General features: G+C 56.9%; 49 protein-coding genes (1 of these 49 only partly in view). 32 read left to right on the top strand and 17 right to left on the bottom strand.

What is annotated here, in order from left to right; genetic code table 11:
• The coding region (locus tag FDY93_RS09555; protein WP_181954057.1) for a transposase domain-containing protein at positions 1-148 on the top strand (148 nt) is incomplete at its 5' end.
• A gap of 15 nt (positions 149-163) precedes the next feature.
• On the opposite strand, the gene ltrA is transcribed toward FDY93_RS09555, so the two are convergent.
• Positions 164-1,018, bottom strand: coding sequence for a group II intron reverse transcriptase/maturase (gene ltrA / locus FDY93_RS09550; protein WP_220446149.1), 855 nt, complete (start codon positions 1,016-1,018; stop codon positions 164-166).
• A 459-nt stretch (positions 1,019-1,477) separates the two neighbouring features.
• On the opposite strand from ltrA, the gene FDY93_RS09545 reads away from it, so the two are divergent.
• The 5 genes from FDY93_RS09545 to FDY93_RS09530 all read left to right on the top strand — a co-directional run bounded on the left by FDY93_RS09545 (position 1,478) and on the right by FDY93_RS09530 (position 5,415).
• On the top strand, positions 1,478-1,717 hold the full coding sequence (locus tag FDY93_RS09545) for a helix-turn-helix domain-containing protein (RefSeq protein WP_138235493.1): 240 nt from the start codon (positions 1,478-1,480) through the stop codon (positions 1,715-1,717).
• Positions 1,718-2,386: 669 nt separating this feature from the next.
• Positions 2,387-2,737 (top strand): hypothetical protein, encoded by a 351-nt coding sequence (locus FDY93_RS09540; protein ID WP_138235492.1) that lies wholly within the window; start codon positions 2,387-2,389, stop codon positions 2,735-2,737.
• 549 nt (positions 2,738-3,286) lie between these two features.
• Positions 3,287-3,751 (top strand): hypothetical protein, encoded by a 465-nt coding sequence (locus FDY93_RS19460; RefSeq protein WP_171018947.1) that lies wholly within the window; start codon positions 3,287-3,289, stop codon positions 3,749-3,751.
• A gap of 273 nt (positions 3,752-4,024) precedes the next feature.
• Positions 4,025-4,654: a DUF1349 domain-containing protein gene (locus FDY93_RS09535; protein ID WP_138235491.1), complete on the top strand. Its 630-nt coding sequence runs from the start codon at positions 4,025-4,027 to the stop codon at positions 4,652-4,654.
• An 86-nt stretch (positions 4,655-4,740) separates the two neighbouring features.
• Entirely contained in the window at positions 4,741-5,415 is a 675-nt protein-coding gene (locus FDY93_RS09530; RefSeq protein WP_138235490.1) for a class I SAM-dependent methyltransferase, read from the top strand.
• Positions 5,416-5,572: 157 nt separating this feature from the next.
• On the opposite strand, the gene FDY93_RS09525 is transcribed toward FDY93_RS09530, so the two are convergent.
• A complete protein-coding gene (locus tag FDY93_RS09525) occupies positions 5,573-6,343 on the bottom strand; it encodes an NAD(P)H-dependent oxidoreductase (protein WP_138235489.1) in 771 nt (256 codons plus the stop codon).
• A gap of 85 nt (positions 6,344-6,428) precedes the next feature.
• On the opposite strand from FDY93_RS09525, the gene FDY93_RS09520 reads away from it, so the two are divergent.
• Together FDY93_RS09520 and FDY93_RS09515 are read left to right on the top strand one after the other, a co-directional pair.
• The gene (locus tag FDY93_RS09520; protein WP_220446148.1) at positions 6,429-7,361 is read left to right on the top strand and encodes a LysR family transcriptional regulator; all 933 of its coding nucleotides are present in this window, start codon (positions 6,429-6,431) and stop codon (positions 7,359-7,361) included.
• 232 nt (positions 7,362-7,593) lie between these two features.
• Positions 7,594-7,995, top strand: coding sequence for a PaaI family thioesterase (locus FDY93_RS09515; protein WP_138235525.1), 402 nt, complete (start codon positions 7,594-7,596; stop codon positions 7,993-7,995).
• Positions 7,996-8,185: 190 nt separating this feature from the next.
• Here FDY93_RS09515 and FDY93_RS09510 read toward each other — a convergent pair whose 3' ends face one another.
• Complete coding sequence (locus tag FDY93_RS09510; protein WP_138235488.1) at positions 8,186-8,644, bottom strand: ATPase; 459 nt, start codon at positions 8,642-8,644, stop codon at positions 8,186-8,188.
• A gap of 261 nt (positions 8,645-8,905) precedes the next feature.
• Between FDY93_RS09510 and FDY93_RS09505 the strand changes: the two genes are divergently transcribed.
• Positions 8,906-9,976 carry a sialidase family protein gene (locus FDY93_RS09505; protein ID WP_138235487.1) on the top strand — a complete coding sequence of 357 codons (1,071 nt, stop codon included), beginning with the start codon at positions 8,906-8,908 and terminating at the stop codon, positions 9,974-9,976.
• 20 nt (positions 9,977-9,996) lie between these two features.
• Here the strand turns inward: FDY93_RS09505 and FDY93_RS09500 are convergent, their stop codons facing one another.
• Positions 9,997-10,938 carry an alpha/beta hydrolase gene (locus FDY93_RS09500; RefSeq protein WP_138235486.1) on the bottom strand — a complete coding sequence of 314 codons (942 nt, stop codon included), beginning with the start codon at positions 10,936-10,938 and terminating at the stop codon, positions 9,997-9,999.
• A gap of 226 nt (positions 10,939-11,164) precedes the next feature.
• Between FDY93_RS09500 and FDY93_RS09495 the strand changes: the two genes are divergently transcribed.
• The 9 genes from FDY93_RS09495 to FDY93_RS09455 all read left to right on the top strand — a co-directional run bounded on the left by FDY93_RS09495 (position 11,165) and on the right by FDY93_RS09455 (position 18,272).
• A complete protein-coding gene (locus FDY93_RS09495) occupies positions 11,165-13,210 on the top strand; it encodes an extracellular catalytic domain type 1 short-chain-length polyhydroxyalkanoate depolymerase (protein ID WP_138235485.1) in 2,046 nt (681 codons plus the stop codon).
• A 163-nt stretch (positions 13,211-13,373) separates the two neighbouring features.
• Entirely contained in the window at positions 13,374-13,574 is a 201-nt protein-coding gene (locus tag FDY93_RS09490; protein WP_138235484.1) for a hypothetical protein, read from the top strand.
• A gap of 20 nt (positions 13,575-13,594) precedes the next feature.
• Complete coding sequence (locus FDY93_RS09485) at positions 13,595-14,737, top strand: saccharopine dehydrogenase family protein (RefSeq protein WP_138235483.1); 1,143 nt, start codon at positions 13,595-13,597, stop codon at positions 14,735-14,737.
• 2 nt (positions 14,738-14,739) lie between these two features.
• Complete coding sequence (locus FDY93_RS09480; RefSeq protein WP_138235482.1) at positions 14,740-15,213, top strand: DUF2269 family protein; 474 nt, start codon at positions 14,740-14,742, stop codon at positions 15,211-15,213.
• A gap of 8 nt (positions 15,214-15,221) precedes the next feature.
• Positions 15,222-15,614, top strand: coding sequence for a DoxX-like family protein (locus tag FDY93_RS09475; protein ID WP_138235481.1), 393 nt, complete (start codon positions 15,222-15,224; stop codon positions 15,612-15,614).
• Positions 15,611-15,958, top strand: a complete 348-nt coding sequence (locus tag FDY93_RS09470) for a GFA family protein (protein ID WP_138235480.1) — start codon at positions 15,611-15,613, stop codon at positions 15,956-15,958. The genes FDY93_RS09475 and FDY93_RS09470 overlap by 4 nt, the downstream gene beginning before the upstream one ends.
• A gap of 42 nt (positions 15,959-16,000) precedes the next feature.
• On the top strand, positions 16,001-16,444 hold the full coding sequence (gene trxC / locus FDY93_RS09465) for a thioredoxin TrxC (RefSeq protein ID WP_138235479.1): 444 nt from the start codon (positions 16,001-16,003) through the stop codon (positions 16,442-16,444).
• A 228-nt stretch (positions 16,445-16,672) separates the two neighbouring features.
• Entirely contained in the window at positions 16,673-17,158 is a 486-nt protein-coding gene (locus FDY93_RS09460; RefSeq protein ID WP_138235478.1) for a VOC family protein, read from the top strand.
• A gap of 64 nt (positions 17,159-17,222) precedes the next feature.
• Positions 17,223-18,272: an NAD(P)H-dependent flavin oxidoreductase gene (locus FDY93_RS09455; RefSeq protein ID WP_138235477.1), complete on the top strand. Its 1,050-nt coding sequence runs from the start codon at positions 17,223-17,225 to the stop codon at positions 18,270-18,272.
• A 38-nt stretch (positions 18,273-18,310) separates the two neighbouring features.
• Here the strand turns inward: FDY93_RS09455 and FDY93_RS09450 are convergent, their stop codons facing one another.
• On the bottom strand, positions 18,311-20,941 hold the full coding sequence (locus FDY93_RS09450) for a hypothetical protein (protein WP_138235476.1): 2,631 nt from the start codon (positions 20,939-20,941) through the stop codon (positions 18,311-18,313).
• On the opposite strand from FDY93_RS09450, the gene FDY93_RS09445 reads away from it, so the two are divergent.
• Complete coding sequence (locus tag FDY93_RS09445; RefSeq protein ID WP_138235475.1) at positions 20,888-22,114, top strand: MFS transporter; 1,227 nt, start codon at positions 20,888-20,890, stop codon at positions 22,112-22,114. The genes FDY93_RS09450 and FDY93_RS09445 overlap by 54 nt on opposite strands.
• A gap of 87 nt (positions 22,115-22,201) precedes the next feature.
• Here FDY93_RS09445 and pelA read toward each other — a convergent pair whose 3' ends face one another.
• Genes pelA through FDY93_RS09425 form a run of 4 tightly spaced genes read right to left on the bottom strand, consistent with a single transcriptional unit; the run spans position 22,202 to position 25,298 of the window.
• Positions 22,202-23,377, bottom strand: a complete 1,176-nt coding sequence (gene pelA / locus FDY93_RS09440; RefSeq protein ID WP_138235474.1) for a pectate lyase — start codon at positions 23,375-23,377, stop codon at positions 22,202-22,204.
• A 21-nt stretch (positions 23,378-23,398) separates the two neighbouring features.
• Positions 23,399-24,040, bottom strand: coding sequence for a thiopurine S-methyltransferase (gene tmpT / locus FDY93_RS09435; RefSeq protein WP_138235473.1), 642 nt, complete (start codon positions 24,038-24,040; stop codon positions 23,399-23,401).
• A gap of 29 nt (positions 24,041-24,069) precedes the next feature.
• Positions 24,070-24,819 carry a siderophore-interacting protein gene (locus tag FDY93_RS09430; RefSeq protein WP_138235472.1) on the bottom strand — a complete coding sequence of 250 codons (750 nt, stop codon included), beginning with the start codon at positions 24,817-24,819 and terminating at the stop codon, positions 24,070-24,072.
• Positions 24,820-24,845: 26 nt separating this feature from the next.
• Positions 24,846-25,298 carry a MarR family winged helix-turn-helix transcriptional regulator gene (locus FDY93_RS09425; protein WP_138235471.1) on the bottom strand — a complete coding sequence of 151 codons (453 nt, stop codon included), beginning with the start codon at positions 25,296-25,298 and terminating at the stop codon, positions 24,846-24,848.
• A gap of 120 nt (positions 25,299-25,418) precedes the next feature.
• Between FDY93_RS09425 and hrpB the strand changes: the two genes are divergently transcribed.
• Together hrpB and FDY93_RS09415 are read left to right on the top strand one after the other, a co-directional pair.
• Positions 25,419-27,962, top strand: a complete 2,544-nt coding sequence (gene hrpB, locus FDY93_RS09420) for an ATP-dependent helicase HrpB (RefSeq protein WP_138235470.1) — start codon at positions 25,419-25,421, stop codon at positions 27,960-27,962.
• Between the two features lie 302 nt (positions 27,963-28,264).
• Complete coding sequence (locus tag FDY93_RS09415; protein ID WP_138235469.1) at positions 28,265-29,785, top strand: family 16 glycosylhydrolase; 1,521 nt, start codon at positions 28,265-28,267, stop codon at positions 29,783-29,785.
• A gap of 121 nt (positions 29,786-29,906) precedes the next feature.
• Here the strand turns inward: FDY93_RS09415 and FDY93_RS09410 are convergent, their stop codons facing one another.
• On the bottom strand, positions 29,907-30,854 hold the full coding sequence (locus tag FDY93_RS09410; protein WP_138235468.1) for a LysR family transcriptional regulator: 948 nt from the start codon (positions 30,852-30,854) through the stop codon (positions 29,907-29,909).
• A 124-nt stretch (positions 30,855-30,978) separates the two neighbouring features.
• Here FDY93_RS09410 and FDY93_RS09405 point away from each other — a divergent pair, with 124 nt between their 5' ends.
• Both FDY93_RS09405 and FDY93_RS09400 read left to right on the top strand, forming a co-directional pair.
• On the top strand, positions 30,979-31,725 hold the full coding sequence (locus FDY93_RS09405; protein WP_138235467.1) for an SDR family NAD(P)-dependent oxidoreductase: 747 nt from the start codon (positions 30,979-30,981) through the stop codon (positions 31,723-31,725).
• A 433-nt stretch (positions 31,726-32,158) separates the two neighbouring features.
• On the top strand, positions 32,159-32,956 hold the full coding sequence (locus FDY93_RS09400; RefSeq protein ID WP_166215599.1) for an endo alpha-1,4 polygalactosaminidase: 798 nt from the start codon (positions 32,159-32,161) through the stop codon (positions 32,954-32,956).
• 128 nt (positions 32,957-33,084) lie between these two features.
• On the opposite strand, the gene nfuA is transcribed toward FDY93_RS09400, so the two are convergent.
• The gene (gene nfuA, locus FDY93_RS09395; RefSeq protein ID WP_138235465.1) at positions 33,085-33,687 is read right to left on the bottom strand and encodes a Fe-S biogenesis protein NfuA; all 603 of its coding nucleotides are present in this window, start codon (positions 33,685-33,687) and stop codon (positions 33,085-33,087) included.
• A 129-nt stretch (positions 33,688-33,816) separates the two neighbouring features.
• Entirely contained in the window at positions 33,817-34,503 is a 687-nt protein-coding gene (locus tag FDY93_RS09390) for a type 1 glutamine amidotransferase domain-containing protein (RefSeq protein WP_138235464.1), read from the bottom strand.
• Between the two features lie 191 nt (positions 34,504-34,694).
• On the opposite strand from FDY93_RS09390, the gene metH reads away from it, so the two are divergent.
• Together metH and FDY93_RS09380 are read left to right on the top strand one after the other, a co-directional pair.
• Positions 34,695-38,390, top strand: coding sequence for a methionine synthase (metH, locus tag FDY93_RS09385; protein ID WP_138235463.1), 3,696 nt, complete (start codon positions 34,695-34,697; stop codon positions 38,388-38,390).
• Positions 38,391-38,610: 220 nt separating this feature from the next.
• Complete coding sequence (locus tag FDY93_RS09380; protein ID WP_138235462.1) at positions 38,611-38,820, top strand: DUF2970 domain-containing protein; 210 nt, start codon at positions 38,611-38,613, stop codon at positions 38,818-38,820.
• A gap of 123 nt (positions 38,821-38,943) precedes the next feature.
• Here the strand turns inward: FDY93_RS09380 and FDY93_RS19860 are convergent, their stop codons facing one another.
• Positions 38,944-39,078 carry a hypothetical protein gene (locus FDY93_RS19860; RefSeq protein ID WP_256367364.1) on the bottom strand — a complete coding sequence of 45 codons (135 nt, stop codon included), beginning with the start codon at positions 39,076-39,078 and terminating at the stop codon, positions 38,944-38,946.
• A gap of 307 nt (positions 39,079-39,385) precedes the next feature.
• On the opposite strand from FDY93_RS19860, the gene FDY93_RS09375 reads away from it, so the two are divergent.
• Together FDY93_RS09375 and FDY93_RS09370 are read left to right on the top strand one after the other, a co-directional pair.
• Complete coding sequence (locus FDY93_RS09375) at positions 39,386-41,050, top strand: nitrite/sulfite reductase (RefSeq protein WP_138235461.1); 1,665 nt, start codon at positions 39,386-39,388, stop codon at positions 41,048-41,050.
• Positions 41,034-41,591: a DUF934 domain-containing protein gene (locus FDY93_RS09370; RefSeq protein WP_138235460.1), complete on the top strand. Its 558-nt coding sequence runs from the start codon at positions 41,034-41,036 to the stop codon at positions 41,589-41,591. Before FDY93_RS09375 ends, FDY93_RS09370 begins: the two co-directional genes overlap by 17 nt.
• On the opposite strand, the gene FDY93_RS09365 is transcribed toward FDY93_RS09370, so the two are convergent.
• Both FDY93_RS09365 and FDY93_RS09360 read right to left on the bottom strand, forming a co-directional pair.
• Positions 41,567-41,860: a hypothetical protein gene (locus FDY93_RS09365; RefSeq protein ID WP_138235459.1), complete on the bottom strand. Its 294-nt coding sequence runs from the start codon at positions 41,858-41,860 to the stop codon at positions 41,567-41,569. The genes FDY93_RS09370 and FDY93_RS09365 overlap by 25 nt on opposite strands.
• 170 nt (positions 41,861-42,030) lie before the next feature.
• A complete protein-coding gene (locus FDY93_RS09360; RefSeq protein ID WP_138235458.1) occupies positions 42,031-43,254 on the bottom strand; it encodes a CaiB/BaiF CoA transferase family protein in 1,224 nt (407 codons plus the stop codon).
• 162 nt (positions 43,255-43,416) lie between these two features.
• Between FDY93_RS09360 and FDY93_RS09355 the strand changes: the two genes are divergently transcribed.
• Positions 43,417-43,761: an Mpo1-like protein gene (locus tag FDY93_RS09355; RefSeq protein WP_240914225.1), complete on the top strand. Its 345-nt coding sequence runs from the start codon at positions 43,417-43,419 to the stop codon at positions 43,759-43,761.
• A gap of 7 nt (positions 43,762-43,768) precedes the next feature.
• Here FDY93_RS09355 and FDY93_RS09350 read toward each other — a convergent pair whose 3' ends face one another.
• Positions 43,769-45,208 (bottom strand): TyrR/PhhR family helix-turn-helix DNA-binding protein, encoded by a 1,440-nt coding sequence (locus FDY93_RS09350; protein ID WP_220446145.1) that lies wholly within the window; start codon positions 45,206-45,208, stop codon positions 43,769-43,771.
• Positions 45,209-45,377: 169 nt separating this feature from the next.
• Between FDY93_RS09350 and phhA the strand changes: the two genes are divergently transcribed.
• The 4 genes from phhA (at position 45,378) to FDY93_RS09330 (ending at position 50,261) form a co-directional block, all read left to right on the top strand.
• The gene (gene phhA / locus FDY93_RS09345; protein ID WP_138235456.1) at positions 45,378-46,178 is read left to right on the top strand and encodes a phenylalanine 4-monooxygenase; all 801 of its coding nucleotides are present in this window, start codon (positions 45,378-45,380) and stop codon (positions 46,176-46,178) included.
• 444 nt (positions 46,179-46,622) lie between these two features.
• Positions 46,623-47,093, top strand: a complete 471-nt coding sequence (locus FDY93_RS09340; protein WP_138235455.1) for an Lrp/AsnC family transcriptional regulator — start codon at positions 46,623-46,625, stop codon at positions 47,091-47,093.
• A gap of 66 nt (positions 47,094-47,159) precedes the next feature.
• Positions 47,160-48,812, top strand: a complete 1,653-nt coding sequence (locus FDY93_RS09335; RefSeq protein ID WP_138235454.1) for an aminotransferase class V-fold PLP-dependent enzyme — start codon at positions 47,160-47,162, stop codon at positions 48,810-48,812.
• A gap of 279 nt (positions 48,813-49,091) precedes the next feature.
• Entirely contained in the window at positions 49,092-50,261 is a 1,170-nt protein-coding gene (locus FDY93_RS09330; RefSeq protein WP_138235453.1) for a cation:proton antiporter, read from the top strand.
• 391 nt (positions 50,262-50,652) lie between these two features.
• On the opposite strand, the gene FDY93_RS09325 is transcribed toward FDY93_RS09330, so the two are convergent.
• On the bottom strand, positions 50,653-53,269 hold the 3' portion of the coding sequence (locus FDY93_RS09325) for an efflux RND transporter permease subunit (RefSeq protein ID WP_138235452.1). It continues 548 nt past the right edge of the window; only the last 2,617 of its 3,165 coding nucleotides appear in the window; its start codon lies off the right edge, out of view — the gene reads right to left on this strand; its stop codon occupies positions 50,653-50,655.

Below are 53,269 nucleotides of genomic sequence, written 5' to 3'. Positions count from 1 at the left end.
CAAGGCCAATCAGTTGGAGCCCTCAGCCTACATCCACTATGTACTGGACCGAATCGGTGAGGCCGACACGCTGGAGAAGCTCGAAGCCCTTCTACCGTGGAATGTGCCCTTGAAGCCTGTTTCAAAAAATTTGGCTCAGTATGGTTAGGGGAAGTGTGTCGATTTAACGGCGCTTACTGCGGACTGCACTCTTTTCCTGATTGATCGGCAGTTGTAGCTTCCTTTCCAAGAAGCGGCTTACTTGCTGCTTTACCCTGTTCCCTCTCGAGGTACTTGCTACGCAGATGACAAAGTCGTCTGCGTAGCGAGCGAAAGGGAGTTCACGCTTCTCCAAGTATTTATCCAGAGGGTCGAGCATCACGTTGGCCAGGAGTGGGGATAGTGGACCACCCTGCGGTACGCCAAGGCTGTTTGGCCGCACTTGCCCATCTGCCTGTATTCCGGCTCTGAGGTATTTGCCAATCAGAGACATGACACGCTTGTCTCTGATATGGCACCCCAGTCGGGCCATAAGAAGATCGTGATTAACCCGATCAAAGAATTTGGATAGGTCAATATCCACAGCAACCTTCAAACCCCGCTTGATGCAGTGCTGAACCCGGTTGACTGCGCCGTGGGCGCGGCGTCCGGGGCGGAAACCGTAGCTATGGTTGGAGAATGTTGGGTCTATGATCGGCGTCAGCACTTGGCTGATGGCCTGCTGGATCACGCGGTCGTGTATCGTGGGTATCCCAAGGTGGCGTTCACCTCCTGAGGGCTTGGGGATCACGATCCGTTTAACCGGTTGGGGTTGGTAATAACCCTCAACCAAGGCTCGGCGCAGGGCTGGCCAGCGTGGCGTCACCCACTCGGGGTAGTCTTCGATGGAGATACCATCGACACCGGCGGCACCTTTGTTCTTGCGTACTTGCTTCCATGCTGCACGCAGGTTCTCTGGCGCCAGAATCTGCGCATACAGGTTACTCTTCAAAGCTGGGAACAAATCACTACCGCTATGGGGCTGAACGTCGTTTGTCACAACCAATATTCCTCATAAGGCAGTAATGTCTCACTCTTTGTCTAATGTTCAGGCCTTCCCCATCGCCAGATTCCTTCCGGCTCTGGGTACTATGCCCTCTGCTGACTTCTGCACCATCACCGAGCGGGTTACCCCACCCGGCGCTAGGATCGCTCCGAGCAAGTGGTACAGACCTCCCCAGATAAGGACTTGAACTGTCCCTGCACAACCGCCGCATTTACCCTATCCCTCGAGCCATTGGACTTCGTTATCTTGTGCTAACTCGTCCCCGGGACTGGGCCTTATATGCGATTTCTGTTCGTCGGCTCACAGGTTTGCGCTCGGGCTTCCTTCAGACAACTTCTCGCGAAGTTGCCCTTGCCGTCGGCTAGTAGTTATGATCACTGGTAGACCGGTGATCTGGCTCTCCTACAGAGGACTTTCACCTCATTAGTTCATGCCCATGCTGGGCGTACACAAATGGAAAAGAACAACGTAGAAGCGCTTCTGAAGCAGATCGGCTCAAACATCAAGGCCCTACGCAAGCAGAAAGGCCCAGGCTGGACGCAAGAGAAATTGGCGGAGTTGGCGGGGATCAGCTCCAAACATTTGTCGGATATAGAGCTGGGCAAGTACAACGTGTCGGTTGCCTATCTTTGCAGAATCGCCGATGCACTGGGGGTTTGTTACAAGCAATTGCTCGTTAATGAGCCGAAGTAGTCTGTTCCGACTGGGGTGACCCGATTTCTCCGAACAGTAGACGCCTTCCTAATCCCGAGAGGTTTTTGGATGAGCCAGAGTTCTGATCAATCAGCCGATATAGCACGACGCTAGATCGTGAACGCTGATGTATGGACAGCCGTTGTTCGTGGCGGCGATATCGAAGGCCACCGACTCGTGGCTGATTGAGGCGTTAAATGTCTATGAGCGCTCCGAACCTAGTTCTGATAGTTTCTATATTGCTCGGTTGTGTAAGCAACCAGCCATATACCGGTAGCGATCAGTCTGCGCGGCAGCTGCTTATCGGCAAATGGAGTTTGGAGGGCGAAGTGACAACGGTCACTTTTTATCCAGATGGGTCTGGGCTTATTGAAGCCTATATTTCATCTGGTCATGTCACACTGGATAGTGAGTTTTCCTGGTCTATATCAGGCAACAAGTTAATTACGGAACCGTCGTTGGGATCGCCAGATAACAGGGCCAGAGAAACGTATATTCTCCATGAGCCTAGAAGCTCAAGTATTGTCATTAAAGGTATGCATGGTAGGCGCGCATTAGAATTCACAGCCAAAAATATTTAACAAACACATGTCGTCCACCCCTGCGGGGCAGCCCCCCGCTCCGCTATGCTTCACTGAAGCCCCAAACGTGGGGGCTGAGAATACAACCATGATCAGTTGGAATGTCTCAAATTCAAAAGATAAGAGAAAGAACTGGTTCTTTCCAAGCTTCGAGGTGCAAGAGTATTTGTTACCTATCATCGATATTGGCGGCTCATATATTGATGAATACGGAGATACGACATACAGCGTTGAAGATTGTATGAGATTGCGAAAGGTAATCGATAATGTTATCGAGGGACTTAGTCTCACAAAAAAGACAAGAATCAGATTTGAAACAATGCATAAAGGTCTCGAAACCTTGGATAAGCCCTTGCTAATAGAGGCCTTGAAAAATTTGAGAGAAGCAACGGAAATTGCTGTAGAAAAGCGTCAACCTTTAGTGTTTCGTGGAGACTAAACCACTTAACAACGTGCGGCAGTCCCTTCGGCCCTACGAACCTCTGCGGGACGCCCAAAGACATTTACCTTTTTGCGCGGTCGCTACCCACTAAAATGAGTCTCGCGCCTGATGGTAAGTATACGAGCGCATCTTGCCGTTTTTGTCTTTCACAAAAAGGCACGGCGGTTCAAGCTTTGTGGGAATTTTTCCACCTGCATGCTGTACGGTGCAGAACTTTCCCGAGTTATCGACACTTAAATCATCTTCCGCTGTCGTACCGCAGGTCGCGAAAAGCAACGCTGCGGTCAGAGAAATCAATTTCAACGCCTTTTCATTTCACCCTACAAAATCACAGTTGATTAGCCCTAGCGAGGTGACTGGCTGAGACTGTGGGCTTTCAACACATTATTTCATGCTCATACTGGGAATACACAAGAGAGATAGTTTACTCTTGCCCTGCGGCCCTCACCGACAGCTCAATAGTCCAAGGGGGCGCTTATTTGGAATTATGACGTATGAATTTCCTTTTCTAAAAACTTCGAAGGTAAAAACAAAGGAATGATTTAAATGCCAAGATATCGTTGCGACAAACATGATTTCGAGTCTGATTACCTTTACCGTTGTGGAAATATAGCCAGCTCGGTGGATTGGAAGCCAAAAAATGCTAGGTTAGCCCAGAGATACTATGAAATTCTAAGAGCTGATGACATGGAGCGAATTGCAGCTGAAATGAGTGAAAGCCTTATGACGCACTCATTAGAGTCATCGCAGGATAGCGGCTACATATCTACCGCATCATGCCCACACTGCTTATTCAGAACTAAAGACCCCGAAGTCCAGGAAATTATGGCCCGGTACAATTATCGTTTGTACATTTTTGAACTCCCGGTGAACGGGGGGCAGCGGGCGTACTCCATGGCCATGACTGGGGATACCGTTGGGGGGCATGAAACAGAACAGCTTGTAGTGTTATTTCCAGGTAAGTCGCTAATAGACTATTGGACGGGAGGCTATGTTGAGCCGGATGTTTAACGCTTCGAATTCGCCGCAGAGCTTGTAGTCTCCGGACAGCGAAGATGGCATAGTGTGGAGCGCAAATTGTTGATACAAGTCAAGCCGCCGGGTTGAATTTTCCTCTGTGGCTTGAATTGTATGCGAGGAAACCTGCGCGTACGGTTCTCAGTGGGTCAGGAGCCGCTGACGGCACAACTCCCATTTTTGCCCAAAACGCACACAAGGTAAGCCATTCTCGCTGGTGACGTATGCGAATAAACAGATTACGGTTCATTATAAAGAAGTTTAGCAATGGTAGATTTTACACTGGGAAAGTGGATTTTTAAGCCGAACGTTAGTGAAGTTACTCCTGAATCAGTTTCGATAACAACAGAACCCGGTACAGATTTTTGGCAGCGCTCCTACTATGGATTTCGCAATGACAATGCTCCCGCATTGCAGATAGAGTCAGGAGAAAACTTTACATTTACAACGAAAGTAAACTTTGACTACCAAGCGCAGTTTGATCAATGCGGGGTGATTATTTATCTGGACAGCGAAAACTGGTTCAAGGCTTCTATTGAGTATGAAAATAAAGAGTTTTCAAGACTAGGAAGCGTGGTCACGAATCTTGGTTACTCCGATTGGGCAACATCTGATATTACGCTACCAAAAGAAATTTGGTATCGCTTGAGTCGCCGGGGTCCAGATTTCTTAATCGAATCATCGTTTGATGGTGTTGTTTTCAAACAAATGCGCATATTTCACCTACACAAACTTGGCGAAACTACGGCAGAAATGGGTAAATGTAATCCACCTTTGCCGGCCAAAAATGTAGTGAGTTTCGGTGTTTATGCGTGCAGCCCCCTGAATTCATCGTTTACAGCGAAGTTTACAGAAATGAGCATGGAGCCTTGTAAGTGGTTGGCGCATGGGGTTTGAACTCAAATAACAAGCCTGCCCGCGGCGTTACAAATCCGAGTTACCCTCGAACAGTAGACACCGTCCTAATCCCGAGGTTTTTCTGAATGAACCAGAGTTCTGATCAATCAGCCGATATAGCAAAAAGCTGGATCTTGAACGCCGATGCATGGACAGCCGCTGTACGTGGCGGCGGTATCGAAAGCCGCCGACTCGTGACAGATCGCTCCATTGTCGAGGCCGTTCTCGCGCAACAACCGAGGCGAGTGTTGGACTTGGGCTGCGGTGAAGGCTGGCTAATCCGGGCTCTTGCGAAGCACGGTGTTGACGGTGTAGGCATAGATGGCTCACCTAACTTAATTGAAGCGGCTCAGTCGTCTGGAGGTGGCATCTTTCACGTCTGCACATATGCAGATTTGGTTGATGGGGCCAGCGATATAGGCAGCGGTTTCGATGTTGTCTCCGCTAACTTTGCGATACTTCATGAAGAGATTGCTGCGTTGTTGCGAGCCGTCAGGCAACTACTCGTTCCAGGCGGAAAATTAGTGATCCAGACGGTACACCCTTGGTCGGTATGTGGCGATTATTGTGACGGTTGGCGTGAAGAGGATTTTCGAAGCTTTGAGGGTGTGTGGCAACCGATGCCCTGGTACTTCCGCACCCTCGGCTCGTCGGTGAAATTATTGCGTGCGTGCGAGTACGCCATCATTGACTTGGCGGAACCCAGCCATCCGGATACAAAGTTGCCGATATCGTTACTGGTCGTCGCGGAGACAAGATAAGCCAACGGATGGAAAAACATGGTCAGCGCCCAATTAATCGCGCGGGCACCTCTAAAAATCGTCATTCCCACAAAGACGGGAGTCCGGAAATCCAGTGGCTACTGGACCCCCGCCTTCGCGGGGGTGACCAGCAATGAATTTTTAGAGGCGCCCAAGCTTAGTTGTCGATATGGACCGCGATCCCTGCCTCCCCTTCCGCGATATGGTCAGCAAGGATGTTTCCCTGGTACTGCCCGCTGTTCTGGCGTCGAAACGGAATGGGCGACTCATCAAAAATATGTTTGAGACGTTCGCACCAGGCGGTCAACTCTTTATCTACCGTAGCTTCTGTCAAACTGCCGGTTCCGAAGACGGCATGGGTAGGCAATACATCCATGCCGGGAAAGAACAGCGCACCGTGGGTGATGGGAAACAGCAATTCCTCCAGCGGACCGTTAATGCCGCGAGGGGAGTAGTCGGTGGCCGGGCCGCCCACCATGACCGACAGTAACGCGCGCTTCCCTTTGAGGATGCCATCTCCATAGCGGTAGCGATTGCCCTCGTTTTTGTATCCGTAGGCGAAGCCATAGGCATAAACGCGGTCTATCCAGCCCTTGAGAATGGCGGGCATACCAAACCACCACAGCGGAAATTGCAGTATGACGGCATCGGCTGCGAGCAGCTTGGCCTGTTCTGCGGCGACGTCCTCGGTTTGCTGATTTGTGGTGTATGCGTGTCCCGACTCCTGAACATAGGCTAACCGATCACGGTTTACCCGGTTGGGGAAGTCGTGCTCGTCAAATGTGGCTTTCCAGCCCATGCCGTATAGGTCGCTCTGCAATACGGTATGGCCCTGCCCTGCAAGAACCTGTTCCGTAACAGCAACAAACTGGCGGGTTAGCGAGGTTGGCTCCGGGTGTGCATACACTATCAATACGGTTTTGGACATTATTTCATCCTCATGTAAGCCCTGCCTGGCAGGGTATTCCGGTGTGTTCGATACAGTTGCTAGTGTGTGCTGGAACAAGCTATCCGTGAAATTTGATGTTTTATGCCCTACCATCCAGCAAATGAATACCAAGCGACTCGATCTCAATCTGCTGGCGACACTGGAGGCATTGCTGGAGGAGCAGAATGTCACTAGGGCTGCTGAGCGTCTGCATCTCAGCCAACCCGCCGTCAGCGCCCAGCTGAACCGCCTGCGGGACATGTTCAATGATCCGTTGTTGATCCCAGCCCAGCGCGGGATGACGCCCACCACCATGGCCCTGGAGCTGCTCACTCCGCTGCGCCTGGCGCTGGACCAGGTGCGGGATACGGTGACAACGCACCAACATTTTGATCCGTTATCGGCAAATCTGTCCGTCACACTGGCATGCACCGACTACCTTCAAACCGTTATCGGCTTGTCGCTTATTCAGACATTAAGACAGCAGGCACCCAATATCCGGATAGCCATACGCAACCTGGAACCGTCGCGGTTGGAAACCCAGATGGTGCGTGGTGAAGTGGATCTTGCGCTAATGACACCGGATGAGGCTCCCCCTCTCCTGCGCACCAGGCACTTATACGATGAGCACTATGTACTGGTCGGCCGGAAGGACCACCCGCAGCTCACTGGCGATATGACCCTTGAAGACTATACGCTGCTCGAGCATGCGGTGGTTTCGCTAAGTGGTGGCGGCTTTTTCACACCGGTGGACCAGGCTCTCCAGGCGCTGGGGCATTCACGCAACGTGGTGCTGTCTGTCCCATCATTTCTGTTTATTCCGGAACTTGTTGCACAATCACATCTGGTGGCACTGGTGCCGTGGCGTTTGGTTGAAAAGCGGACCGACCTCAAAATAGTCAAAGCCCCCATCGTCGCGACGGGATTTCCGGTAGGCATGGTGTGGCATGAACGCAATCATGGCCACAGCGCTCATCGTTGGATTCGCGAACAAATAGGAAATGTTCTCGCGGATTGAGTGTCAGAAACTTTGGGAATATATTCCTCCGAATAGCACTTAAAAAAACACAATTATGGGACGTCAGTCCCATTGCGCCCCCATTGGTGTTAATTGCCTTTAGCCTTATGACTCTATCAAAAGAACATTGAACCCGAATTTGCGAGATGGGCAGCTAAATTGCTAGCAACAAGCGTGTGATCAGGGCGCTAAATTTCCGGAATACTGAAGAAGGAGCTGAAAATTGAGCGATATGTTAGAAAAAGGGAAAGAAATTTTGTCACAGCAATCTTTCAGCTTACTTTTAGGAGCAAAGTTGGAAGCATTTGAAACCGGATCTGCTGAATTGAGCCTCGAAATTCGAGATGATCTCAAGCAAAACAATGGCTTTGCGCATGGTGGTGTCGTTAGTTATTTAGCTGACAACTGTATTACTTTTGCCGGAGCGTCAGTGTTAGGAAACTGTGTCACCTCAGAGTACAAAGTAAACTATGTTCGACCAGCAATCGGAGATAAATTGATCGCCAGGTCAACAGTCTTATATTCAGGAAAACGCCAATCCACATGTGAATGTAAGGTATACGCCCAAGCAGATGGCGAGGAAAAACTGGTTGCGGTTTCTCTCGGAACAATAACCAAGATTGACGCATCGTAATCTAACCAAGCTCCTCACCGGACGGCCAACGCTCAGCACCTTTGTGGCGGTCTCCGGTGAATGCGGCCTCAATCGTAATTTCCAGCGGCCATTGATTTAAACCTCTCCGATCCGCCTGGAATATAGTGAAACGCATCCCTGTGCGCGATTTCATCTAAATCCCTGTGCCAATACTACTGGCAGTAGCGAATCACATATCCCGCATCCGGTTCACGCCTTGCACCATCTGTTTGATCTGCTGTTCTTCCAGCGACTTCAGCTCTTCCATTAGCTCTCGAGTCTCCTCAATGTCGGCTCTGCCGTACAGGTAGCGGTAGAGTTCGATCACCTGGTCGTGCTGGTTGCTGACGACACTCATGATTTCATCGGGTTCAAGATCCTGGAAAGGCGCGTCGCAGTGCACGCTGTGCAATATGGGGTGCTTGTCCATATAGTCGTAGCACCAGGTATTCAGCGCCCGGGTTTCGGCGGTGTCGACGAAGCCGTCGACGGTCTCCGTGAGTTCCTTCTCGTGCCGCGCCAGGTATGCGAGCAGCATCTGGGAGCGTGCATTCTCATTCTTGCCCGCACAGTGTTGCAGGCAGGCGGCTAAGTTTTTGTGGAACTCACGGGTCCACACCAACACATCCCTCAGGGTCTCGACTTGCACGTTCAGCCTCCGCAGATAAAAGAAATTGGCGCTACCACTATAGCGAAGTGGTTTCGCCCGCCGCCTGACCATCCTCAAAGCGTAGCAAGCGCCCGGGCCAGCCTGTTTGCGGCGGTCATTATTTCAGGCATGTATTTCCACATAAATTCTTGTCTTGTGTAGAATCAACGGCTGACAGCGGACGTATTCAAGAACGGGGCGATCCTAGTTTTGAATTTCCACCTGTTGTTAGCCGTGAATTACGTTTTACCGGGGATTACGATGAAGCAGTGGGTGCTGGCAGTGGTATTGCTGTGTGCCGGTTGTGTGACGACGACCGATCGCAATGTTCAAAATGAGGCGGTCGTCAGCCGCAGCTGGATCAATGCCGATGCGGGCTATCCGCAGAGCCACGCTTCCACACTGGTGCAAACCGAAAGTGGTGCGCTGCTGGCGGCCTGGTTTGGCGGTACCCACGAGCGCCACTATGACGTGGCGATTTATGTGGCCCGCTGGGTCGATGGCGAGTGGCTACCGGCAATGAAGGTCGCCACGGGCCGCGACAGTGCCGGTAACGCGATGCCGACCTGGAACCCGGTATTGTTCCAGTCACCCGGCCAGCCACTCACGCTGTTTTACAAGGTGGGCCCCAATCCCCGCGAGTGGTGGGGCATGATGACGCAGTCTGTGGATGATGGCGTAACCTGGAGCCGCCCTGCCCGGCTGCCCGATGGTGTTATCGGCCCGGTGAAAAACAAGCCGATCACCACCGGTATGGGCGCCTGGCTGGCGCCGTCGAGTACCGAGGACAACGGGCAGTGGCGTTTGCATTTTGAGCAGTCGAAAGACCAGGGCCAGAGCTGGACGCGGACCCCGGAGGTGGACCCGGGCCCGGGGCTGGACGCGATCCAGCCGAGTATTCTCACCTACGCGGATGGGCGCCTGCAGGCGCTGGCGCGTACCAAACAGGGAGTGATGGCCAGCACCTGGTCTTACGACAGGGGCCGGAGCTGGACGCCCTTGGCCGCGATTGATCTACCCAACCCGAATTCCGGCACCGATGCGGTAACCCTGGCCAGTGGCCTGCAACTGCTGGTGTACAACCACGCGGCCCACGCGCCCAACACGCCCGGAAAAGGCCCGCGCTATCCAATGAATATCGCCCTGTCTCAGGATGGTGAACGCTGGTATCCGGTACTGACGCTGGAGGCGGAACCGATCAAGGAGGGCTACGGGTATCCGGCGGTGATCCAGACCGATGACGGCCTGGTACATATCTCGTATACCGTCGGACGCAAACGCATTCGCCATGTGGTGGTCGACCCCACCAAATTGACAATGAATCAACAGTAGCGCCCTGCCCGCTTCACTTCTCAGGCATCCTTGTCCAATTTGCGCAGGAAGACTTCAATGATATCCACCGACTGGCTAACGTAGGGTTCAAACAGCCAGTAGGTGTGAATCACTTCGGGAAATTCGTAGTACTGATAGGGAATATCGAATCCCTTGAGTGTCTCTCCGACCTGCTTGTGTCCGAGGGTAAATCTCGGCTGGCCGCTGCTGATGACGAGGGTGGCCGGCGAGGTTTTGGAGAGGTGCGATGTTGGCGCTGCCTGGCGCCACAGTTCAGGCGACTGCTCCCTGTCGCTGCCGAGCCACGCCTGCAGGGGTGATTCCGGATTGGGACGCTCGTGGTCGAGGTTGAGTACGCCGTCGAGGTCGATCAGGGCATTGACGCGCACATCGCTCTTGCCAAACAGCTGTGATGGCCCCGCGTAGGCCAGCAGCGATGCCATATACCCACCGGAAGAGCCTCCCAGCACGGCGATCCTGTCGGTAACGATGCCGTAGTCACTGGCATTCTGATTAAGCCACTGCAGTACATCGTTCACGTCTTCCATGGCCGCCGGATACGGCGCCTCCAGTGACAGGCGGAATTCCGGCAGCACCAGAGTGTAACCGCGCTGGGCGAGCCGGTTTGCCAACGCATACATGTGCGAACGCTGGCCGGAACGCCAGCCACCGCCGTGAATCATCACGATGGTCTGCTGGTTACTGGTTTCCGGCGCGGGCATGAACACATCCAGGTGCAGCTCGCGCTGGTCGACCTGCTTGTAGCGGCGATCGAAAAATACCTGCTGGCCAGCGGTAAAGGTCAATGCGGGCCATTTCAAGGAAGAATCTTGTTTTTTGTAGCGGTAATAGCGCTCTGACGGGGTGTAAGAATCGTCTACCGGTATCGTATTGAGGCTGAGGCTGGGCTGTGCGGTAGCAAGCAGAAACAGCGCGATCGACGCGCGAAAAACGGGTGACATCAAAACGGCCTTAATTTCTCGGGTTATTGCTTTGCTAATGCGACATGTCGCACATACCGGAGCAGTAGAACATCTCTGCGCCCTGCTCTACAACCTTGGTCTAGTAGCCGCCGCTCCACCCGCGCATAAGCTGGGAGGGCAAACGTCCTCTGTGCGGTCTGCTCTCGGCCGTGCGCGCAAATCGTTTGTGCAGTCAAACATAATTCGAATAATGAAGGTACTAGCGATGAACGATAATCAACCGCCCTACAGGGGCGTCCTTACCCTATTCCTGTGTTTTCTCTCCGGGCTCTTTGCCACGGCTGCCAGCGCAGGCAGCTGGCAGCAGAGCCAGTCCATCGGCGGTTTTAATTCTGTGCATGTGTATACGCCGGATTCGGTGTCGCCTATCGGTAATGGCAAGGCATTGCTGATTGTGCTGCACGGCTGCGTGCAGCCCACCAGCAATTTCCTCACGGCAAAACTGGAGGTGGCGGCGGAGCAGTACGGCATGGTGATCGCGGTGCCGGATGCCATGAACAAGGCAGGCTACAGCTGCTGGTCTTACTGGCAGGGCACCAAGTCGCGCACGGCGGGCGACTATAAGAATCTGATCACACTCGCCAATACCATGAGCGGCGACGCCAGCCGCAATATCGACCCGGACCAGGTGTATATCGCCGGCCTGTCTTCCGGGGCATCTTTCGCCAATACCACCGCTTGTCTGGCACCGGATGTATTTGCGGGTATGGGCATCAGCGCGGGCCCGAGTATCGGTACCAGCTCCAACGGCGCTCTTGGTCCCTGTGAAACAGCGGATGTGGCCGCGCGCTGCAACAGCTATGCAGGTAGTTACAAGAGCCATTTCTCCATCCAGATCGCCTCCATTGCCCACGGCGACGCGGATACCACGGTGAACCTCTGCTACAACGAGCAGAATGCCAACGGCATGGCCGGGGTGTACGGCGTCAGCAAGCTGACCGGCACCAATACTATCAGCGAGGGCAGCAGCCGCACCGCGGAGGAAACCCTGTGGGAGGATGGCCGAGTTTCCATGCTGTGGCTGAACGACGTTCCCCACGCCTGGTCCGGCGGCGAAGGTGCCTCCGGCGGTTATATCTCGGCCAACAGCATCAACTACGCCTCCTACCTTGGCCAGTACTTTGCCGCCAACAACAAGCGCGTCGACCGCAATACCGGCCCGGCAGTCTCGAACCTTGCGGCCAGTGAGAACAGCGGCCTGCTGAGCATCAGCGGCAATGCGGTGGATGCCGAGGGCAGCGTGGCCGCTGTGGTCATCACCATCAGCAATCTGGATGGCGGCGCTCCGGTGGTGGTGGAAACGTTGAACGTCTCGTCGGTCGATTCCGCCGGGTACTTCAGCGCAACCAGTTCTGCTCTGGCCGATGGCCTTTACGAAGTGCGCGCTGTGGCTACAGACAACGAAGGTACAGACGGCGATGCCGCCAGCGTTACCACCCGCGTGGGACCGGAACCGGCAGCGAGCGCACCGGTGTTGAGCAATACCGCTGCCAACGTCAATGGCCAGTGCGCCACGGTGACCGGCACGGTGGTGGACGCAAACCAGAACCTGGCCTCCGTGGTAGTGGCGTTTGCCAATGGCTCTGTGAGCGCAAATGTGGCGGGCAACAGCTATTCCGCGCAGGGTTGTAACCTGCCCGGCGGAGCCAATACAGCAACGGTCACGGCCACCGACACCACTCAGCTCGCCAGCCAGGCTAGCGTCAACTTCACCATCGACGCCGGCCAGACCGGCGACTACAACTTCCATATCGGTGCCGGTCATATCACCTGGGGCGTGGGTTATTCCGCCTGTTACCTAGCTTTCGGTACCAGCCAGTTCACCATGCACGAGTACCCATCCGGCAGCGATTGCCAGTGGATTGCCGACGGCAACAGCAGTTGTGCCGGCCCCGTGCAGGCCTGTTCTTCTGGTAGCGGGAGTGGCGGCGGCGAACCGGCCACAGACACCGATGGCGACGGCGTGGAAGACGCGCAGGATAACTGCCCCAACACCGCCAACGCCGGCCAGGAGGACAACGATGGCGATGGCATCGGCAACGCCTGCGACAGTACTCCGGACGGCGATATAACCTGCACCGAGTTCACTGCCAGCAACTACAACCACGTGCAGGCTGGCCGCGCCACGACCACGGGCGGCTATGCCTATGCCGCCGGCTCCGGCGACAATCTCGGTCTCTACAACCTCTTTGTGACCACCACGCTGGCGGAGACAGCGGCTGGTTACTATGTGCTAGGCAGCTGCCCCTGACCCTGCGTAACGTCCTTGATGCAAGTGCAGTAAAGCGAAATCGGCCGTAAAATGTTGACCAGGCCCAGTCTTCACCATGTGCGGAGGCTGGGCTGGCAAAACATAAACCGATCATGCAGCACGGTTGTTTTCGCACCGTCGCCACTGCCATCGAGGACACACAATGCTCAAATTCCTGCTCTGGCTCATTCTGTTCGTTCTCTGCTGGCCACTCGCCCTGCTCGCCCTCCTGCTCTGGCCTCTTGTCTGGTTGATCTCGTTGCCATTCCGTCTCATCGGCATCACCTTCGAAGCCCTGTTCGCCTTCCTGCGCGCACTGCTCATGCTGCCAGCGCGGATGTTGGGCCATAAACCAGCACAGTAGGTAAGGAATACTCTTCGCCCATGACCATTAACAAACGCAATGAGGTACGCAGGATTCTGGTTCTCGGCGGTTATGGAAACTTCGGAAAACGTATTGTCGAAAGTCTGTCTGCTCTCAAGGGTATTACCCTTCTTATAGCCGGGCGAGATGCAGCAAAAGCAGACAAGCTGCGTCAACAGTTGGGTTCAAATAGCGCCAGAGCGGCACTAGAGACAGCCTTGGTGGACATCAATGATTCCGCGTTGACCCGACGGATCCAGTCCCTGGCACCGGATCTGGTAATACACACCAGCGGTCCATTTCAAGGGCAAAACTATCGAGTACCCGAAGCCTGTATCGCAGCTGGCTGCCACTATATTGACTTAGCCGATGACCGCCGCTTTGTTTGCGATATCACCTCGTTTGATGCCCGGGCGAAAGCCCTGGGACTTTTGGTTGTATCCGGAGCAAGCTCTGTACCTGGGCTCTCATCCACAGTCATAGATCGTTTCGCTGATGAATTCTCTGAGCTTGAAGAAGTTGATTTCGCGATCGCACCGGGTAATCAGGCCGAGCGCGGTGCGGCTACTGTGCGTGGCATTCTGTCATATACAGGCCGTCCATTTTTCGCGTTTCATAAGGGAAAATGGGTGAGTATTTATGGCTGGATGAACCCAAGGAAGCTGGACTTCGGCGGAACAATTGGCAAGAGATGGCTTGCAAATATTGATATTCCGGACCTTGAGCTCTTCCCACAACGCTACAATGGCGTCAGTTCTATCAGATTCCAGGCAGGTCTTGAATTACCCATTTTGCACTTCGGCATGGTCGCAATGGCATCTCTGGCTAGAGTTGGGATCGTGAGAAACTGGGCTTCGCTGACTTCGCCCATTGTCCGAGCAAGTGAACTTTTCATACGGTTTGGCACTGATATCGGCGGCATGCAGATAAATCTATCTGGCTTGGATAAAAATCAGCAACGCAAGCGCATTAAATGGACACTGTGCGCCGAGAATGGTGTGGGGCCTTATATCCCAACGATTTCTGCAATTATTCTCGCCAAGAAGCTGATTTCTGGCGATATTGAGGTGAGAGGAGCCACGCCTTGCCTAGGACTATATTCACTGGACGAATTTGATCAGGAGGCTTCACCACTCGGTATTTTTCATCAGGTAGAAAGATAACTTTGGAACATTATTTTCTCCTTAAATTGATACATATCCTGAGCGCTGTTGTCGTTGCGGGCACAGGAACGGGGATTGCATTTTTCATGTTTATGGCAAATCGGTCATCGAATATTGCCGCGATTGCCACCACGGCGCGACATGTCGTGCTGGCAGACTGGCTATTCACGGCGCCCGCAGTGTTAAGCCAGTTCGTAACCGGCGTACTTCTCATGCATAAACTCGGATATTCATTTTCTTCCACTTGGTTTCAGTCCGTCATTGCACTTTTCCTTTTCGTTGGGATCTGCTGGATACCGGTGGTCGTGATTCAATACCGGTTGAAATCGCTGGCTGAGGACTCGTTGGCTTCGGGTGTACTGAATCCGAACTTCAAGAAACTGATGCGATACTGGGTTGCACTTGGTGTTCCGGCATTCGCGTCGATACTGGTAATTTTCTGGTTAATGGTTTTTAAACCATTTCCCGTTGTATAGGTGCCTTTTTGCATTCCAACAACTACTTTTCGGCAAGACTCAGCCTCAGCTTCCTCTGGTTGGCTACGGCCCTTACGTCAGCTTTCTTCGCCAGAAATATCGGCTATGAAGTGTTGGCACACGGCGGAATTCATGGGAGCCTGGCCAGTATCTGTATATGGTCTGGCAGCGCACTGGATTTCTTGATTGGCGCTTGGCTACTCTCTGGAAGACAACTAAAGCTGTGCTATCTCATTCAGATTGCAGTAATCGTCACCTATACGCTTCTTCTGACCTTGATCAAGCCCGATTTCTGGCTCCACCCGTTCGGGCCATTGACGAAAAACATTCCCTTGCTGGTGATGATTTTCTACCTGTACCAAAATGACAGCCATTACCTCAACGACGGGCAACCTAAATGAAACCATTCGGCAGCTGCCACTGCGGCAATATCCCCCTGGAGGTCGCCAGACTCCCGACGGAAGTTACCAGCTGCAACTGCTCCCTGTGCCGGAGATATGCGGGGCTGTGGGCCTACTATGAGCCAAGTGAGGTCAACATCCATTACCAGAACCCTGTGAAAAGCTTTTATATCTGGGGTGACCGGGATATCGAGCACCATCGCTGCCACAGCTGCGGGTGTTTGACGCACCACATCACCACCGATAAATGCCCAGTGAAACGCATTGCGGTGAATGCGCGCATGGCGGCCCCGGAATTGCTGAAGAACTTGAAAATCAGGCAGGTGGATGGCGCATCCTTCTAGGCTGGTTCACAATTCCACTCTGCCCGCTTAAGGAATTTTTGTATGTCCGACGCACAACTCACCCAGATTGTCTGCCCCTCCTGCACTACTCCGAACCGTGTACCTCACCAGCGTTTGGGCGACCGCCCGCTGTGCGGAAAATGCCGCACTCCCTTGATCAGCGGCCATCCGATCAATGCCACAGACGCTAATTTCCGCCGCTTTATCGACAAGAGCGACCTGCCTGTGGTGGTGGATTTCTGGGCAACCTGGTGCGGTCCCTGCCAGCAGTTCGCGCCAGTGTTCAGTCAGGTTGCCGGGGAGATGGCGAACCAAGCAGTATTCGTGAAACTGGACACAGAGGCCAACCAGCAGACGGCGGGCGCTTTTCAGATCCGCTCTATTCCGACACTGATGGTGTTTCACCGGGGTCGAGAGATTGCGCGCCTGTCTGGCGCTCTGCCCAAACCACAGTTCGTGCAATGGCTGGCCCAGCAATTGCCGTAACGCCATCGCCAGTTTCATTTCGCCCTGCGGTTTTTGGGCACGTCACAGTTACAAAGTGGTAATCCGGTTGTGCTAAATCTATGGGGCTGCTCTAAAAATTCATCTCTCGTCTCCCCCGCGAACGCGGGGGTCCAGTAACTGCTGGGTTTCTGGATTCCCGCCTGCGCGGGAATGACGATTTTTAGAGATTCCCTATAGTCTTAATTTACTTCAGAACAGGAGAATAAGATGGCAACACCAGCAAAGAACACGGTATGCCTTTGGTACGATGGTGACGCCGAAGAGGCCGCGCGTTTTTATGCCGATGTATTTCCCGATTCCTCCGTTAACGCTGTTCACCGGTCACCAGGCGATTTTCCATCCGGCAAGGAAGGCGACGTGCTTACGGTAGAGTTCACGATAATGGGTATTTCCTGCCTTGGCCTGAATGGCGGGCCCGCATTCACGCACAATGAAGCATTTTCCTTTCAGGTTGCAACGGAAGACCAGGCCGAAACTGACCGCTATTGGGATGCAATCATCAACAATGGTGGCGAAGAGAGTGCTTGCGGCTGGTGCAAGGACAAATGGGGAACTTCCTGGCAGATAACTCCGATTGCTTTGACAAAGGCGGTGACCAGCCCCGATCGCGCAGCAGCCAAGCGCGCGTTTGAGGCGATGATGGAGATGCGGAAAATCGACGTTGCCACTATTGAGGCGGCCGTCCGCGGTTGACCCAGTCGAACATTCTGACACAGCAATCTCTAAGTCCACTACATAATTATCTGCCGGACACACGATGAATCTACAGAAACTTTTCGGCATAGAATTGCCCATCATTCAGGCGCCCATGGCCGGTGTACAGGGCAATGCACTCGCCGTAGCGGTTTCCAATGCCGGCGGCCTCGGTTCTCTGCCCTGCGCCATGCTCAGCCCGGAAAATTTGAGAAACGAACTGGCGGCGCTCACGAGCCAGACGAACAAGCCTTACAACGTCAATTTTTTCTGTCATGTGCCGCCCGAGCCCGATGCGAAGCGGGAACAAAGCTGGCGAAAAGCACTCTCGCCTTACTTTGAAGAATTCGGGCTCGCCCCAAACGAGGTGCCTCAACAGCCGGGACGCACTCCCTTTAGCGCGGAGGCGGCAGATATTCTGGAGGAATTCAAACCGCCGGTGGTGAGTTTTCATTTCGGCCTGCCGAAGCCGGAATTGCTGGCGCGGATACGCGCATGGGGTGGGAAAATTCTTTCTTCCGCGACGACGGTCGACGAAGCGCTATGGCTGGAGGCACACGGTGTAGATGCCATCATCGCCCAGGGGCTGGAAGCGGGTGGACATCGCGGTTTCTTTCTGTCGAAAGACCCTGCCACCCAGGTCGGCACCTTTGCGCTGATTCCGCAGATAGTGCAAGCAGTGAGGGTACCGGTCATCGCTGCAGGCGGTATCGCCGACGCCAGCGGTGTAGCTGCAGCGATGGCGCTCGGCGCTGCAGGCGCACAGATAGGTACGGCCTACCTGCTCTGCCCCGAAGCCACCACTTCAGTGGTGCATCGGGCCGCATTGAAAACACGAGAGGCCCGCACCACTGCGCTCACGAACCTGTTCAGCGGTGGCGCTGCTCGTGGAATTGTGAACCGCTTGATGCGCGAACAGGGGCCGATGAATGGGCAAATCCCGGAATTTCCTCTGGCGTCAGCTGCCTTGGCCCCGCTTCGCGCCAAGGCCGAAAGCCTGGGCAACGGCGACTTCTCACCACTGTGGGCGGGGCAAAACGTAAGTGGCTGCAAGGAGATTTCTGCAGCCCAGCTTACCCGGGAGCTGGCAGACTATATCCAGAACTCCCGCTGATCATTTTAAAAACAATAACGCTCACACCGCACGCGTTTTTATTGCGACATGCTCGCGGTGTTATGCACATTAACGTGAGGTTTCGCGAAGGTTCGCGGTGGGCCGATCAATGGCGTTTTTACTGGTGTCGCAGCACCGGGAACAATCACAATGGAATTTTCGCCTGGGTTGATGTCGTACAGCGCCGGACCCGCTTTTTTCCAGTTGTTCATAAGCCAGATATTGCCTGACGGATCGATACCACCACCAGTCAAACGGTCCAGCGCATCACTGGTGTAGCCGGTGGGTGGCGATATGGGATCGCCCAGATTGAGGCCTTGCGGACATTTGCCGGAGCCGCAGAAATGGGAAATGGCGGTGTTGCCAAACTGGGTATCTTCGGTGATCCCCTCCACCGGCGACTGGCCAAAATTGAACACCCACAGTGAGTCCGCGCCGTCGATGGCATTGCCCCAAGGCAGGCCGAGCCCCCCTTGGTTTATGATCTGCATCGGCTCGCCGCCATCCGCGGGGAAAAACACAATGGAAGGATTGGGGCCGTCTTGCGGTTCGTAGGGATCCACACAGGGAATTCTCACCCCGCTGGTGCTGTTCACCCACATGTTGCCCTTGCTGTCACCAGAAATACCGATGGGATAGGAGATATCGACCATGGAGGTATCCTTAACTTGGATATCGCCGTCCACGGTGAGCATGTATACCTCTCCGGAGTTATTGCCGGTGACCCAGGCCCGCCCTTTGGGATCTATGGCAATCGCAAAGGGCTTCAGATTCGGCGCCTCCGGTGTTCCCGCACCTGGCAGCGGGAAATTTTTCGCGAGCAGCGGATTGCCCTTCGGTATCAGGGTAATGGTGTCGTTGCCGCAGTTTGCGATCCAGATATTGCCCTCCCTGTCAGAAACTGTGCCCTGAGGCCACCAGATATTGCCTTTTGTAAACCCACTTTCGGGTGACAGCGGCTTGCCGTTGGGCAGAAAGAGAGAAACGCTATTGTGCGTTGCGGGGATTTTTTTTGCCGGGTCCGGGGGAATATTGCCGTTGGCACAGCTCGGCGCCTCAAACCCGTAGTTACCTACCCAAAGGAGCCCGCGGGGATCGAAGGTTACGCCGAATCCGGCACCACTGAGGCCACCGCCGGTAAAGGGCGATCCGGGAAAAGTTTCACCCCAGGGGTAGAACTTCAGCAGGCGCTGCCCGGTACAGGCGAATTCGTCGGGGGCGCGCGGCTTGTAGTTGTTGATGACCCAGGCATAGCCTTTCTCATCAATGGCCACGTTGCCCGGACCGTTCATCAGATTGTCGCTGTCCTGTTCAGAATAGAAACCGCCGGTGAACTTGATAAACAACAACCAGTTGGTTGGTCTCTCGGTCAGCGCCGGCTGGTATAGCGGCAACGCTAACGACAACAGATACACCGGATCGTCTGCCGCAGAAGGATAATTTGGGTAAGCGGGCGATTTCATAATATTCGCGATTGCCTGCAGTACATTGGTCGCCGGTGTTTCGCCCGCGTGGCTGGTTGCGGCAAACAATGCGTGACAGTGAATCGAGTCGGCTACACAGCCGGCCACCACATTGGTCAGAGAATTGAAGGTCGCGAAGGTGGATGTTTCACTGCCGTTAGGGGTGCGGCGCAGCACTTCACCGACTTTGCCCGTTTTCGGGTCGGCCATATTTTCGGCCATTCTTACGGCGTTGAGCATGCCGTAGGTATTGCCGCGAACCCTATCTCCGTGCACAAACTGTGCGAAAGCCGCTCCGGTGGCAACGGTGGTGCGCTCGTTGATAACGACGTTCTCAAGCCTTCCCGCCCCGCTTCCGGACGCGGCCACCAACATGACTGGCCCTTTCTCCGCGATCACAAACAGTACCGGGCGCAGGTAATCGGGTAATTGTGGCGGCATCCAATACCGGAGTTCAAACTCGCCTGCGGCATCGGTGTGCGTGGTTGCGAGGATGCGATCAAACGGCAGGCCGGCTACACGACTGGCGTAAAGCGACACTTTATAGCCGCGCAACGGCGCCCCATTGCCTTCTACTTTGCCCCGGAGTGTTTTGCCCAACGGCAGCCAGTTTCCAATCGGCCCCGGGAAACCTCCATTCTCCCAGTGCTGAGCTGCTTCATGCTGGAGGTTCGCACCGAGTGAAGGCTTAGGGGTTGAATTGCGGTGAACAGAACCCGAAGAATGAGCATCGGCCCAGTTAATCTGCGCCAGGGGCTCTGCCGAGACGCCCGACAGCAGGCCTCCAAGCACCATGGTGAAAACTGTGACAGCTACTGATCTGCCGAATAAAACACATCCCGAACCGACAGAATCAATCATGAACCTCACTCCTTTACTACGCAGTTCACTGTCAGTAATTCCATTAAAAAAAGTATGGCACAGGACGATTTGACGTCCACATGGCGTTGTCCGACCCGGTTGCTCCGGCGATCTTCTGCTGGCGCCTGCGGTCTCTATGCCCCGCCTAATCCTCGCGCTGGGCCGCGCAACCGTGCGACGGGCGACCGGAAGAGCGGGTTGGAATTCCTCGCCATTCCAGCCACATTCCGCTAAATTGCCCACCTCTCGATGCCGCAAGGCAACCGAACCCTCTTGCTGTAAGGAACCCCGATGTATCCACCCTCCTCCACCACCGCGCCGGTCGCGGACGGTGCGCCCGCTCATTCCCGACTCGCGGAAATCGCCCTGGCCCTTGGCGGCTTTGGCATTGGCACCGGCGAGTTTGTGATTATGGGGCTGATGAACCGTGTGGCGATCGACCTCGGAGTCACAGCACCGGAGGTGGGGTATGCCATCAGCAGCTACGCCCTGGGAGTCGTGGTGGGCGCACCGATTATTGCGTTGCTGGCGGCGCGAGCGCCGCGGCGGACACTGTTGATTGTGCTGATGCTGGTATTCGCGGTGGGCAATATTGCCAGCGCCTTTGCGCCTGGCTTCTGGTCGTTTATCGGCTTGCGCTTTTTGGCCGGGCTTCCCCACGGTGCCTACTTTGGTGTGGCCGCACTGGTGGCTGCCGCGGCAGTGCCACCCAATCAGCGCGCACGCGCGGTTGCGCGGGTGATGACGGGGCTTACACTGGCAATCCTGATCGGCGCACCACTAGCAACTTGGGCAGGTAATCTGTTCGGGTGGCAGATTGCCTTTGTCGGCGTGGGTGTGGTGGCGTTGCTGACCGCGTTGATGGTCTGGCAGTTCGTTCCAGTGCAGCCACAGGATCCGGAAGCCAGCCCGACGCGAGAGCTGTCGGCATTGGTCAAACACAGAGTGTTGTTCACTTTGGGGATTGCCGCTGTCGGCTTCGGCGGTATGTTCTCAGTATTCAGTTATGTAATGCCGACACTGACTCAACAGGCGGGTATGGCGGAATCTCTTGGCCCTCTGGTACTCATACTGTTCGGCCTCGGCGCCATTGCCGGCAATCTGCTCGGTGCACGCGTAGCAGACTGGAATGTATTGCGGGCATTTCCGCTGATACTCACGTGGTGCGCCGTGGTGCAGGCGGGATTCTATTTCGCCGCGGATTATGTGTGGCCGGGCATTCTGTTCGTCGGCTTGGTGGGCACCAGTATGGCATTGGGCCCCGCGGTGCAGACACGTCTGATGGACGTGGCCGAGGGTGGCCAGACCATGGCGGCGTCTCTGAACCACGCGGCCTTCAACCTGGCCAATGCACTGGGCGCCTGGCTGGCAGGTGTGGCCATCAACGCCGGCTTTACGTGGTCAATTACCGGTCCCGTGGGCACGCTGTTGGCCATTGGTGGCCTGCTGGTATTTTTTGCCGGGCGTTTGGTGGAAAAGCGCAGCGAAACCGCAAGTGCGGTACCAACGCCGCTCTAGTCAGTCCATACCGTTAATGATCTATATTGTCGTCACTCGATGCGCGGCATTCACCGCGCCGGCTGCTCCCGTTGGTCGCGTGACTCGTTAATTGCCAATACTATTTTTCGCGGTTTTTTGCTGCCATGCCGGGTATTCGGCTTCCAGAAAATTCGCGGGCCAATAGCCGTACCAGCTGTATCCGGTGCGGCGCTCCGCATCCACTTCGGACAATTGATAGACCCGCTTACCATCGCGGTTGGCAAGAAACGGCTCGCTGGTTTCCAGGTCGTAGAACCGCGCCCAGATGGGCTTTGCTCCGGCGTCTTCCACCACAACCAGATCGTAGTCTGCGGCGTGGTAGTCGAAGCGCTGGCTGTCGGCTTCCACCCGATCGATGCGAAAGCCTGCAAGTTTTGCGGATTCCAGCCAGGTGGCGCCGGCGTTTACCGCGTCGACAATCTCTGCGGAGGGATTGTCGATGGACATCAGATATTTCAGCACCGGCACGGTTTCCCAGGCGAGCACGCCGGGCAGTTCATAGGCTCGCCCCTGTGCAGGCCGCAGCGTCTTTTCATGATACTGGCCCGCCCAACCGGTGCGCTTGCCGCCGATACGCACCTGTAAATCCAGCAATAGCGCATCACCTTTGGCGACGGCTTGCGCAGCCCGGTTGCGAAGTGTTCCGTCAATGTAATCGAAGGGATATTTACCCACAGCCACTTTGCGTAGAAAAGTGAGCACACCGGGCATGACTTCGTCGGCGATGGTGATATGGCGGAAATACGCGAGATCGGTGCGATCCGGCGAGTGCGCCCAACCGCCATTTGGGTATTGGCGATCCAGTGTGTAGCGCAGCCCTTTCAGCGCCGCATCGCGGTAGCGGGTATCGCCGGTCTGCTTGAAGGCCTTTGACAGGTATTCAATCTGCGGGTAAATATTACGGTTGTCGAAGCTGGCATCCGCCAGGGATTTGTCTTCAAGAGCCCGTTTGCGCTCATCGGCGGACACAACTCTCAGCGGGTGCTTGTTGGTGGGCCAGCCGCCGCTGTCGCGCTGGTAGAGCAACAGGTTGTCTGCGATGGATTCGATCTGGTTCAGCTCGAAGTGCTCAACGCCAGCTTCGCCGGTCCGGTCGTTCCAGTGTTTGATCGCATCGTAGAAGCCGTCGATGGAGATGGGCTGATACGCCGGCTTCTGCGACTCCGCATTGGCGATGGAGATAAAGCCCGCCAGTACCGTGCCCATTAATGGAAGAAATAATTTGCAGCGATCTCTCGTCATTATTTTTTTCTCTGATTCTGATTATCTGTTGGCTTGCAGCAGCCAGACTTTCTCCAGAGCGGTGACCTTTCCCTTCAGTCCGCCGGGCACCTCCACCGCGTCAACCAGTTGCAGCTGGTATGCACCGCTGTACAGTCGTTGTATCTCCTCGTCACTCACACAAAATGGTGGGCCAGGCTGCAGGTTCTGGTCGTAATCGAAGGAAATCAGCAATTGCGACGCGCTGCCGGTAATCTGCTGTAAATGCGCGGCGTAATCCACCCGCATATTCTCTGGCAATGCCACCAATGCTGCGCGGTCGTAGATGGCATCCACGGAACCCAGAGCCTCACGCTGCAGCTGGAACATATCCCCCACAAAGACGTCGAGATTTTCTGCGCTATAACGCTTCAGCTCCCCCTGCTCAGCAACTTGTGGTGTAAGCGCCAGTTCTGCGAACAGCTGCTGGATTGCCGTTTCACTCAGCTCAGCCCCGGCCACACGGTAACCCTGCTCCAGCAGCCAGCGGATATCCAGGGTTTTACCGCATAAAGGCAGGAACAGACGCGCACCCGGTTGCAAGCCGAGCTGCGGGAAATGTTTCACTAGTAGCGCATGGGCCTCTGGATTGTGAAAGCCGATTTCGTTTTTCTGCCACTTTTGCAGCCAGAAGGATTGTTCCATGGAAATGTCACTCTTCTCTTTTCTCTAGCTCAATCGAGCGCCGCTGTTTCTTCGTCTTCCCGCTTGACCTGTTTGTGCTGGTCCTCACTCAAACCGAATTTCCAGTAACTGGAAATATACCGCATAGAAGGTTCTATCGGTCGCTCGTTGCGGAACAGGTCGCGCAGCTGGCGCATGGTGGAAAACTCGCACGCGCACCAGACGGACACCCTGCCCTCTGGCCAGGCCAGGGCCCTGATCTCGGACAGCAGTTGCCCGCCGGGCGCATTAATATCTCTGCACACTACCCAGTGAATCTCCACCCCGGGCGGGCACTGCAGGGGCTGGCGATCTTCTTCGCTGGTAATTTCAATGATGGCGTGACCGCGGGCATTCTGGGGCAACAGCGCCAGGTTCACACTGATGGCCGGCAGCGCCGTCATGTCTCCCACCAGCAGAAACCAGTCACCTTCGGGGTGGATAAGCTTGCGCGCTCCCGGGCCGCCAACCAGTATTTTATCGCCGGGCTTCGCCTGCATGGCCCAGGCGCTCGCGGGGCCCGGGTGCTCGTGCAGCGCGAAGTCGATGTCAATTTCACTCTCCCGCTGGTGGCGAATGGTATAGGTCCGCATCAGCGGGCGCTGACCTTCCCCCTGGTTGAACAGAAGTTTTACGTAGGCGCTCTCCTGATCTTCGGGGAAGCCATGCAGCCCCTCACCGCCCAAAGTGACGCGCAACATGTTCGGTGTGATCTGGCGGCTGCCAATCACTTGCAGTTCTCTCGGTGCTGGTTTCGGCATTCAGGTTACCTCGGGAATTTCGTTACTCAATTGGAATTACACTCAGGGTCGGCATTGAGATTTGCCACCATTCGGGCACTCAGCTCGGTAAACAGCTGCAACTCCTTCTGCGTCAGGCCGCGAGTCATCCGGGCCGCAGCTTCCCGCTCTGCCGCCAGCAACTGCTGCATGACGGCGCGGCCTTTTTCCGTTGGAAACAGCAGCTGGCTGCGGCCGTCAGTGGGGTTCGGGCGCTTTTCAATCAGGCCGTCATTCAACAGCTCTTTGAGCACCCGGGTGATCTGGGCCTTATCGCGCTGCATACGCCGGGCAATGGAAAAGGCAGTGGACTCGGGATTGCGGTAGATGCCCTTGAGAGCGCGGATATGAGTGATGGGGAGCCCAAGCTCACGCTCCGAAACTTCCGCCCGCAGGCAACATTTATAGCCGTGTGCGAGTCGATGCAGGGTATCGCTCAGGTTTGAACCCGGTTTGTCCATGGTTTCTTCATCTACCGAATTAATTGATATTGTCAACTTATCCACGTTAGGTGACACTGTCAACTAATTTGTTTTATGACTCTTGAGTTACCGAGAAATTTCGCCGCTATAATCGCCGCCATGTCCGATTTACCCATCTATGAGGTGCTGCCAGCGCTGCTGGACACACTCAACATTCACAACAATGCTGTGCTGCAGGCGCCTCCCGGTGCCGGCAAGACGACGGCCGTTCCGCTCGCGCTGCTGGAGAGCCCATGGCTTGCAGAACGCAAGATCATCATGCTGGAGCCCCGACGGCTCGCCGCCCGCTCTGCGGCGGCGCGAATGGCGGAATTGCTGGGGGAACCGGTGGGTCGGACGGTGGGATACCAGATCCGTGCGGAGCGCAAATCCAGCCGCGACACCCGTATCCTCGTGGTGACCGAGGGTATTCTCACCCGGCTGCTGCAGTCAGACCCGGAGCTTGCCGATACAGCGCTGGTGATTTTCGATGAGTTCCACGAGCGCAATCTGCAGGGCGATCTGGCACTGGCACTTTGCCTGCAGTCACAGGAAGTACTGAGGGAAGACCTGAAATTACTGGTGATGTCCGCAACGTTGGACGCAGAGGCCGTGGCCGGCCTGCTGGACAATGCGCCGGTTATCACCAGCGAGGGGCGCGCCTATCCGGTGGAAGTGGAGTATCTACCCCACCCGGAGGTACCCAATGCCCCCCGCCAGCTACCATCACTCATGAGCCGCAAAATACGTGAGCTGATTGAGCAGCACGACGGCAGTTTGCTGGCATTCCTGCCCGGGGTGGGCGAGATTCGCCAGGTGGAAAGCGATCTGCGGGAATCACTGGGCAAGCGCCCCGACATCTTGATTGCTCCGCTCTACGGCGATCTGAAAAAAGAACAACAGGACGCGGCCATCGCCCCCTGCCCGCAGGGTCGGCGCAAGATCGTACTGGCGACCAACGTTGCGGAAACGTCGCTCACTATCGAGGGCATCCGCCTTGTCGTGGATTCCGGTCTCATGCGGGAGTCCCGTTTCGATCCCAACACCGGTATGAACCGGCTAGTCACCACGCAGATTTCCCAAGCCTCTGCCACCCAACGCACCGGCCGCGCGGGGCGCCTCAGTGCTGGCCACTGCCTGCGCCTGTGGAGCGAATCCACCCAGCGCGGCATGGCAAAGAAAAACTCACCGGAAATACTGCTAAGCGATCTGGCGCCGGTGATGCTGGAGTTGGCCAAATGGGGCGTGAGCGATGCGCGCGAGTTGCGCTGGCTGGATCTGCCACCACCGGGGCCAACCGCCCAGGCGCAGGAACTGCTGATAGAACTGGGCGCGCTTGACCGGGAACTGCGTATTACCGGCCACGGCGAAAAAATGCTGAGCCTGGGCACGCACCCGCGCCTTGCACACATGATGCTGAAAAGTGTTGAGCTTGGCCTTGAAGAACCCGCCACCCTACTTGCGGCCCTGTTATCCGAGCGAGATATTTTCCGCGGGGAGCAGCGCTGGGACAGGGATATTCACAAGCGCATGGAAGTGCTGAACGGCACTTCCAGAAACAGCAGCGCAGATTTCGCCGCAATCCAGCGAATTCGCCAGCAGGCAGCATCCTGGCGTGCACAACTGGCCGGTAACGCGCATAGAGCCACCCAGGCACCGGACCCGTACGACACCACCGGTGTACTGCTCGGTTTCGCCTACCCGGATCGGATTGCCAAAAGCCGCCGCGACCGCGAGCGGCGCTTCCTGTTGTCAAACGGGCGCGGTGCGCATTTCTCCCACGACGACGAGCTCGCGCTACAGGGGTATATTGTCATTGCCGATCTCGACGGGCAGGGTCGCGATGCACGCATTCAGCTGGCGGCCCGTATCAGCAGTGAGGCACTGTACGAATATTTTGCCGAGCTCGTCGAAACCGATGAATTTGTGCGCTGGGACAACAGTACCGGACGCGCAATTGCCAGCATTCAGACAAGGCTCGGCAAGCTGGTAATGGAAGAAAAGCCAGCACAGGATATTTCCCCGGCACTTTTAAGCCGCGCCCTTCTGGACGCCATCCGCCAAATTGGGTTGCGCGCGCTCTCGTGGAGCAACGAGGCGGAGTGTATTCTGGAGCGGGTACGTTTTTTACATAGCCAGCGCGAGCATTTTGGTGATCTGGTGGATACGCTGGCACTTCCCGATTGGAGCGACACTGCACTGCTGGAAACAATGGATGAATGGCTGCTGCCACATTTGAGTGGTTTCAGCAAACTGGATCATTTAAAACAACTGGATCTGAAGAACATCCTGCAATCGCAGCTGGAATGGTCCACCCAACAACGGATTGACGAACTGGCACCCAGCCATGTCGCGGTTCCCAGTGGTTCGCGCATCGCCATTCAATACCGCGAAACTCCTCCGGTGCTGGCCGTGCGCCTGCAGGAGATGTTCGGCCTTGCGCAAACACCAGCCATCCTCCATGGCCGCTATCCGCTGATGATTCACCTGCTCTCCCCCGCCCATCGCCCGGTACAGGTTACGCGGGATCTGGCGAGTTTCTGGAGAAATACCTATCAGGAGGTGAAAAAAGAGTTGCGCATCAAATACCAGAAACACTTCTGGCCGGATGACCCCACAACGGCCCAGGCGACCAATAAAACCAAAAAACGCATGGACCACTAACGCCCTGCTCTTCGAACCGGGCGCGCAGGTCGATCACGAAACAGTCAACCTGCCACGCCGGTACCAAATTCGCTTCCGACATTTGCAGACTGGTCATGCAGGTCTGCAACCCCGTCAACATAACGCTCCTGCCATCTCCGAGAAAAATAGCCGCCAAACTTCGGCTTTTTCCCGTACCACTTTCCAAATTGGACAGAACTGGGACGCCACCTTACCGTTTTCCCCGGATATTTTGGGAACCCGTCTTGTTCGACACAAAAAGCTGACGGGCCATCCCTCGCAATAAAAATGAGAAGGCGAAAATGAGAATACGAAAACACCCGGATCTTTGCAGAAACCTCTGCACACTTTTTGCCGGCCTGTGCGCGACGCTGCTGTTTGCCCAGGCCAATGCGACCCTGTTCCAAGCCGAGGACTATAGCGCCTTTTACGATACCACCCCGGGCAATACCGGTGGCGCCTACCGCGCGGACGACGTGGATATCGAGGCCACCAGCGACAGTGGCGGCGGCCACAATGTGGGCTGGGTGGTCGCCGGTGAATGGCTTGCATACAACAATCTGGTCATTCCCAGCAGCGGGCAGTACATCGTGCGTTTTCGCGTTGCCAGTGCGACTGGAGGAACCCTTTCCAACGACCTGAATGGTGGTTCGATTGTGCTCGGCAGCCTGAATGTACCGAATACTGGCGGCTGGCAAAACTGGCAGACCATTTCCCACCAAGTCCACATCGATGCGGGTACTTACAGTCTCGGCGTGTACGCCACTACCGGAGACTGGAATCTGAACTGGATTGAAGTGGTGCCCGCGACTCCGGCCAGTGGTGTTGCAACCATTTATCAACACTGCAATTACACTGGCTGGTCTGCGGGACTCGGGGTCGGCAGTTACAATCTTGCAAGCCTGCAGGCGCTAAGATTCGTGGATAACGATGCATCATCCATACGCGTTTCATCCGGTTACCAGGCAACGCTCTATGCCAACGACAACTTCAGCGGCGCATCGGTAACCGTCACCAGCGACGATAGTTGCCTCAACAACGAAGGCTTTAACGATAACATCACCTCCATCGTAGTCAGCCCCGCAGCCACCAATGGACTGGTATGGGCGGATGAGTTCAATGCAATCAACACCGCTGACTGGACCTTTGAAACCGGCGGTGGTGGTTGGGGTAACAGCGAATTGCAGTACTACACCGCGGGCCAGAACGCTTCTATTCAGTACGACGCCCAGGCGGGCAGTAATGTGCTGGTAATTGAGGCGCGCCGGGAAGACGGCCGCAACTGCTGGTACGGCGCCTGCCAATATACGTCGACCCGGATGATCACCGGTGGGAAAAAGGAGTTCCAGTACGGCCGCATCGAAGCCCGTATAAAGCTGCCGCAAACCCAGGGTATCTGGCCGGCGTTCTGGATGCTGGGAGGTAATATCCGCACCGGTACCCCTTGGCCGAACTCCGGGGAAATCGACATCATGGAGCATGTTGGATTCGAGCCGACACTCACGCATGGCGCCCTTCACGGTCCCGGTTACTCCGGCAACACTCCGATCATGGGCACCTACAATGTCGGGCAGAATGTTGACGCTGGCTACCATGTGTATGCGGTGGAGTGGAACAGCAACGGCATCAGCTGGTTCGTGGACGGCAACAACTTCTACAACGCCTCTCGCGCCCAGGTGGAGCAGTATGGCCCTTGGGCCTTTGATCATCCGTTCTTCATCCTGCTGAATGTGGCGGTGGGGGGAACCTGGCCGGGAAGCCCGGATAGCAGCAGCGTATTCCCACAGCGGATGTATGTGGATTACGTGCGAGTTTACCAGTAATTTTCCGTCTCACAGGAAAATGAAAAACGCGGGCAATGCCCTAATGCCAGTCAGTTAAGCCAACTGACTGGCATTACGGCTACGGCCGCGTTTTCTGCATTCAATAGTTCAGAAACTACAGCTAGGACTGATCGATACCAGTATCGACCGCTCTCAGCGACAGCCTCTCCCCCAGAAATTCCCAGACCGCATCTACTGAACGATTACGGGCCTTGCGCCCAAGGCACACCAAGTGAATCGGAGCGCTCTCTGGATGTCTCCACCGACGCAGAACCGGCACCAGTGCGCCACTCGTAAGTTCCCGCTCAATAATCAATGGGTCAACCTGAATAATCCCCAATCCCATTGTTGCCATTTCAACCAGTGCACTGGCATTGTCCGACGTAACAGCCGGCTCAATCAGTAATGACTCAATAGCGCCAGCTGGTGCCTCGGGATCGACAAATGGCCAATGGTTTGCATTCAGTTGTTGGCTGCGAAAAACCAAACATTGGTGATCCCGCAGTTGGGACGGATCAACTGGCTCACCATGCAATCGCAAATAGGCCGGACTCGCGAAATATCCCCAGGTCTTTACACCAATCTGGCGCGCCACCAGGGAAGAGTCGGGCAAATGCCCGATTCGCACCGCGATATCCACACCGGTCTCGATCAGGTCAACCTGCTGATCATCAATATTGAGGTCCAGGGTAATACGCGGAAACTCAGTTTTCAGCGCAGGCAGTATAGGTAGCAACAGTCGCTGAGTGATCAGTGTGGAACTGCTGATTTTTACCGAACCCGACGGTTGTTGCTGCTGGTCCAGCCGCAATTGCTCCGTATCAAATACCAACTGTTCCAGGGTTGCCGTGGCTTTCAGCAGGGATTCTCCGATTTCCGTCAGTCGCAGTTTTCGGGTAGAGCGTTGCAACAGACGCTGACTGAGATGCCCTTCCAGTTGTGCCACTTTTTTGCTGACCGCTGAACGAGACAGCTGCAAGTGATCCGCGGCCGCCTGGAAGCTGCCGCGCTTGGCAACCTGCTGAAATACATACAGATTGGGTAATTGCAAATGCAGTGGCTCGTCCATTATTCACATCTCCGCAACTCAAAAGATTCCCAAATGGAAACAATCCGTTTCCTTGAACGCCCCTAATCAGAGCGAATTGTCGGAGTTAGAGTGGTCACCGTCAATCACAAGCAATGAGCGTTGTATGAATCAGAAGCATTATTTGATCACCGGGGCGACCGCGGGTATTGGACTGGCAACCGCACGGAAACTGGCCTCTGCCGGCCATCATCTAACCATCACTGGACGCGACACAGGGAAGTTACAGGATGTCGCGGCAGAAATAGCCCAGCTTGGCGATGGTGAAGTTACCACTCAGCTGTGTGACAGTGCTGATATGGCGCAGATCACCGCCATGGCTGCCGCCCTGCAGCGTGACGGCCTTGCTTATGATGGCATTGTGCTGAATGCGGGCATCTTCCTGCCGCAGAACTTCTCTGACCTCAGCGAGACTAACTTTGATCAGACGATGGCGGTCAACTTCAAGGCGCCGCTGTTCACTCTGCACTCACTATTGCCCTGCCTGAATAACCCAGCGAGTGTCGTATTCGTATCATCGCTGGTGGTACACAAAGCCTTCCCAGGTGCCGCCTCATACAGTGCCAGCAAAGCCGCTTTTGAGGCCGCTGCACGGGTGCTCAATCTCGAACTCGCAGGGCTGGGAATTCGTATTAATTCGATACGGCCAGGTGTGACCGCAACCGAAATCCAGCGCAAGGCTGGAATGAGTGAAAAGCAAATCGCAGAACTATCGGGAACCATGCAGGACACGGCACTGGGGAGAATATTGACCCCCGAGGACATGACAGCAGCAATTAGCTACCTGCTGAGCGATGCCAGTGTGGGAATGCGCAACGCCTATCTGGACATAGATGGTGGCTTCGTCTTGTAACGATTCTCCCGCCACGCTGCATTTTTTACGCGGATACCCTAAGACGCTCCTGCGCTATAGGGTATCCGAGTGGGTCCCGGGTTTGGTGAGTTTATCCAGATGGAAGTGATGACCGCTACCAGTCAGTAGCGTAGAAATGGACAGTGCCACCCTGACGGGAGCCGTCCAATCTTGTTATAGTCCGCGCTCAAAGTTGCATCGTTTTGAGAGCACCCACGTGAAACGGATTTTTTCAACCGCTTTTCAGTTACCCGTCTTATTTACAATATGCCTTACGGCATCCCTCACCGCGTGTGATTTTGAGCGCGTACCCAACTTTTACCCTGAAAAAGGATACACCGATCACCCTCAGGAGATGCGCGACTTTGTCGCTGGTCTACGGGGATATGCCCGGGAACTGAAACCTGGCTTTATTGTTGTAGGGCACGGCGCTTTGCCACTGGTAAGCGCAAATGAACGCACCAATGGTACTCCGGACAGTGTGTATATCCGCAATCTGGATGGCCTCGCACAAGACGCTCTCTTTTATGGCCACGATGGTATCGACCAGCCCACAACCGACGGCCGTCGCAACGAACTGCGCAGCTATCTGGACATGGCCCGGAAGAATGGCAATACCACAATCCTGGCAACCGACTTCGCAGTGAGCGAACACAAAATCGACAATGCCTACCAACTGAGCGATGACGCCGACTACCTCGGGTATGTGGCCGACCACCGCGAACTCGACAATATCCCCCTCTACCCCGACGAACCTTACAAGGTAAATCGTCGCGATATCCTGGAACTTGACGAGGCGAGCAACTTCCTTGTTCTGACCAATACCACTCTGTACTCAACTCGCCAGGCGCTGGTGGACGCTCTCGCGGAGACAGATTACGACGTGATTGTGATGGATTTCTTTTTTAATGGAGAAGAATTTACGTCAGATCAGATTCGCCAGTTACAGCGAAAAGCCAATGGCGGATTGCGGCTGGTGCTGGCAACGGTGAATATCGGCGAAGCGGAAAGCAACCGTTACTACTGGAAAAACCACTGGGTATCCAACCCGCCGAACTGGTTGAAAGAAGAGATTTCCGGAAGCGGCCGGTATTACGTCAATTACTGGACTCCCACCTGGCAGAACATCATCTACGGCAGCAGCGGTTCTTATCTGTACAAAATTGCAAATGCTGGTTTTGACGGGGCCTACCTACTGGGCCTGGATGCCTACCAACATTTCCAGAATTGATCAGGTGACTTCCGCAAGAAGGAACATCCGGACACAAAAAAGGCGAACTGAACAGTTCGCCTTTTTTTGTTTCCGACCAACGTCAACGCCGTGAATGCGCGAGCGAAATCAGATGCAATCAGACCAGATCAGTAGTAGGCCTGTGATTTATCCGTGTGGTCGGTGATGTCTTTCACCCCAGCCAGCTCCGGAATTTTCTCTTTCAGGGTTTTCTCTACACCCTCTTTCAGTGTCATGTCGACCATACCGCAGCCCTGGCAACCGCCGCCGAACTTCAGCACCGCGTACATATCTTCAGTAACCTCCACCAGACTGACCTGACCGCCGTGTGAAGCGAGCCCTGGATTTACGTCGCTGTAGAGCACGTAGTTGATACGGTCTTCGATCGGGCTATCGTCGGTAACCTTGGGCATACGCGAATTGGGTGCGCGGATGGTTAGCTGGCCACCCATTTTATCGGAGGAGTAATCTACCCTGGCCTCGTCCAGGTAGGGCACGCTGCGGCCTTCAAAATAGGCTTTGAAGCCATTCAGCTGTACTTCCACATCACCCTCTTTTTCTTCGCCGGGGCGGCTGTAGGCAATACAGGTTTCCGCATTGGGCGTTCCCGGGTTGGATACGAACATACGGATGGCGATGCCCTCGCAGTCCTGTTTGGCCAACAGATCGCGCAGGTACTCCTGGGCGGAGTCGGTGATGGTGACGTTCAATTCTGACGGCTGTGCTGACATAGACCTTCTCAAATAACCGGACTTCCTGAAACGGCGCCGAACGGGAATAACCAACCTCGGCAGTCGGGTATTCTACGCCCATCTGCGCGCGAGTTAAACCAGACCGCTGCATACGCCCCTTAAGTGGGTTCAGCGCACCTGTGAGAGCGCCCCCAGCAGGGCCCGGGCCGTACCTTCCGAAGAAGCTGGATTCTGACCGGTGATCAGGAGCCCATCGGTGCAGATGTGACTCTTCCAGTCGTCGCCTTTGGAATAGTTTGCTCCCCGTTCTATGAGCATATCTTCCACCAAAAACGGTACCACGTCGGTCAGCTCCACCCCCTCTTCTTCGCTGTTGCTGAACCCCGTCATTTTCCTGCCGCGCACCAATGGCTCGCCGTGCTCATCCACCGTATGGCGAAACACCGCCGGGGCATGGCACACGGCGCCCACCGGTTTGCCCGCGCGGTAGAAACCCTGAATGATGACCACGGAACGCTGGTCCTCGGCCAGGTCCCACAGTGGGCCGTGGCCGCCCGGATAGAACAGCGCATCGAACTCGTCCGAATCCACCTCATTCAGGGTCAGGGTATTGGCGAGCGCCTCTTGGGCGATGGGATCGTCGCGAAAGCGCCGGGTCGCCGCGGTCTGGGCATCCGGGGCGTCACTTTTGGGGTCGAGAGGCGGCTGTCCACCCTTGGGGGACGCAATGGTCACATCTGCCCCGGCATCCACAAATACGTAGTACGGCGCAGCGAACTCCTCCAGCCAGAAGCCGGTTTTCTTGCCGGTGTCTCCCAGCTGATCGTGGGATGTCAGAATCATCAGGATCTTCATGGGCTCCTCCCCTGTCGTCATTCCTGCGAGTGTAGTGTGGCAAAGCGACAATGCCGCGCCAGAAGCTCCGCTAGAACGGTCGGTTACAAGGTTATGCATACTCGGTATTGAACGGTGGCTGCGGCGCCGAAGAACACCGGCAATTGTGCTAAGATTGCCGCCCTTTTGGTCCCCGTTTTAAGGAAATATCCATGTCTCAGCAGTCCCGCGATCAACGTCTGAAACAGCTCTACGCCGCCCTGGGCGAGCGCATCCTGATTCTGGACGGCGCCATGGGCACCATGATCCAGCGGGAGAAACTGGGCGAAGCGGACTACCGGGGCGCGCGCTTTGCGGACTACCCCTCTGACATCAAGGGCAACAACGATTTACTGGTGCTGACCCAGCCAGACCTGATTGAGCGCATCCACCGGGACTACCTCAAGGCCGGTGCGGACATCATTGAGACCAACACCTTCAACGCCACCCGCCTGTCCCAGTCCGATTACGATATGGAAGACCTGGTGCCGGAACTGAACCGGGTTGCCGCGCAAGTGGCGCGCCGTGCGGCGGATGCTCTCTCTACGCCGGAGAAACCGCGCTATGTGGCCGGGGTACTGGGACCGACATCGCGCACGGCGAGCATTTCTCCGGACGTGAACGACCCGGGTGCACGCAACGTGACCTTCGATGAGCTGGTGAAAAACTACATCGAATCCACTCATGCGCTGATTGAGGGCGGTTCCGACATCATCCTGATCGAGACCATTTTCGACACCCTGAACGCCAAGGCAGCGATTTATGCGGTGCACGAGGTATTCGACCAGCTCGGCTTCGAATTGCCAATCATGATTTCCGGAACCATCACCGATGCCTCCGGCCGCACCCTGTCCGGCCAGACGACCGAAGCATTTTATTACTCGCTGGCGCACGCCAAGCCGCTTTCCGTCGGTCTGAATTGCGCCCTCGGCGCCACCGAGCTGCGCCCCTACGTTGAGGCGCTGTCCGGCGTGTGTGCGGAATATGTGTCCGCCCACCCCAATGCGGGATTGCCGAACGAGTTCGGCGAGTACGACGAGACGCCGGAGGAAACCGCGTCTATCGTGGCGGAGTTCGCGCGCAGCGGCTTCATCAATATTCTGGGGGGCTGCTGCGGCACCACTCCCGATCACATCCGCGCCATTGCCGACGCCGTGGTGGACATTGCCCCGCGCAAACTGCCGAAGATCAAGCCGGCTCTGCGCCTGTCCGGTCTCGAACCCTATGTGGCCGACGAAAACGCGCTGTTTGTGAACGTCGGCGAGCGCTGCAACGTCACCGGCTCCGCGCGGTTCAAGCGTCTGATCATGGACGAGGATTACGATACCGCGCTGCAGATCGCCGCTGCCCAGGTGGAAGACGGTGCGCAGGTGATCGACTTCAACATGGATGAGGCGATGCTGGATTCCGTCGCCGCCATGCGCCGCTTCCTCAACCTGTGCGCCACCGAGCCGGATATTTCCAAAGTGCCGTTCATGGTGGACTCCTCCAAGTGGGAGGTAATCGAAGCGGGTCTGCAGTGCATCCAGGGCAAACCTATCGTCAACTCCATCAGCCTGAAGGAAGGCGAGGAAGAATTTGTCGAGAAAGCCCGCCTGTGCCTGCGCTACGGCGCCGCGGTGGTGGTGATGGCCTTCGACGAAACCGGCCAGGCGGACACCTACGAGCGCAAGATCGAGATCTGTAAACGCAGTTACGACATCCTCGTGGACAAGGTGGGTTTTAACCCCACAGACATCGTGTTCGACCCGAATATTTTCGCGGTGGCCACCGGGATCGAGGAGCACAACAACTACGCGGTGGATTTTATTGAAGCCACCCGCTGGATTCGCAAAAACCTGCCGGGTGCAAATGTCTCCGGTGGTGTTTCCAACGTGTCGTTCTCCTTCCGCGGCAACAACCCGGTGCGCGAGGCGATCCACTCCGTATTCCTGTATTACGCCATCAAGGCCGGCATGAATATGGGTATCGTTAACGCCGGGATGCTGGAGGTTTACGACGAGCTGCCCGCGGAACTGCGGGATAAAGTTGAAGACGTCATCCTGAACCGCAACGACAACGCCACCGAAGCGCTGCTGGATATCGCGGAAAAATACCGCGGTGACGGCGCCGCAGCCGAGCGCAAGGAAGACCTGGCCTGGCGCCAGTGGCCGGTGAACAAGCGCTTGGAGCACGCGCTGGTAAAAGGTATTAACAACTATATCGAGCAGGACACCGAGGAATCGCGCCAGCAGGCCAGACGCCCGCTGGACGTGATCGAAGGCCCGCTGATGGACGGCATGAACGTAGTCGGCGACCTGTTCGGCGAGGGCAAGATGTTCCTGCCGCAGGTGGTGAAATCCGCGCGCGTGATGAAACAGGCCGTGGCCTATCTGCAGCCCTACATTGAGGCGGAGAAAACCGCAGACAGCAAACCCAACGGCCGCATCCTTATGGCCACGGTTAAGGGTGATGTGCACGATATCGGCAAAAATATCGTGGGTGTGGTGCTGGCCTGTAACAACTTCGAGGTGATCGACCTCGGAGTGATGGTGCCGGCAGAAACCATTCTGCAGACCGCGAAAGAAAAACAGTGCGACATTATCGGCCTCTCCGGCCTGATCACGCCGTCGCTGGATGAAATGGTGCACGTGGCCGCGGAAATGGAGCGCCAGGGCTTTGATATCCCCTTGCTGATCGGCGGCGCCACCACCTCCAAGGCGCACACCGCGGTGAAGATCGAACCCCAGTTCAAACGCAATCAGGTGGTGTATGTTGCCGACGCCTCGCGCGCGGTGGGGGTAGCCAGCAACCTGCTGTCTGACGAGCTGCGTCCGAACTTCGTTAAAGGCGTACAGGAAGAGTACGTGAAAGTGCGCGAGCGCACCGCCAACCGCAAGCGCAACGACCCGCGCCTGAGCTATGCGGACGCCCTGAAGGCGGGCCCGCAGTTTGACTGGGCCAACTTCCAGCCCAAGGTACCGAACAAGCCAGGCCTTACCGTACTCGACGATTTCCCGCTGGAAAAGCTGGTGGACACCATCGACTGGACCCCCTTCTTCATCTCCTGGGATCTCGCCGGTAAATACCCGGCAATCCTGAACGACGAAGTGGTTGGTGAAGCCGCCACGGATCTGTTCAAGAATGCCCAGACCATGCTCGCGGACATCATCGACAACAAACGCCTCAAAGCCCGCGCGGTGTTCGGCCTGTGGCCGGCCAACGCCGACGGCGACGACATCGTGGTCTACACCGACGAGAGCCGTACCGAGGAGCGCGCGCGCCTGCACCAGATGCGCCAGCAGGTACAGAAGCGCGGCGGTGACGGTTTGTGCCGCTCACTCGCGGACTTTATTGCCCCGGTTGGCTCCGGTGTGGCGGATTACGTGGGCGGCTTCGCCGTTACCACCGGGATCGGTGCGGATGAACTCGCCGCACAATACGAAGCGAAGCACGACGACTACAGCTCAATCATGGTGAAGGCGCTGGCGGACCGCCTGGCGGAATCCCTCGCCGAGTACCTGCACCGGGAAGTGCGCCGGAATTACTGGGGCTACCAGCCGGATGAGACACTCAGCAATGAAGAGCTGATCAAAGAGGCGTATTCCGGTATCCGCCCTGCTCCAGGCTACCCTGCCTGCCCCGACCACACCGAAAAGGCCACTCTGTTCAGATTGTTGAATGCAGAGGAAAATGCCGGCATCGAACTGACCTCCAGCTTCGCCATGATGCCGGCGGCGGCAGTCAGCGGCTGGTACTTTGCCCACCCGGAGTCCAAGTACTTCAATGTGGGCAAGATCTCGCGGGATCAGTTGGAAAGCCTGGCCGAACGCAAGGGCATGCGCGTGGATGAGCTGGAGCGCTGGGTGCGACCGAACCTGGAAGATTAACGACCCTCAATTTGTAGACCTGTTGTAGGAGCCTGCCTTGCAGGCGAATGGCGTTCGGTGTCACCGCTTCGCGGTGTTCGCCTGCAAGGCAGGCTCCTACGGTTGCAGGTTGGGGTATCTGTAGGAGCCTGCTTGCAGGCGAATCGAGGATCGGTTTCACTACTTCGCAGTGTTCGCCTGCAAGCAGGCTCCTACAAAGGCGCGGTGAGAAGAGGAAGGCATGGAAGAGAAAGATAAGAAACCATCATTCGGCCAGGTAGTACTCAGCACCCTGGCCGCCGCGATCGGCGTACAGTCCGACAAAAACCGGGAAAGGGATTTCAAGGGCGGCAGTATCAAGACTTACATCGCCGCAGGGGTGATCTTCACCGCCCTCTTCGTGATCGCTCTGATCCTGGTGGTGAAAACGGTGTTGAGCAATATGGGATAAGCCCCAGAGCTCAACTTCGAACAGCTAAGGGATCGCGAAAAAACGTAGCAAGCGAGTGGCCGAGCTGGCGTCCCAGCACAGCCAGGACGCCGTCAGGCGCTCGCGCAGTATTTTCTGTGATTCCTATCCTTGGGAGGCCACCCAGAAAATACAGGTGCCCACGAAGATGGCCACTAACGCCACCGCCGCCAGGGCGTCTACCAGGTTATCGCTATCGTCGGATACAACTACTACTTCTCGGGCTGCATGATCGCTCATCGGAATACTCCGTCACTCAAGAACTCATTATTGTTTTTAAAGGTAGCAGTACCGCGGAAAAACGGCGGTTGCCCAAGTAGACCAAATCCCCGCAGGGGGCGCAACCGCAGGGCTTTCCGGGTTCCACGCTGCCACCACCGGCTTATAACCAGCAGTTACTGATTTAGCGAAAAAAATTGTTATTTTTCGTATAAGGCGGCTGGTATGTTATGCGCCATCTCAGGGTGGCTGATAGGCTCCAGAAGTCCCGTTGGACACTGGCCAGGCACCGGGAGTCGGCGTAAAAAAGCAATGGAATCAAGCTCTTATGTATCAATACGACGAACAGGATCACAAGCTGGTCCGGGAACGGGTGGCCCAGTTCCGCGGCCAGACCGAGCGCTATCTCGCCGGTGAGCTGAGTGAAGAACAATTTCTGCCCCTGCGCCTGCAGAATGGCTTGTATATCCAGCGCCTGGCGCCCATGCTCCGCATCGCCGTGCCCTACGGGCTCCTGAACAGCACCCAGGTGCGCCGCCTAGCTCATATCACCCGCAAGTACGACAAGGGCTACGCCCATTTCACTACTCGCCAGAATGTGCAGCTGAACTGGCCGAACCTGGAAGATGTGCCGGATATTCTCGCGGAGCTCGCGGAAGTGGAAATGCACGCGGTTCAGACCAGCGGCAACTGCATCCGCAACACCACGACCGACCAGTTTGCCGGCGTTGCCCGCGACGAGCTGGTAGACCCACGCCCCTACTGCGAATTGATTCGCCAGTGGTCCACCTTCCACCCGGAATTCGCCTTCCTGCCGCGCAAATTCAAGATCGCCGTGTGTGGCGCTGAAGAAGACCGCGCCGCCATCCGCGCCCACGATATTGGCGTACAGATCGTAAAGAATGCCCAGGGCGAAACCGGATTCCAGGTGTTTGTGGGCGGTGGCCTTGGTCGCACCCCGATTATCGGCGTTGCCATCCGCGACTTCCTGCCGGAAGTGCACCTGCTCTCCTACCTGGAAGCCATTGTGCGCGTGTACAACCAGCTGGGCCGCCGCGACAACAAGTTCAAGGCGCGCATCAAGATTCTGGTAAAAGCACTGGGTGCAGAAGAATTTGCGCGCCGTGTGGAAGCGGAGTGGGAGCAGATCAAGGACGGTGCCGACGAACTGCCGCCGGAAGCCATCGAGTGGTCCAAGCGCTTCTTCCCACAGCCGGCCTACAAATCCATCAGCGGCGACCACGCGGAAGCCGTACTGCGCGATCAGGCGGGCGCCGACAAGGCCTTCTCCCGCTGGCTCGAGCGCAACACCTTCCCGCACCGGGTACCCGGTTATCAGGCTGTGACCCTCAGCACCAAGCCCACCGGCGTTCCCCCGGGCGATGTCACCGACCGCCAGCTGGAAGCCATTGCCGACCTGGCCGACGAGTTCAGCTTCGGCGAAGTGCGGGTCACCCACGAGCAGAACGTGGTACTGGCGGACGTGGAGCAGGAACGCCTGTTCGAGCTGTGGCAGGTAGCGCGCAAACACGGCTTCGCCACCCCGAACATCGGAACCCTTACCGACATGATCTGCTGCCCCGGCGGCGACTACTGCTCACTCGCCAACGCCAAATCCATCCCGGTGGCGGAGGCGATCCAGCGCAAATTCGACGACCTCGACTATCTCTACGATCTCGGCGACCTGCACCTGAACATCTCCGGCTGCATGAATGCCTGTGGCCACCACCACATTGGCCACATCGGCGTCCTCGGCGTGGACAAGAAAGGAGAAGAGTTCTACCAGGTACAGCTTGGCGGCAGCGCCAACGAGAAAGCGGCACTCGGCACTGTGCTGGGTCCCAGTTTCTCTCGCGATGAAATGCCGGACACTATCGGCAAGATCCTCGATGTATTCGTGGAAAACCGCCAGCCGGAAGAGCTGTTTATCGACACCTATAACCGTATCGGGCTGCAGCCATTCAAGGAGCGTGTGTATGCCAAAGCCAGCTAAAACACCTGTCGGCGCACAGCCGGAAAATCCAGCCCGCCTGATTCTGGACGGCGCCGTGGCTGAAAACGAATGGAACCTGCTGCCCCTGGATGCGGACACGGAAATCACCGCAGCCAGCCTTGCACCTGGCAAGGTCATTCTGCCGCTCACCGTATGGTTGGCACTGCGCGGTGACCTTCAGGCCCGCAAGGGCGAAATCGGTGTATGGCTGGACAGCGACGAAACCGCGGATCTGATTGGCGACCACGCCAGTGAGCTGCCTCTGATCGCCGCGCACTTTCCGCTGTTTACCGATGGCCGCGCCTTTACCGCCGGCCGTCTGTTGCGCCAACGCTATGGCTTCACCGGCGAGCTGCGCGCGGTGGGCAACTTCATGCGCGACCAGTTGACCTACCTGAAGCGCTGCGGCTTCAATGCCTTTGCCTATCAGGGCAACCAACCACTCGAAGGCCTACTGGAATCGCTGCAGGACTTTACCGACAGTTATCAATCCGCCGTGGATCAGCCGCTGCCGATCTATCGCCGCCGCGCACTGGCCTGAGGTTTGTCGCGATACAAAAAAACCGGGCGCCTAACGCCCGGTTTTTTGCTTTCCAGCTCGGCGCGATTCACTGCGCCTTGAACGGAGCCACTGTAATAAGCTTCCAGTTGTTCGCCGATTCTGCGAAATACCAGTTCCAGATTCTTCGGTAATTCAGGTTTCCGCGGCGTATCCATCACCGAACCCTCGTGCGAGCAGACAGGAAGCGAAGGGGGCGACACCTCAACGTTCTTCGCCGATGAGATCCCGCGCAGGCGATTTGAATTCAACGGTGCACTCCCGCGCCACCAACATTCCCGCCCCCCGCGAACTCACTGATAGTAGCGCAGTCGCCATTTACCACCAGACTTCTGGCGCAACGTTTTCCTTTTATGGCATGTATAAACTCTTGTTTATTCCGCGCTCGCTATTCTTTCGTCACAACTTCTCGCATTGATCGCTAGATCACGCCCTGCTCCCGCAGGCGCTCGATCTCGTCGTCGCCAACCGATAATACCGTCTGCAGAATCTCCCGGGTGTGCTGGCCGAGTACCGGTGGGGCCTGCTCGTACTGCAGGGTCGATGCAGAAAAGCCCAGGGGATTGCGCACGGTTTTTACCCTGCCGGCGATCGGGTGATCCTGCTCCACCACCATACCTCGCGCCTGCACCTGCGGATCGGCAAACACCTGCGCGAGAGTATTGATTGGCCCACAGGGCACATGCGCATCGCTCAGTTTTTCCAGCCACCACGCGGCGGGCTGCCGGCGTGTCGCCTGCTCGATCAGCGGCACCAGCTGATCGCGCGCCGCCACCCGCGCGTTGTTGCTCGCATAAGCCGGGTTATTCGCGACCTCGTCGAGGCCGGCGATCGCGCAGAATTTCTGGAACTGGGCGTCGTTGCCCACCGCCAGCATGAAGTGGCCATCGCTGGCGGGCACGGCCTGATAGGGAACGATATTCGGGTGGGCGGTGCCCTGGCGCTCCGGGCTTTTGCCCGAGGTCAGAAAATTCTGGGCCTGGTTCGCAAGCCACGCCACCTGGGTATCCAGCAACGCCAGATCGATCTGCTGGCCCTCGCCGGTTCTGTCGCGGTGTATCACCGCGGCGAGAATGCCGGAGACGGCATACATTCCCGTCATCAGATCCGCTACCGCCACGCCCACTTTCTGCGGGCCAGCACCGGGCTGGCCCTCGGGCACGCCAGTGAGACTCATCAGGCCGCCCATACCCTGGATCATGGCGTCGTAGCCTGCCCGCTTTGCATAGGGCCCGGTCTGGCCGAAGCCGGTGATGGAGCAGTAAATGATTTTCGGGTTTATCGCGCGGACGGCGTCGTAATCGAGACCGTATTTTTTCAGGCCGCCGACCTTGTAGTTCTCCAGCAGCACATCGCACTGCTTTGCCAGTGCGAGGATCAGTTGCTGCCCCTCGGGACGGGTGATATCGACAGTGATGGACTTCTTACCGCGGTTGGCACAAAGGTAATACGCGGCCTCGCCCGTATCCTCCCCGGCAGAATTCTTCAGATAGGGAGGCCCCCAGTGGCGGGTGTCGTCCCCCTTTTGCGGGCGCTCCACTTTGATGACTTCCGCACCGAAATCCGCCAGCACCTGGCCGGCCCATGGGCCCGCCAGAATCCGGCTGAGATCGAGAACCTTGAGGTGTGCCAACGGACCGGCCATAACTACTGCTACTCCTAAAAAGTGATCACAAATTCGGGCGCCTACAGTAACAGCCTTGCCGCAATAAAACAGTACCGATTGGTCTAAAACTGGAACGACCGTACAATCACAACAACGCAACCCGGATTGCGCATCCAAAATAATTCATAACAGGATAGCGAGATGACCGATACCGCGATGACTCAACAGCAGCGGGAAAATGGAGCGCGGAAATTCCGCAGCTTCCGCGACTTCTACCCCTACTACCTGCAGGAACACAGCAACCTGACCTGCCGCCGCCTGCACTTTGCGGGTACCAGTCTGGTGATCGTACTGCTGCTTACCGCCTTATCCACTGGCCTGTGGTGGTACCTCGCGGCGCTACCCATCGCCGGTTACGGCTTTGCCTGGGTCGGGCATTTCTTTTTCGAGCACAACCGCCCCGCCACATTCAAACACCCGCTCTATTCCCTGTGGGGCGACTTCATGATGTATAAGGATATGCTGCTCGGAAAAATAGAGCGCTGAGCGCCTCTCAAGAAAGCCCATATTTACGCAACTTGTTAGCGACAGCGGTGTGGGAAATTCCCAACCGCCGCGCCAACTCCCGGCTGGAGTGATGAGAGGCCGGCATTTCCGCCAGTACTTCCGTCAGAATCGTCCGCTCTACTTTTTCCATCTGCTCCGGCAGACTCAGCCCCCGCCCCCAGTCTCGCCATGGCAGGAGCTCTTCACCTGGCAGCCCCGGCAAATCCCCCAGTGCCAGCTCCCCGCCATCCCGTTCCCGCCTATGCGCCAGAGCCCCCTGCAAGTGTCCGCGAAGTCCGGTGAAATTGGTCGGCCAATCGTGCCGTTGCAGCGCGTGCACTACATCTGCCGGCAGTGACGCAGTCCGGTCGCCGAGGTTACGCAGAATGATATGCGCAAATTTGCCGATAGCCGGTCGCATGGATCGCAGCGGTGGCAGGGAAATGGCATTGGCGGCCAGCAATTGCCGCAATGGCAGGTACACGCTGTCGAGTGAGCGCGCCGAGACAACCAATCGCGGCAGAAATCGCCCGTGCAAAAGGCGCTCCGCCAGACTGCGCTGTGCATCATCCGGCGCAAGATCGAGGTCATCCACCAGCAGCACGGCGGTTTCCGCCATTGCCGCCGCCTCAGCCACTTTCAGGGGCGTAAACTCAGCACCGGTGAACTGACGCACCTGCCCATATTCCGCCAGTGGACTGAGGTAATAGGCGGCGCCGAGAAAGGTACTTTTGCCACTGCCGCGTTCTCCCGCAATCAACAGCGCATCCCGCAGAGGCGCGAGTTGCTGCAGGCGCAGGCAGCAGTCCCGGCGACGGTCTATATCCCAGAGTACGCTGGGCGGCGGCGGCTCTCTTGATGGGTCCCTCTCAGGCGCGTCTTCCCGCTGCTGCAATGTCAGTACCGCACCCGCCAGGGAGCGCACTTCACCTGGATCGTCGGCCAGCGCTATGGGAGACCAGTCGAGCAGAAAATCGCGTCCACGCATGGTCACTGGAAAACCATAGCGCGGCGCGGTGATTCCCCGCAGCAGCTCCTCAAGCTGCAATCGGGGCAGGAAGCGCTGCAGGTGCATGCCGGCCACCTGCCCCTGGCTCACCCCGAAGGCCCGCGCGGCAGCAAGGTTGGCTGCCACAATGGTGCCCTCCCGGTCCACAGACAGTACAGGAAAGGCCACGTGACGCAGCAGCGTATCGAGTTCAAAGTGTCGGCGCTCGGAGGGAATCAGGGCGATCCGCCGCACCTTCCGCACCCCCGGAACCCGGTGTAGCGCCCGCTCGATGGATTGATACTGCGTCATCAACAGACCCGGCGCCGACAGATAGACCTTGTCCCCACTGTCACCACCAATCTCGCCACTGCGAACACTTATCCGAAAATCGGTGAATATCGCCATTATTTCCTGAAGAATGCCCAGGCGATCGCTACAGGTTATCTCTATTCTCACAACAGCCCCGTAAAGAAATGTTTACAGGCAGTGTAGCCACCAGTGGACTCTACCTTCAAGTTCCGAGCTCCCCCCACTGCCGAACCGGTGCCCGGGTGTCTAAGAATAGAGAGAGCGAATAACAACAGACGAGGCGGCACGACCGTGACCGCCCGCAACGGAGAACGCCATGAGCAGCGCCAAAAAGCCCAGTAAGTACGTCGCCCGCGAGCCCGATGCCAGCGGCTTTATTGAGTACACAGAGCTGGAACACCAGACCTGGCAGCGCCTGATCAAGCGCCAGTTGGAGGTGGTCCCAGGGCGCGCTTGTGACGAGTATCTACAAGGTCTCGAACTGCTCGACCTTCCCCGCAATCGCATTCCACAACTGGAAGAAGTGAGCACGGTACTGCGTCGGGAAACCGGCTGGGAGTGCGCGCGGGTGCCCGCGTTAATCGGCTTCGAGACCTTTTTCCGCCTGCTTTCCGAACGCAGATTCCCGGTGGCCACCTTTATCCGCAGCCCGGAAGAGTTCGACTACCTGCAGGAACCGGATATTTTCCACGAGATCTTCGGCCACTGCGCCATGCTCACCAATCCGGCGTTTGCCAACTTCACCCAGACCTACGGCGAACTCGGGCTGCACGCGTCTCCCAAAGAGCGCGCCTACCTCGCACGTCTCTACTGGTTCACCGTGGAATTCGGCCTGCTGCAGACCAACGATGGCCTGCGCATCTATGGCGGCGGCATTCTCTCCTCGCCGAAGGAAACCCTCTATGCCCTGAGCGATGCGCCAGTGCGCGCGGACTTTGATGTGGTGGATGCCTTGCGCACCCCCTACCGCATCGACATCATGCAACCTATCTACTATGTGCTTCGCGACCTGGAAAACCTGCAGCAGCTCACCGAGATCGACCTGATGGCGCGCGTGCGTGAAGCCATCGCCGCGGGCCTGTTTGAGCCCATGTTCCCGCCGAAAGAAGCCGCCTAGGGCTTCAGAAAAACTACTGCGCAGGCGTCTGGCGGCGTCCGGCGGTGCTGGTGCGCCAGCCCGGTCGGCATGCTCATGTATGACCTATACACTCCGCTGCCTCCGCTCCGGCGGCCACCACCAGTCGCCCGCTCGCTACGTTTTTCAGAAACCCTTTACCTTTTCCAAGGCACAATTTTCCAACATCCCCCTGTTGTTTGGCCGGGCATTGCCCGGCTTTTTTGATGCGATAAATATATGGAGAAAATTCCACTACTGATCCGTCAGATCAGAGATTATCGTTACCGGCATGATACGGGGCACAGCAAAGGATTCTTCCGAGGCTCACCAAAGTCGGATCTCGCTGCGCCCACCAAAATTAGTGGGGTATTTTGTTGCTAAGGATGGTGAAATGGAGCCACTTTATGGAACGGATCCCCGCGTTTTCGGGAGATGTGTAGCACTATGTCCTCACTCGACGCGATTGATCGACAACTTCTTGCCATCCTGCAATCTGATGTTAGTCTCTCCATCGAAGAGCTGGCCGAGCGCGTGGGCCTTACCAAGACCCCCTGCTGGCGCCGGATACAGAAATTGGAGAAGAGCGGCATCATCCGCCGCAAAGTGGCACTGCTGGATGCTGAAGTGCTCGGCCTGCCGGTTTCGGTGTTTGCCCAGGTAAAGACCAACCAGCACAGCGCGGAATGGGCAGATTCCTTTTCCAGCGCCATGGCCGACTTACCGGAAGTGGTGGACTGTTACCGCATGGCGGGTGACTACGATTACATACTCCGCGTCGTGGTCAGCGACGTAGCCGCTTACGACCGCTTCTACAAAAAGCTGATCGCACACACCGGAATTTCCGATGTAGCGTCCAATTTCGCCATGGAGCAGATCAAAAGCTCCACCGAACTGCCCATACCGCCGGGCGACTAGTCCAGCTCAAATACTGATTAATCTGCCCGCAGGTGATCCCTGCGGGCGCAGTCATTTGAGGTTGTCATGTCCGTAAACGGTTCATCAGAAGCCGGTACCAAAACCGAATCCCTGCTCCAGCGCATCCGCGACAATGTGATTGGCGAACGCATGCCGATGCAGACACCATTCGGCCAGCGCCCGCTGATTTACGCCGACTACACCGCTTCAGGCCGTGCGCTCCGTTTTATTGAAGACGCCATCCGCAACCGCGTGTTGCCCTGGTACGCCAACACCCACACCGAAACCTCCGCCACCGGCCGCCAGACCACCGCCTTTCGCGAACAGGCGCGCGCGGCGATCCGAAAGTCCGTCAATGCCGGCGACGATCACGCGATCATATTCTGCGGCGCCGGCGCCACCGCCGCAGTCAACCGTCTCGTGGACTCCCTCGGCCTGCGCACAGACTGTTACCGTCGGTTCGGCGGCAGCACCGCACAGATCCCCGACGACAAACGCCCAGTGGTTTTCATCGGCCCTTACGAGCACCATTCCAACGACCTGCCCTGGCGGGAGTCCATAGCCGACGTCGTCACTATCCCGCTGAATGCCGCCGGCGGAATCGACCTCGAAGCACTGCAGAATGCCCTCGACCAGTACGCCGCGCGCCCACTGAAAATCGGCAGCTTCTCCGCAGCCTCCAACGTCACCGGCATCCGCACCGACGTCAACGCCGTCACCCGCCTGCTGCACAAAAACGGCGCCCTGTCTTTCTGGGACTACGCCGCCGCCGCGCCCTACGTCAGGATTGATGTGCGGGGCGAAGATGAACTCAGCAGCAAAGATGCCCTGTTCATATCCCCGCACAAGTTCGTCGGCGGCCCCGGCACTCCCGGCCTGCTCATCGTACGCCGCTCCCTGCTGCCCCAGAACCAACCCGCCGTCACCGGCGGCGGCACCGTCTCCTGGGTAAGCCCCGGGCGCCACACCTACCTGCCCGCCGGCGAACGCCGCGAAGAAGCCGGCACCCCCGCCATCGTCGAATCCGTGCGCGCCGGCATGGCATTTGCCCTCAAAGACCAGGTAGGTGCCGATGTTATCGAAACCCGCGAAGCCCACTGGCTCGCCCGCGCCTTCACCCGCTGGAGCACCAACGAAAACATCCAGATCCTCGGCGGCACTAGCGCCGAACGCGTCAGCATCGTCTCCCTGCACCTGCTGCACGACGGCAAACCCCTGCACCACGGCTTCGTCGTCGCCCTGCTCAACGACCTCTTCGGCATCCAAGTCCGCGGCGGCTGCTCCTGCGCCGGCCCCTACGGCCACCACCTGCTGCACCTCACCGACGAACAGAGCACCGCCATCGAACAACTTGTCAGCGAAGGCGAAAGCATCCTCAAGCCGGGCTGGGTACGCCTCAACTTCAACTACTTCCTCGATGAAGAGACCGTCGACTATCTGATCGACGCCATTGAACTCATCGCCGAACACGGCCACCGCATGCTGCCCTACTACCAGTACGACACCAGCCACGGTGTATGGCGCTATCAGGGATTGAAAGCAGACGATCCGCTTGCGCTGTGTTTTGACACAAATATTTCAGCTCCGGAAAAGCTCGACACACCCCTGAGCGAATTTATCCGGCAGGCGCGTCCGATTCTGGAAAATCCGCCGGGAGAAAAATGCGAACAGCCGGTCCTGTCTGAAAAAGGTGAGAGTTTGCGCTGGTTCAAACTTTGATTTGTACCCAATACTTACGGAGTGCGTAACTCAAAAATGAAGGTCAAGCGTCAGGTACCCATTTTCAGAAGCGTCGCAAACAGGGACGTTTGCGACGCAGCTTACATGGATGTATTGAAGGGGGGCGCCTAGCTCGGTTCTGAAAATGGGTACCTGACGCTTGACCGCCACAGTGGCAAGCCAGAGCACCGAAACTCGCAGAGCCCATTGAAAAGCCTGCCAATCCACAACCATAATGCTCGAACAACGTAATTCTCCAGTCTGCTACAAGGACGCGCAGTGCCCGAGACCTCCCTGTTCCAGTCGTTTTTCCTGATCTTCAGCGGCGCCGCCATCGTCGCCTCACTCGCCCTTTGGGGACGGCAACCCTTATTAGTCGCCTACATCGCCCTCGGCGTCCTGCTCGGCCCCTCCGTCCTCGGCATCATCGACAACGTCGCACTCATGGCCGAAATGTCCAGCATCGGCATCGTCTTCCTGCTGTTCCTGCTCGGCCTCGACATGCAGCCCAAAGCGCTCATCTCCGTCCTGCGCAAAGCCACCTTCGTCGGCATCATCAGCTGTTTGATATTCCTCGGCCTAGGCTACGCCATCGGCAAACTCTTCGGCTTCACCAACACCGAATCCTGGGTCATCGGCATGGCCATGATGTTCTCCAGCACCATCATCGGCATCAAACTCCTGCCCACCACCGTACTGCACCACAAACACCTCGGTGAAATGATGGTCGGCCTATTGCTGTTCCAGGACTTCGTCGCCATCGCCTGCCTCATGATCCTGCTGAGCGGCAGCACCGGCACCGTCGACTTCCCCCGCCTCGGCATCTCCTTCGCTGCCCTGCCCCTGCTCATCGCCCTCGCGTGGGGCGCTGTTCGATATGTATTGCAGCCACTGCTGGCAAAATTCGACCGCTTTCACGAATACGTCTTCCTGCTCGCCCTCGGCTGGTGCATGGGCCTCGCCGAACTCGCCGAAGTGGTGGGCCTGTCGCGGGAAATCGGCGCCTTCATCGCCGGCATCACCCTCGCCACCAGCCCTATTTCGCAATACATCGCGCTCAGCCTGAAGCCGTTACGGGACTTCTTCCTGATCCTCTTCTTCTTCAGCCTCGGCGCCCAATTCCATCTCGACATGGTCCCGGAAATTGCCCTGCCGGCGCTGGTGGCTGCCGTCGCAGTACTCACCATCAAACCGGTTGTATTCCGCTATTTGCTCGGGCAACAGAGCGAGAGAACCATACTCGCGTGGGATATCGGCTTCCGCCTCGGACAGATCAGTGAGTTTTCGCTATTGATTGCGTATCTGGCCATGAGCCAACAGTTGATTGGCAGCGCTGCGTCGCACCTGATCCAGGCGACGGCGATTCTTACCTTCCTGGTCTCTTCTTATATCGTGGTTTTGAATTTTCCCAATCCCATTGCGATCAAGGACCATTTGCGGCGGGATTAAGGCATTTTTGGGAGTGCCGCTCCGCAGCCCCTCTTTGGAGTGTTGATGCAGGCCCTGTGGCGGCGGATCACTGGGTGGCTGCTTTCAGGACCGCTGTGAATACATCCCTGTACGCTCTGTCGCAAACGTCCCTGTTTGCGACAGTCCTGAAAGCAGCCACCCAGCGCTCCACCTTCGATTCCAATTTCATCACTCCGTAAGCGCCATTGCTAACGAAGTGCATAAAAATGAATTGAAGGGAAAGTGCTGGGTAACCCTTTTTGAAAGCGTCGGAAACAGGGATGTTTCCGACGCAGCCTACAGGGATGTATTCATGGCGGTTTCAAAAAGGGTTACCCAGTGCTTTGCCGCCACCACGCCAGCCCAAAGCACAAACGACGCGGAGTGAAAATCAGGAAGCTGGGCGATTCAGAGTTCGTCCTCTCATCATTCCAAACAGCGCCGGAATATCCCGAGAAAACATCAGATACAGACAAGGGACTAACAGTAGAGAAATCGTAGTGGCAGCGAGGATTCCATAGCCAAGAGAAATCGCCATTGGAATCATGAATTTCGCCTGCACCGAGGTTTCGAAAATCATCGGCATCAGACCACAGAAGGTCGTCACCGTAGTGAGAATGATCGGACGGAAACGTCGTGCAGCGGCCGCCTTGATGGCATCGGTGATCGGCATACCCTGCTCCCGCAAACGGTTCCCGTACTCAATCATCACCAGCGTATCGTTGATCACCACCCCCGCCAGTGCCACCATCCCCAACATACTCACCATACTGAGCCCGTAGCCCATCACCAGGTGCCCCAGCAACGCCCCGATCACACCAAACGGAATCGCCACCATCACCGTCAGCGGCTGAATGTAACTCTTCAGAGGAATCGCCAACAGAAAATACAACACCGCCAACGTCAGCGAGAAGGTAACACCGAGAGAGGAAAGCCCCTCCCGCTCCTCCGCCTGACGCCCCTCATAGGAAAGAGAAAGGCCCGGATACTGCGCGCGCAGCTGCGGCATCACACTCTGGTTCAACTCATTGATCACCAACGCCGCCTGATCCGCCGGCTCCACATTTGCCGTCACCGTCATCACCCGCCGCCCCTCGCGGCGATTGATGGCCGCGTAGGCGCGACCCTGCTCGATTTCTACCAGATCTGGCAGCGGCAACCAGAGACCGTTGTCCGCGCGGATCATGATGTTGTTTACATCATCAAGGGTTACCCGCTCCTGCTCCGGCAGCCGCACCATCACCTTCACCTGATCGCGCCCGCGCTGCTGGCGGAAAGCTTCCGCACCGTAAAGCGACGCGCGCAGCTGGCGGCCGATGTCTTCGGCGGCGAGGCCGAGGCTTTTTGCGGTATCGGTGAGGGTGAGGTCGAGCTGGCGCTTGCCCTGGGAAACGCCCGCGTCGATATCGCCCACGGCGGGAAAGCCTTTCAGAGCCTCCGCCAGTTGCTGTGCCGCCTGTTCGAGCAGATCCGTATCGGTGTGGCGCAACTCCACAGTTAGTGCCGGCCCCGCGCCGGGGCCGCCGCGGTCGCTGGCAAAGCTGGAGCTCAGTGCGCCGGGAACCGGGCCCACGGCTCGGCGCCAGCGGCTGACAAATTCGCCGGTGGTGATCTCGCGCTGATCGCCGGGGGTTAGGTAAACGTCTACTTGAACCGAGTCATCGCGGATCAGTCCGCGCATACCGATGAAAATGCCCTCGCGACCAGTTTCCTCAAGAATCTCATCCGCCGCACTCATGATCTGCTTGCGCGCGCGATCCAACTGCGCTTCCGCGGTGCCCGGCGGGAAAGTAACTTCCACGCGCCCGGAATCCCGTTCCACTTTCGGCATCAGGGTAAAACCCATGCGGCCGCTGGCGGCATAGCCGGTCATGACGATCAGGATCGCCACAGAAATCGCAATGGTGATATAGCGGTGGCGCACACACAGGTCCAGTGCGGGCTTGAAGCGCTTTTCGACAAAGCGGTCCAGGCTGCGGGCGATCATTTTCTGGCGCGCGGCAAAGCGGCGCGCGGCGCGGCTCTTGTAGCCGCGTTTGGAGTGCGCGAGGTGCGCGGGCAGGATGAACAGCGCCTCCACCCAAGAGATGACGAACACCGCACCCACCACATAGGGAATCACCCCGAATATCTTGCCCATAAAGCCGGGTAGCTCCATCAGCGGGATAAACGCGACGATATTGGTGAGAATCGCAAACGTCAGCGGTACCGCCACCTGGCGCGCACCGGCCACCGCGGCCTCGAAATTGCTGTAGCCGCGCTGGCGCCATTCGTGAATGTTTTCCCCGGCGATGATCGCGTCATCCACCACGATGCCGAGCGCAATGATGAACGCGAACATGCTCACCATGTTGATGGAAATATCCATCGCCGGCAGGAACAGCAGTGCACCGAGAAAGCTGGTGGGAATGCCCAGGGTTACCCAGAACGCGAGACGCAATTCGAGAAACGCACCGAGCACCACGAACACCAGCAGCAGGCCGAGGAAGCCATTTTTCAGCAGCAGCGCCAGGCGCTCCTTGAAAATTTCCGAATCGTCGTCGCGCACACTTACGTGAATGCCCGGCGGCAGGGTCTCGCGCAAATCCGCCAGCACCTCGTGGGTGGCCTCACTGACGCTCATCGGGGTCTGATCGCCAATGCGGAAAACATCGATACCGGCCGCGGGCTCGCCGTTGAAAACCATATTGCGAGGTTCATCCACCAGCGCGTCGCGAATGCTGGCGATGTCCCGCAGGCGCACGGTGCCGCCCCCGTCCGTACGGGCTACGGCGATCTCGCCGAACTGACGCGCCCAGTCCTTGCGCTCGGTCACCCGCACCAGAATCTCGCCCGCTTCCGATTTCACCCCGCCCGCGGGAACGTCGACGGCGGCATTGCGTACCAGCGCGGCAATATCCGGCAGCGAGAGGTTGTAGCGGCGCAGATCGTCGCGGTCGACTTCGATCGCCACTTCGTAATCCTTGACTCCATAGGCCTCAAGCTGGGTAATGTCCGGATGTGCTTCG

Origin of the sequence: Microbulbifer harenosus (genome assembly GCF_005771435.1) — a bacterium.
GTDB classification, from domain to species: domain Bacteria; phylum Pseudomonadota; class Gammaproteobacteria; order Pseudomonadales; family Cellvibrionaceae; genus Microbulbifer; species Microbulbifer harenosus.
This window is presented reverse-complemented; position numbering and strand designations above follow the sequence as displayed.

What these genes read in the sequence shown, in the direction of transcription:
- FDY93_RS09545 (WP_138235493.1), top strand. Translation starts at nt 1,478, where the DNA reads ATGGAAAAGAACAACGTAGAAGCGCTTCTGAAGCAGATCGGCTCAAAC.
- FDY93_RS09540 (WP_138235492.1), top strand. Translation starts at nt 2,387, where the DNA reads ATGATCAGTTGGAATGTCTCAAATTCAAAAGATAAGAGAAAGAACTGG.
- FDY93_RS19460 (WP_171018947.1), top strand. Translation starts at nt 3,287, where the DNA reads ATGCCAAGATATCGTTGCGACAAACATGATTTCGAGTCTGATTACCTT.
- FDY93_RS09535 (WP_138235491.1), top strand. Translation starts at nt 4,025, where the DNA reads ATGGTAGATTTTACACTGGGAAAGTGGATTTTTAAGCCGAACGTTAGT.
- FDY93_RS09530 (WP_138235490.1), top strand. Translation starts at nt 4,741, where the DNA reads ATGAACCAGAGTTCTGATCAATCAGCCGATATAGCAAAAAGCTGGATC.
- FDY93_RS09525 (WP_138235489.1), bottom strand. Translation starts at nt 6,343, where the DNA reads ATGTCCAAAACCGTATTGATAGTGTATGCACACCCGGAGCCAACCTCG.
- FDY93_RS09515 (WP_138235525.1), top strand. Translation starts at nt 7,594, where the DNA reads ATGTTAGAAAAAGGGAAAGAAATTTTGTCACAGCAATCTTTCAGCTTA.
- FDY93_RS09505 (WP_138235487.1), top strand. Translation starts at nt 8,906, where the DNA reads ATGAAGCAGTGGGTGCTGGCAGTGGTATTGCTGTGTGCCGGTTGTGTG.
- FDY93_RS09500 (WP_138235486.1), bottom strand. Translation starts at nt 10,938, where the DNA reads ATGTCACCCGTTTTTCGCGCGTCGATCGCGCTGTTTCTGCTTGCTACC.
- FDY93_RS09495 (WP_138235485.1), top strand. Translation starts at nt 11,165, where the DNA reads ATGAACGATAATCAACCGCCCTACAGGGGCGTCCTTACCCTATTCCTG.
- FDY93_RS09490 (WP_138235484.1), top strand. Translation starts at nt 13,374, where the DNA reads ATGCTCAAATTCCTGCTCTGGCTCATTCTGTTCGTTCTCTGCTGGCCA.
- FDY93_RS09485 (WP_138235483.1), top strand. Translation starts at nt 13,595, where the DNA reads ATGACCATTAACAAACGCAATGAGGTACGCAGGATTCTGGTTCTCGGC.
- FDY93_RS09470 (WP_138235480.1), top strand. Translation starts at nt 15,611, where the DNA reads ATGAAACCATTCGGCAGCTGCCACTGCGGCAATATCCCCCTGGAGGTC.
- trxC (WP_138235479.1), top strand. Translation starts at nt 16,001, where the DNA reads ATGTCCGACGCACAACTCACCCAGATTGTCTGCCCCTCCTGCACTACT.
- FDY93_RS09460 (WP_138235478.1), top strand. Translation starts at nt 16,673, where the DNA reads ATGGCAACACCAGCAAAGAACACGGTATGCCTTTGGTACGATGGTGAC.
- FDY93_RS09455 (WP_138235477.1), top strand. Translation starts at nt 17,223, where the DNA reads ATGAATCTACAGAAACTTTTCGGCATAGAATTGCCCATCATTCAGGCG.
- FDY93_RS09445 (WP_138235475.1), top strand. Translation starts at nt 20,888, where the DNA reads ATGTATCCACCCTCCTCCACCACCGCGCCGGTCGCGGACGGTGCGCCC.
- FDY93_RS09450 (WP_138235476.1), bottom strand. Translation starts at nt 20,941, where the DNA reads ATGAGCGGGCGCACCGTCCGCGACCGGCGCGGTGGTGGAGGAGGGTGG.
- pelA (WP_138235474.1), bottom strand. Translation starts at nt 23,377, where the DNA reads ATGACGAGAGATCGCTGCAAATTATTTCTTCCATTAATGGGCACGGTA.
- tmpT (WP_138235473.1), bottom strand. Translation starts at nt 24,040, where the DNA reads ATGGAACAATCCTTCTGGCTGCAAAAGTGGCAGAAAAACGAAATCGGC.
- FDY93_RS09430 (WP_138235472.1), bottom strand. Translation starts at nt 24,819, where the DNA reads ATGCCGAAACCAGCACCGAGAGAACTGCAAGTGATTGGCAGCCGCCAG.
- FDY93_RS09425 (WP_138235471.1), bottom strand. Translation starts at nt 25,298, where the DNA reads ATGGACAAACCGGGTTCAAACCTGAGCGATACCCTGCATCGACTCGCA.
- hrpB (WP_138235470.1), top strand. Translation starts at nt 25,419, where the DNA reads ATGTCCGATTTACCCATCTATGAGGTGCTGCCAGCGCTGCTGGACACA.
- FDY93_RS09415 (WP_138235469.1), top strand. Translation starts at nt 28,265, where the DNA reads ATGAGAATACGAAAACACCCGGATCTTTGCAGAAACCTCTGCACACTT.
- FDY93_RS09410 (WP_138235468.1), bottom strand. Translation starts at nt 30,854, where the DNA reads ATGGACGAGCCACTGCATTTGCAATTACCCAATCTGTATGTATTTCAG.
- FDY93_RS09405 (WP_138235467.1), top strand. Translation starts at nt 30,979, where the DNA reads ATGAATCAGAAGCATTATTTGATCACCGGGGCGACCGCGGGTATTGGA.
- nfuA (WP_138235465.1), bottom strand. Translation starts at nt 33,687, where the DNA reads ATGTCAGCACAGCCGTCAGAATTGAACGTCACCATCACCGACTCCGCC.
- FDY93_RS09390 (WP_138235464.1), bottom strand. Translation starts at nt 34,503, where the DNA reads ATGAAGATCCTGATGATTCTGACATCCCACGATCAGCTGGGAGACACC.
- metH (WP_138235463.1), top strand. Translation starts at nt 34,695, where the DNA reads ATGTCTCAGCAGTCCCGCGATCAACGTCTGAAACAGCTCTACGCCGCC.
- FDY93_RS09380 (WP_138235462.1), top strand. Translation starts at nt 38,611, where the DNA reads ATGGAAGAGAAAGATAAGAAACCATCATTCGGCCAGGTAGTACTCAGC.
- FDY93_RS19860 (WP_256367364.1), bottom strand. Translation starts at nt 39,078, where the DNA reads ATGAGCGATCATGCAGCCCGAGAAGTAGTAGTTGTATCCGACGATAGC.
- FDY93_RS09375 (WP_138235461.1), top strand. Translation starts at nt 39,386, where the DNA reads ATGTATCAATACGACGAACAGGATCACAAGCTGGTCCGGGAACGGGTG.
- FDY93_RS09370 (WP_138235460.1), top strand. Translation starts at nt 41,034, where the DNA reads ATGCCAAAGCCAGCTAAAACACCTGTCGGCGCACAGCCGGAAAATCCA.
- FDY93_RS09360 (WP_138235458.1), bottom strand. Translation starts at nt 43,254, where the DNA reads ATGGCCGGTCCGTTGGCACACCTCAAGGTTCTCGATCTCAGCCGGATT.
- FDY93_RS09355 (WP_240914225.1), top strand. Translation starts at nt 43,417, where the DNA reads ATGACCGATACCGCGATGACTCAACAGCAGCGGGAAAATGGAGCGCGG.
- phhA (WP_138235456.1), top strand. Translation starts at nt 45,378, where the DNA reads ATGAGCAGCGCCAAAAAGCCCAGTAAGTACGTCGCCCGCGAGCCCGAT.
- FDY93_RS09340 (WP_138235455.1), top strand. Translation starts at nt 46,623, where the DNA reads ATGTCCTCACTCGACGCGATTGATCGACAACTTCTTGCCATCCTGCAA.
- FDY93_RS09335 (WP_138235454.1), top strand. Translation starts at nt 47,160, where the DNA reads ATGTCCGTAAACGGTTCATCAGAAGCCGGTACCAAAACCGAATCCCTG.